The sequence below is a fragment of the Synechococcus sp. OH20 genome, assembly GCF_047502685.1.
Taxonomy (GTDB): domain Bacteria; phylum Cyanobacteriota; class Cyanobacteriia; order Thermostichales; family Thermostichaceae; genus Thermostichus.
In genome coordinates this window covers 113482-169810 of record NZ_JANSIQ010000037.1, presented here as the reverse complement: position 1 = coordinate 169810, position 56329 = coordinate 113482, and the positions used below count along the sequence as shown (strand labels likewise).

At 60.7% G+C, this 56329-nt stretch carries 54 protein-coding genes (2 of these 54 running past the window's edge); 33 read left to right on the top strand and 21 right to left on the bottom strand.

Translation table 11 applies throughout. From position 1 onward, the window contains the following. From NW826_RS08835 to gltX, 3 genes are all read right to left on the bottom strand, one after another. A protein-coding gene (locus NW826_RS08835) for an isocitrate/isopropylmalate dehydrogenase family protein (RefSeq protein ID WP_414509927.1) crosses the window boundary here: on the bottom strand, nucleotides 1-61 show its 5' end (the start). 1028 nt of this gene lie to the left of the window's left edge; only the first 61 of its 1089 coding nucleotides appear in the window; its start codon is at nucleotides 59-61; its stop codon lies off the left edge, out of view. A 162-nt stretch (nucleotides 62-223) separates the two neighbouring features. Next, nucleotides 224-3220, bottom strand: a complete 2997-nt coding sequence (locus NW826_RS08830) for a GAF domain-containing protein (RefSeq protein WP_414509926.1) — start codon at nucleotides 3218-3220, stop codon at nucleotides 224-226. Nucleotides 3221-3262: 42 nt separating this feature from the next. Further along, complete coding sequence (gene gltX / locus NW826_RS08825; RefSeq protein WP_414509925.1) at nucleotides 3263-4702, bottom strand: glutamate--tRNA ligase; 1440 nt, start codon at nucleotides 4700-4702, stop codon at nucleotides 3263-3265. 227 nt (nucleotides 4703-4929) lie between these two features. Between gltX and NW826_RS08820 the strand changes: the two genes are divergently transcribed. The 4 genes from NW826_RS08820 (at nucleotide 4930) to NW826_RS08805 (ending at nucleotide 13551) form a co-directional block, all read left to right on the top strand. After that, nucleotides 4930-5280, top strand: coding sequence for a hypothetical protein (locus NW826_RS08820; protein ID WP_414509924.1), 351 nt, complete (start codon nucleotides 4930-4932; stop codon nucleotides 5278-5280). Nucleotides 5281-5522: 242 nt separating this feature from the next. Next, nucleotides 5523-8273 carry a cation-translocating P-type ATPase gene (locus NW826_RS08815; RefSeq protein ID WP_414509930.1) on the top strand — a complete coding sequence of 917 codons (2751 nt, stop codon included), beginning with the start codon at nucleotides 5523-5525 and terminating at the stop codon, nucleotides 8271-8273. Between the two features lie 153 nt (nucleotides 8274-8426). Next, entirely contained in the window at nucleotides 8427-12335 is a 3909-nt protein-coding gene (locus tag NW826_RS08810; RefSeq protein ID WP_414509923.1) for a PAS domain S-box protein, read from the top strand. A 10-nt stretch (nucleotides 12336-12345) separates the two neighbouring features. Continuing rightward, complete coding sequence (locus tag NW826_RS08805) at nucleotides 12346-13551, top strand: response regulator (protein ID WP_414509922.1); 1206 nt, start codon at nucleotides 12346-12348, stop codon at nucleotides 13549-13551. On the opposite strand, the gene NW826_RS08800 is transcribed toward NW826_RS08805, so the two are convergent. Continuing rightward, nucleotides 13552-13908 (bottom strand): HesB/IscA family protein, encoded by a 357-nt coding sequence (locus NW826_RS08800; RefSeq protein ID WP_414333417.1) that lies wholly within the window; start codon nucleotides 13906-13908, stop codon nucleotides 13552-13554. Nucleotides 13909-14049: 141 nt separating this feature from the next. Between NW826_RS08800 and rnz the strand changes: the two genes are divergently transcribed. The 5 genes from rnz (at nucleotide 14050) to dusB (ending at nucleotide 17563) form a co-directional block, all read left to right on the top strand. After that, nucleotides 14050-15006, top strand: a complete 957-nt coding sequence (rnz, locus tag NW826_RS08795; RefSeq protein ID WP_414348666.1) for a ribonuclease Z — start codon at nucleotides 14050-14052, stop codon at nucleotides 15004-15006. A 47-nt stretch (nucleotides 15007-15053) separates the two neighbouring features. After that, entirely contained in the window at nucleotides 15054-15926 is an 873-nt protein-coding gene (locus tag NW826_RS08790; protein WP_414509921.1) for an RDD family protein, read from the top strand. A 90-nt stretch (nucleotides 15927-16016) separates the two neighbouring features. Next, the gene (gene rpmG, locus NW826_RS08785; RefSeq protein WP_011430486.1) at nucleotides 16017-16211 is read left to right on the top strand and encodes a 50S ribosomal protein L33; all 195 of its coding nucleotides are present in this window, start codon (nucleotides 16017-16019) and stop codon (nucleotides 16209-16211) included. A gap of 29 nt (nucleotides 16212-16240) precedes the next feature. Continuing rightward, nucleotides 16241-16456: a 30S ribosomal protein S18 gene (rpsR, locus tag NW826_RS08780; RefSeq protein WP_414333413.1), complete on the top strand. Its 216-nt coding sequence runs from the start codon at nucleotides 16241-16243 to the stop codon at nucleotides 16454-16456. Nucleotides 16457-16483: 27 nt separating this feature from the next. Further along, nucleotides 16484-17563: a tRNA dihydrouridine synthase DusB gene (gene dusB, locus NW826_RS08775; protein ID WP_414509920.1), complete on the top strand. Its 1080-nt coding sequence runs from the start codon at nucleotides 16484-16486 to the stop codon at nucleotides 17561-17563. Nucleotides 17564-17622: 59 nt separating this feature from the next. Here the strand turns inward: dusB and leuB are convergent, their stop codons facing one another. The 3 genes from leuB to petB all read right to left on the bottom strand — a co-directional run bounded on the left by leuB (nucleotide 17623) and on the right by petB (nucleotide 20161). Continuing rightward, the gene (leuB, locus tag NW826_RS08770; protein WP_414333409.1) at nucleotides 17623-18732 is read right to left on the bottom strand and encodes a 3-isopropylmalate dehydrogenase; all 1110 of its coding nucleotides are present in this window, start codon (nucleotides 18730-18732) and stop codon (nucleotides 17623-17625) included. 191 nt (nucleotides 18733-18923) lie between these two features. Next, nucleotides 18924-19436, bottom strand: coding sequence for a cytochrome b6-f complex subunit IV (petD, locus tag NW826_RS08765; protein WP_414333407.1), 513 nt, complete (start codon nucleotides 19434-19436; stop codon nucleotides 18924-18926). Nucleotides 19437-19513: 77 nt separating this feature from the next. Further along, on the bottom strand, nucleotides 19514-20161 hold the full coding sequence (gene petB / locus NW826_RS08760) for a cytochrome b6 (protein ID WP_414509919.1): 648 nt from the start codon (nucleotides 20159-20161) through the stop codon (nucleotides 19514-19516). Between the two features lie 188 nt (nucleotides 20162-20349). Here petB and NW826_RS08755 point away from each other — a divergent pair, with 188 nt between their 5' ends. The 4 genes from NW826_RS08755 to NW826_RS08740 all read left to right on the top strand — a co-directional run bounded on the left by NW826_RS08755 (nucleotide 20350) and on the right by NW826_RS08740 (nucleotide 24478). After that, entirely contained in the window at nucleotides 20350-21651 is a 1302-nt protein-coding gene (locus NW826_RS08755) for a S41 family peptidase (protein ID WP_414333403.1), read from the top strand. Nucleotides 21652-21815: 164 nt separating this feature from the next. Beyond that, nucleotides 21816-22370: a phycobiliprotein lyase gene (locus NW826_RS08750; RefSeq protein ID WP_414333401.1), complete on the top strand. Its 555-nt coding sequence runs from the start codon at nucleotides 21816-21818 to the stop codon at nucleotides 22368-22370. Nucleotides 22371-22386: 16 nt separating this feature from the next. Beyond that, on the top strand, nucleotides 22387-22899 hold the full coding sequence (locus NW826_RS08745) for a tetratricopeptide repeat protein (protein ID WP_414333399.1): 513 nt from the start codon (nucleotides 22387-22389) through the stop codon (nucleotides 22897-22899). Between the two features lie 232 nt (nucleotides 22900-23131). Then, on the top strand, nucleotides 23132-24478 hold the full coding sequence (locus NW826_RS08740; protein ID WP_414348657.1) for a hypothetical protein: 1347 nt from the start codon (nucleotides 23132-23134) through the stop codon (nucleotides 24476-24478). Between the two features lie 3 nt (nucleotides 24479-24481). On the opposite strand, the gene NW826_RS08735 is transcribed toward NW826_RS08740, so the two are convergent. Next, nucleotides 24482-24799 (bottom strand): DUF3067 family protein, encoded by a 318-nt coding sequence (locus tag NW826_RS08735; RefSeq protein ID WP_414333396.1) that lies wholly within the window; start codon nucleotides 24797-24799, stop codon nucleotides 24482-24484. Nucleotides 24800-24952: 153 nt separating this feature from the next. On the opposite strand from NW826_RS08735, the gene NW826_RS08730 reads away from it, so the two are divergent. Together NW826_RS08730 and NW826_RS08725 are read left to right on the top strand one after the other, a co-directional pair. Continuing rightward, the gene (locus tag NW826_RS08730; RefSeq protein ID WP_414333394.1) at nucleotides 24953-25471 is read left to right on the top strand and encodes a cytochrome b6-f complex iron-sulfur subunit; all 519 of its coding nucleotides are present in this window, start codon (nucleotides 24953-24955) and stop codon (nucleotides 25469-25471) included. Between the two features lie 250 nt (nucleotides 25472-25721). Then, on the top strand, nucleotides 25722-26705 hold the full coding sequence (locus tag NW826_RS08725; RefSeq protein ID WP_414333392.1) for an apocytochrome f: 984 nt from the start codon (nucleotides 25722-25724) through the stop codon (nucleotides 26703-26705). 55 nt (nucleotides 26706-26760) lie between these two features. Here the strand turns inward: NW826_RS08725 and NW826_RS08720 are convergent, their stop codons facing one another. Further along, the gene (locus tag NW826_RS08720; protein WP_414348662.1) at nucleotides 26761-27573 is read right to left on the bottom strand and encodes a PhzF family phenazine biosynthesis protein; all 813 of its coding nucleotides are present in this window, start codon (nucleotides 27571-27573) and stop codon (nucleotides 26761-26763) included. A 248-nt stretch (nucleotides 27574-27821) separates the two neighbouring features. Between NW826_RS08720 and groES the strand changes: the two genes are divergently transcribed. The 3 genes from groES to NW826_RS08705 all read left to right on the top strand — a co-directional run bounded on the left by groES (nucleotide 27822) and on the right by NW826_RS08705 (nucleotide 30935). Next, on the top strand, nucleotides 27822-28133 hold the full coding sequence (gene groES / locus NW826_RS08715; RefSeq protein ID WP_011433225.1) for a co-chaperone GroES: 312 nt from the start codon (nucleotides 27822-27824) through the stop codon (nucleotides 28131-28133). 98 nt (nucleotides 28134-28231) lie between these two features. Further along, nucleotides 28232-29866, top strand: coding sequence for a chaperonin GroEL (gene groL / locus NW826_RS08710; RefSeq protein WP_414509918.1), 1635 nt, complete (start codon nucleotides 28232-28234; stop codon nucleotides 29864-29866). Between the two features lie 283 nt (nucleotides 29867-30149). After that, nucleotides 30150-30935 (top strand): DUF429 domain-containing protein, encoded by a 786-nt coding sequence (locus NW826_RS08705; RefSeq protein WP_414367833.1) that lies wholly within the window; start codon nucleotides 30150-30152, stop codon nucleotides 30933-30935. A gap of 42 nt (nucleotides 30936-30977) precedes the next feature. Here the strand turns inward: NW826_RS08705 and NW826_RS08700 are convergent, their stop codons facing one another. The 3 genes from NW826_RS08700 to NW826_RS08690 all read right to left on the bottom strand — a co-directional run bounded on the left by NW826_RS08700 (nucleotide 30978) and on the right by NW826_RS08690 (nucleotide 34323). Beyond that, nucleotides 30978-32972: an SH3 domain-containing protein gene (locus NW826_RS08700; protein WP_414333384.1), complete on the bottom strand. Its 1995-nt coding sequence runs from the start codon at nucleotides 32970-32972 to the stop codon at nucleotides 30978-30980. Between the two features lie 99 nt (nucleotides 32973-33071). Then, entirely contained in the window at nucleotides 33072-33566 is a 495-nt protein-coding gene (locus NW826_RS08695) for a DUF427 domain-containing protein (protein WP_414333382.1), read from the bottom strand. Between the two features lie 31 nt (nucleotides 33567-33597). After that, entirely contained in the window at nucleotides 33598-34323 is a 726-nt protein-coding gene (locus NW826_RS08690) for a Crp/Fnr family transcriptional regulator (protein ID WP_414509917.1), read from the bottom strand. A 200-nt stretch (nucleotides 34324-34523) separates the two neighbouring features. Here NW826_RS08690 and NW826_RS08685 point away from each other — a divergent pair, with 200 nt between their 5' ends. The 6 genes from NW826_RS08685 to NW826_RS08660 all read left to right on the top strand — a co-directional run bounded on the left by NW826_RS08685 (nucleotide 34524) and on the right by NW826_RS08660 (nucleotide 38775). After that, on the top strand, nucleotides 34524-35186 hold the full coding sequence (locus tag NW826_RS08685; protein WP_414333379.1) for a sigma-70 family RNA polymerase sigma factor: 663 nt from the start codon (nucleotides 34524-34526) through the stop codon (nucleotides 35184-35186). 2 nt (nucleotides 35187-35188) lie between these two features. After that, nucleotides 35189-35749: an anti-sigma factor family protein gene (locus tag NW826_RS08680; protein WP_414509916.1), complete on the top strand. Its 561-nt coding sequence runs from the start codon at nucleotides 35189-35191 to the stop codon at nucleotides 35747-35749. A gap of 36 nt (nucleotides 35750-35785) precedes the next feature. Then, the gene (locus NW826_RS08675) at nucleotides 35786-36379 is read left to right on the top strand and encodes a hypothetical protein (protein WP_414347695.1); all 594 of its coding nucleotides are present in this window, start codon (nucleotides 35786-35788) and stop codon (nucleotides 36377-36379) included. A 51-nt stretch (nucleotides 36380-36430) separates the two neighbouring features. After that, complete coding sequence (locus NW826_RS08670; RefSeq protein WP_414509915.1) at nucleotides 36431-36745, top strand: DUF3181 family protein; 315 nt, start codon at nucleotides 36431-36433, stop codon at nucleotides 36743-36745. A 113-nt stretch (nucleotides 36746-36858) separates the two neighbouring features. Beyond that, nucleotides 36859-37887, top strand: a complete 1029-nt coding sequence (locus tag NW826_RS08665; protein ID WP_414509914.1) for an S-layer homology domain-containing protein — start codon at nucleotides 36859-36861, stop codon at nucleotides 37885-37887. Between the two features lie 318 nt (nucleotides 37888-38205). Further along, nucleotides 38206-38775, top strand: coding sequence for a photosystem I assembly protein Ycf4 (locus NW826_RS08660; RefSeq protein WP_414509913.1), 570 nt, complete (start codon nucleotides 38206-38208; stop codon nucleotides 38773-38775). Between the two features lie 156 nt (nucleotides 38776-38931). On the opposite strand, the gene NW826_RS08655 is transcribed toward NW826_RS08660, so the two are convergent. The 7 genes from NW826_RS08655 to NW826_RS08625 all read right to left on the bottom strand — a co-directional run bounded on the left by NW826_RS08655 (nucleotide 38932) and on the right by NW826_RS08625 (nucleotide 45622). Beyond that, a complete protein-coding gene (locus tag NW826_RS08655) occupies nucleotides 38932-40500 on the bottom strand; it encodes an NAD(P)H-quinone oxidoreductase subunit N (protein ID WP_414509912.1) in 1569 nt (522 codons plus the stop codon). Between the two features lie 144 nt (nucleotides 40501-40644). Next, nucleotides 40645-41904: a gas vesicle protein GvpJ gene (gene gvpJ / locus NW826_RS08650; RefSeq protein ID WP_414509911.1), complete on the bottom strand. Its 1260-nt coding sequence runs from the start codon at nucleotides 41902-41904 to the stop codon at nucleotides 40645-40647. 110 nt (nucleotides 41905-42014) lie between these two features. Further along, a complete protein-coding gene (locus NW826_RS08645) occupies nucleotides 42015-42494 on the bottom strand; it encodes a peptidylprolyl isomerase (RefSeq protein WP_414509929.1) in 480 nt (159 codons plus the stop codon). Between the two features lie 241 nt (nucleotides 42495-42735). Next, entirely contained in the window at nucleotides 42736-43191 is a 456-nt protein-coding gene (locus NW826_RS08640; RefSeq protein ID WP_414334740.1) for a phosphate-starvation-inducible PsiE family protein, read from the bottom strand. A 40-nt stretch (nucleotides 43192-43231) separates the two neighbouring features. Next, nucleotides 43232-43393: a DUF2256 domain-containing protein gene (locus tag NW826_RS08635; protein ID WP_414334739.1), complete on the bottom strand. Its 162-nt coding sequence runs from the start codon at nucleotides 43391-43393 to the stop codon at nucleotides 43232-43234. Between the two features lie 31 nt (nucleotides 43394-43424). Beyond that, the gene (locus NW826_RS08630; protein ID WP_414347707.1) at nucleotides 43425-45071 is read right to left on the bottom strand and encodes a CTP synthase; all 1647 of its coding nucleotides are present in this window, start codon (nucleotides 45069-45071) and stop codon (nucleotides 43425-43427) included. A 53-nt stretch (nucleotides 45072-45124) separates the two neighbouring features. Next, nucleotides 45125-45622, bottom strand: coding sequence for a hypothetical protein (locus NW826_RS08625; protein ID WP_414509910.1), 498 nt, complete (start codon nucleotides 45620-45622; stop codon nucleotides 45125-45127). Between the two features lie 251 nt (nucleotides 45623-45873). On the opposite strand from NW826_RS08625, the gene NW826_RS08620 reads away from it, so the two are divergent. From NW826_RS08620 to malQ, 9 genes are all read left to right on the top strand, one after another. Further along, a complete protein-coding gene (locus NW826_RS08620) occupies nucleotides 45874-48330 on the top strand; it encodes a heavy metal translocating P-type ATPase (RefSeq protein WP_414509909.1) in 2457 nt (818 codons plus the stop codon). A 279-nt stretch (nucleotides 48331-48609) separates the two neighbouring features. Continuing rightward, a complete protein-coding gene (locus NW826_RS08615; RefSeq protein ID WP_414509908.1) occupies nucleotides 48610-49443 on the top strand; it encodes a DUF4388 domain-containing protein in 834 nt (277 codons plus the stop codon). A 333-nt stretch (nucleotides 49444-49776) separates the two neighbouring features. Next, nucleotides 49777-50664, top strand: coding sequence for a DUF4388 domain-containing protein (locus NW826_RS08610; protein WP_414509907.1), 888 nt, complete (start codon nucleotides 49777-49779; stop codon nucleotides 50662-50664). Between the two features lie 100 nt (nucleotides 50665-50764). Further along, a complete protein-coding gene (locus tag NW826_RS08605; RefSeq protein ID WP_414347720.1) occupies nucleotides 50765-51133 on the top strand; it encodes a roadblock/LC7 domain-containing protein in 369 nt (122 codons plus the stop codon). A 52-nt stretch (nucleotides 51134-51185) separates the two neighbouring features. After that, nucleotides 51186-51734 (top strand): protoglobin domain-containing protein, encoded by a 549-nt coding sequence (locus tag NW826_RS08600; protein WP_414334732.1) that lies wholly within the window; start codon nucleotides 51186-51188, stop codon nucleotides 51732-51734. A 58-nt stretch (nucleotides 51735-51792) separates the two neighbouring features. After that, entirely contained in the window at nucleotides 51793-52338 is a 546-nt protein-coding gene (locus tag NW826_RS08595) for a GTP-binding protein (protein ID WP_414509906.1), read from the top strand. Nucleotides 52339-52351: 13 nt separating this feature from the next. Next, a complete protein-coding gene (pyrE, locus tag NW826_RS08590; protein ID WP_414509905.1) occupies nucleotides 52352-52972 on the top strand; it encodes an orotate phosphoribosyltransferase in 621 nt (206 codons plus the stop codon). Nucleotides 52973-53001: 29 nt separating this feature from the next. Further along, nucleotides 53002-53874, top strand: coding sequence for a polysaccharide deacetylase family protein (locus tag NW826_RS08585; RefSeq protein ID WP_414509904.1), 873 nt, complete (start codon nucleotides 53002-53004; stop codon nucleotides 53872-53874). A gap of 116 nt (nucleotides 53875-53990) precedes the next feature. Continuing rightward, nucleotides 53991-55592, top strand: a complete 1602-nt coding sequence (gene malQ / locus NW826_RS08580) for a 4-alpha-glucanotransferase (RefSeq protein ID WP_414509903.1) — start codon at nucleotides 53991-53993, stop codon at nucleotides 55590-55592. Between the two features lie 226 nt (nucleotides 55593-55818). Here malQ and NW826_RS08575 read toward each other — a convergent pair whose 3' ends face one another. Beyond that, nucleotides 55819-56094, bottom strand: coding sequence for an FmdB family zinc ribbon protein (locus NW826_RS08575; RefSeq protein WP_414347726.1), 276 nt, complete (start codon nucleotides 56092-56094; stop codon nucleotides 55819-55821). 65 nt (nucleotides 56095-56159) lie between these two features. After that, nucleotides 56160-56329, bottom strand: the 3' portion of a protein-coding gene (gene fmdA / locus NW826_RS08570) for a formamidase (RefSeq protein WP_414334726.1). It continues 1036 nt past the right edge of the window; only the last 170 of its 1206 coding nucleotides appear in the window; its start codon lies beyond the right edge, outside the window; the stop codon is at nucleotides 56160-56162.

The following is a 56329-nucleotide window of genomic DNA, read 5'->3' as shown; positions in this document are numbered from 1 at the left end:
TCGCCTTGGTCACTTCCGGGCCGATGCCATCCCCAGGAATCAAAGTCACACGATAGGCCACCGATGCTTCTCCTCGCAGCGTGAAAACTCCGTCTTGCCGGCGGATCCCCCCATAGATAGGTCAGATAACCGGGGATCCCCTAGGCTTCAATGACTATAGAACAGGTTGAGAGCGAAAATGCTGCATCCGCTACCTTGTCAATGGGCGGGGCCGGAGACGAAATTAGGGAGTCGGGGGCAAGGGAATCCGCAGCTCCACGACCGTGCCACTGCCGAAGCGGCGGTTACGCCAGGCAATGGCGGCCCCGATCAACTCGGCTCGGTAGCGCATGTTGAGCAGCCCATGTCCATGGCCAGGCATGGGATCGGCCCCACCCTTGGATTCCGGCATACCGCAGCCATCGTCGATGATCTTCAGCTCCAAGTGGGTGCAGAGAGCCTGAGTATCCTGCCGGGGCTGAATGATGAGATCGATGCGCCGTGCCCCTGCATGTTTGACGATGTTGTTGAGGGCCTCCTGCACGATGCGGAAAATGTTGCTCTGGCAGGCGGGGCTGAGGCGGGAGAGCAGGCCATCGGCTTGGTTGTCGAAACGGGTGAGGAGGGGATGCGGGGATCGCTGGGCGGCCCGTTCCAGGAGGCTGCGCAGGGCCGGGCCCAGGTTAAAGGCCCGCATGGCCGTCGGCTGTAAATCTTCCACGATCCCCCGCAACTCGGCCATGGTTTCCCTCAGTTGGGCGCTCATGGCCTGTAACTGGGTCTGGACAGCGGGGCCAACGGCTGGATCCCCAGAGAGCTCCTGAATCTGGCGAGATAAAGCTCCCAGATCCGCCAAGGTTTGGTCGTGGAGATCGGCGGCCAAGCGACGACTTTCCGCCTCTCGCCCCTCGGTTAGACCCCGCAAAGCTGCTGCTGTCGCCTCCTGACGGCGAACTTGCTCGTAGAAGGAGGCCCGCTGCAAGGCCACTGCCGTAATGTCCGCCAGCGCGTTCACCAAGTCCGCGTCTCCGGGAGCAAGTCCGACGGCATCGGCGGTTTTGCCGGGCTCAACCGACGGCATGAACGCACAGAGCACCCCGGCCACCTGGCGAGCATCGGTGACTATCGGCACAGCCAGCAGGGAGCGGATGCCGTTCTGGAGCAGACTTTGGCGTGTGTGGGCAGGCAGCGGGAAGGTGTGGACATCGGCAATCAGCAATGTGTCTAGCTGGCGGTAGCAATTGGCCCAGATGAGCTGGCCCAGCTCAGGGGGCAGAGTCTGTCCCACCTGGGAAGGGATCCCCGGCTGACGACGATACTCCTGGTGAATGGCCAGGGGCTCTGGGGGAGAAGCAGATGAAGGCTGCGGAGTTGCAGGGGGCGCGATAAAATCGCAGCGATCCACCTGCAAAGCCTCTGCCATACCCTCGAGGGCAATCTGCACCACCTGCTGGGGATCATAGGTGCCGCTGAGGCGCTGGGCGAGCTGGCGCAACAGGCTTTCCCGCTGGGCCGAGATGCGGGTCTGCTCGTACAGTTGCGCCTGCTTGAGGGCGATCCCTGCCTGCTCGGCCACGGCTTCCGCCAACTCCAGATCCTCCGGCTGCCAAGGAGAAGGGATCCGGGAGCCGCGCAGCAGGGCAATCCCCCCCAACAGCTCCTGCTGCCGCTGCGGATGGTCATACAAAGGTACCCACAACAGCCCACTTCCCTGCCGCTGCGGCTGCAAGTCATCCGGCACCACCACCGGCTCCTTCAAGGTGGCCAACAGACCGGCTGCCCAGCGCAACCTGGCCTGAATTGTCTCCGAGAGTTCTGGGGATCCCATCAGCAGGGCATCCAACGAGGACTCCGTGCAGCTCACGAGAACGGACGGATTAAGCTGCGGCGCATAGAGGCCCACGGGGCACAGGAGCTCCTGCTCCGGCTGCCAAAGGGCCAAGATACACACATCCGCCTGAAAAGCCGCCCCGATCTGCTGGGTGATCGCGTGGAAGAGGGTGGTGGGATCCAGGCTGGAGCGAATCGCCGCTGTGATCGAGTGCAACAGCGCCAGCCGTTCCGTCTGCTGATGGGCATGCTCGAACAAGCTGGAACGGGTCAGGGCAATCGCCAGTTGATAGGCCACCGAGCGCAACAGGTCGATCTCCTCCGGCTGCCAAGGATGGGGTGTAGTGATGTATACCCCCAGTAACCCGATCATCCCCCCCTGCACACCGGGCCGTCCTCTATAGGGATCCCGCCCGCCGATCTCCGCTCCCACCGACTGCACCGGGATCAGCACCGCCGAGCGAGCTTGTAGCGCCTGGAAGGCAGCCAGACCCGCCGGCGGCAGGAGATCTCCATCCGGCGGCAGAGGCAAGGCAATTTGCACCACCTGCCCCGCCCGCAAGCGCTCGCACAGCGAGCCAAAGTCTTGGATCCGGTACACCTCTCGTAGGCAAGGGGCTAGCCCAGGGCTCAGGGCTTCGTGGGTGACCTGAACCGTCTGCTGATCCGGGTTGAGGCTGTAAAAACAGCAGCGGCTCAGCCCCTGCACGCCTTTCGGGAGAAAGGCCTGTTGTAGCTCCCTCAGGGCAGTGCTGACGATTTGATCCCACTGCAAAAAGCGGTGAACAGTGCTGGTGATGCGGTTGAGCAACGCCTCCCGCACCGCCTGCCGGCGGCTGCGCTCCAGCAGCTTGGCATTGATGATGGCGCTGGCCGTATAGGAGCAGAGGAACTTTACCACCTCCACAAAGCTGGCCTGCAGAGGGATCCGGCTCAGCAGGGCCAAAGCGCCCAGCCGCTCCTCCCCGCGGTTAATGGGGTGGGCGACAAAGCCCCGCAGGCCATTAGCCCTCACCCACTCCGGGGCAGGCATCCAGGCTTCTTGATCCGGGTTGTTGCTCAAGAGGGGCAACCCTTGCTGGGCCACCTGTCCCATAGGGCTGTCATCGGGGTAGATCCGCTCAATTTGATCGTGGGCAGGGCTGACCAGGCCGGCATGGGCCACCGACTGAAAGCAGCCCTCCTGCGGGTCGAAAAACCAAAGGCGGGCGGAGGCCACGCCCAAGCGGCTCACCATCTGCTGCACCAGGGTCTGGGCCAACCTGCGCAAGCCCTGCTCCAGCACCTCCGGCTCTGCCGCTTCTGAGGATCCCTGGGAAGAGAGAAGCACCAGTTCCTGGACGATTTGGTTGGCAGCTTGGAGCTGGATCAACAACGAGGAATCTGGATCGACACAAGCCTGCAAAGGCATAGCAGCAAGCAATCAAAAACTTGAGCAAACTCAAAACTTCAGTCAGGCAACCAACTTCTGCACCGCCTCCAGCCGCCCCAAAGCCCAGCCCCGCCGCTGCAGCAGCGCAAAAGAGGCCATCAAATCTGGCCCCTGCAGATCCCCTGTCAGGGCGGCCCGCAAGCTTTTCATCAGCAAGCCCTTTTTCATACCCTGACTTTTGGTTACTTGCTCCACCAGCGGCTTCAGGCTGTCTGCGGCAACGGGCTGGGGCAACTCGGCAGCGGCCAACGTGGCCGCCGTGGCCGCCATGGCTTCCGCCACCCCCGGCAGGCGCAACTGTTCCAAAGCTGGCAAGGTATAGCTAAGGGGCTCTTGAAACAAAAAGCGGCTGAGGGGAGGGGCCTCGGTCAGGCGGTCGATGCCCTCGGCAACGAGGCGAGCCACATCCTCCAGCCAACCGGGATCCGGCACGGATCCCAGGTCAAACCCCGCCGCCTGCCAAAAGGGCGTCAGCCGCTCCACCAATTCTGCCGGCGAGAGCTGCTTGATGTACTGGCTGTTGATCCAGTTGAGCTTGTCCCAATCGAAGCGAGCAGCGGCCCGGTTGACCCGGTCGAAGTCAAACTGTGTAGCTGCCTTTTCCAACAAGAAAAGCTCTTCCCCATCTGGGGGCGACCAACTGAGCAAAGCCAAGTAGTTTTTGAGGGCCTCCGGCAAAAAGCCCATTTGCTGAAACTCTGTTACCGAGGTCGCCCCATCCCGCTTGGAGAGCTTCTTCCCTTCTGGGTTGAGGATGAGGGGGGAATGGGCAAATTGCGGCGGTTCATGCCCCAGAGCGCGGTAGAGCAAGATCTGTTTGGGTGTGTTGCCGATGTGGTCTTCGCCGCGGATGACGTGGGTAATGCCCATGTCGATGTCGTCCACCACCACCGCCAAGTTGTAGAGAGGATAGCCATCCGCCCGCGCGATCACCATATCCCCCCCCAAGTCCTGGGTGTTCCAGGTGATGGGGCCGCGGATGAGATCCATCCAGGACACCTCCAGGGGCTCCTCGATCTTGAAGCGGATCACCGGCTGCCGGCCCTCGGCTTCGTAGTCGCGGCGCTGTTCCTCGGTGAGAAAGCGGTGGCGGTTGTCGTAGCGAGGGGCTTTGCCGGCGGCCTTTTGGGCGGCGCGCATTGCTTCCAGCTCCGCCTCGCTGACGTAGCAGCGGTAGGCCAGCCCCCGTTCCAAAAGCTGCTGCACCACCGCTTGGTAGCGGGCGATGCGGTTGGATTGGTAGATGGGCCCTTCGTCCCAGTCCAGCCCCAGCCAGGCCAGCCCCGCCAAAATGTTGCGGGTGTAGCGGGGGGAAGAGCGCTCGCGGTCGGTGTCTTCAATGCGCAGGATGAACTGGCCGCCGTGGCGGCGGGCATACAGCCAGTTAAACACTGCCGTCCGGGCGGTGCCGATGTGCAAATTTCCAGTTGGACTGGGGGCAAGGCGAACGCGAACACTCACAGGCTTATGGATCCCAAGCAGAGCATCTTGATCCTAGTCGGCGGCGGGATCCCTTGTCATGTTGGGGGCTGCAAGTGGTTGCCAATTGAGGCATGTCGAGTAGAATCCGCCTTAGCTGCCGGTCAACAGGTAGGCTCCCCGGGGGTAAAAGTTGGTGGGCAACGCCCAAATCTCGCTTTTTTTCCGGTGTTGAGGAACAAGCTGTAGCGTAGGAGGAATCACGGCACATGCGTCTGGCCTTAGCCATTGTTCTGGGTTGTCTAGCTGCTGGGCTCCCGGTTAGATCCGCTTTTGCCCAAATCGCCTATCCTTCCTACCCAGTGGGGGATGCCCTGGATGAGATCCTGCTAGATAGGGGTAAAGATGTGGATCCAGTGATTTTCCCTGAAGAGGTGGTGCGCTCCCAGGCCCGGCGAACCACCGCCTTCTTCACCACTTTGCTCAACCAGCGCGCCAACATCCCACCCCTGCGCTCGCTGGATCTGCCCAGCCCCTACCAGGCCTCGGTTCGTACCCAGGCCGGCTACTATCGCGTCACCCAGACAGAGCCTGTTTTGGATTCTGAAATCTTGCGCTAGAGATATCCAGGGTTCGCTCCAGCAGCAGTTTGCTCTTGTGGCCGAAAAGTTGGGTCTGGAGCCCCGTTCTGCCCCTACGCGGAGGCAAGCCGGTGGGGCGGCTTTTGGCTTGCATAGCGGCGAGAGCACCGAAAAACCCAAACGGCTGTCTAGGGGCTGTTTGCGCAGTGTTGCCCGGCAACAGCGGCTCCGCCGGGACGGGGAATATGTCAAAATTCGGCAAGAACCCTCGAGTGGTCGCGATGATCCCACCGGCTGGATCCCCTCTTTCTTCGGTTTCTGCCTGGCATAGCCTCCCCCTTGCCGCCGCCATCCAGAAGTTGCACACCGATCCCGATCGTGGCCTCACCGCTCAGCAAGTGATCCAGAGGCAGCGGGAATTCGGCCCCAACGAGCTGATCTCCACCTCTGGCCGCAGCGCCTGGCAGCTCTTTCTCGACCAATTCCGCAACGTTATGCTGCTGATGCTGATCGCCGTGGCGGCGATCTCAGCGACTCTGGACTTGCAGGAAGGCGAGTTCCCCAAAGATGCTCTGGCCATTCTGTTGATCGTCGGCCTCAATGGTCTGCTGGGCTACTTGCAAGAAAGCCGGGCGGAAAAAGCGCTGGCGGCCCTAAAAAAGCTGGCCTCCCCCAGCGTGCGGGTGCAGCGGGACGGGCTGTGGCAGGAGATCCCCGCCAGCCAGTTGGTGCCAGGGGATCGGGTGCTGCTGGAAGCGGGGGTGCAGATCCCAGCCGATGGGCGCTTGGCGGAAGCGGTGAACCTACAGGTGCGAGAGGCGGCCCTGACCGGAGAGGCGGTACCGGTCACCAAGCAGGCTGATTGTGTCCTCCCCGAAGACACAGAGCTGGGCGAGCGGCGCAACATGGCCTTTATGGGCACCGAGGTGCTGCAGGGGCGAGGGATCCTCTTGGTTACTGCCACCGGCATGAACACGGAGCTGGGCAAGGTGGCCAGGCTGCTGCAGACGGTGGAAAACGAGCCCACTCCCCTGCAGCGGCGCATGAGCCAGTTGGGTAATGTGCTGGTGTCGGGATCCCTGGCCTTGGTGGCGCTGGTGGTGATCGTGGGGCTGCTCCAGGCCGGGAGCATGGCGCCTTTCACCGCGCTGCTGGAAACTTCCCTCAGCATGGCCGTGGCGGTGGTGCCGGAGGGGCTGCCGGCTGTAATCACGGTTACCTTGGCCATCGGCACCCAGCGCATGGTGCGCCGCAACGCCTTGATCCGCCGCCTGCCGGCCGTAGAGACCCTGGGATCCGTCACCACCATCTGCTCCGACAAGACCGGCACCCTCACCGAAAACAAGATGGTGGTTACCGACATCCTCACCCCCGAGCGCCACTACCAGGTCAGCGGCAGCGGTTACATTCCCAAGGGATCCTTCTACTGCGGCGGCCAGCCCATCGATCCCCAGCGTGCCCCCGATTTGCAGGCCTTTCTCAGGGCGGTGGTCTTCTGCAACGATGCCCTGTTGCAAGCCAATCTCTCAGCCCAGCGCGGCGCTGCCCCCACCTGGTCGATCCTGGGGGATCCCACCGAGGCCGCCCTGCTGGTGGCTGCCGCCAAGGCCAACCTGCAGAAGGCCTCTTTGCAAGAGCAGCACCCGCGGGTGCAGGAGATCCCTTTTAGCTCGGAACGCAAGCGCATGAGCGTGGTGGTGCAAGAGGAGGGCAGCTACCGCGTCTACGTTAAGGGATCCGCCGAGCTGGTGTTGGAGCAGTGCACCTATATCCAGAAAAGCGGAACTTGGCAGATGCTCTCAGAAGCCGATCGCCAGGCCATTTTGGGCGCCAACAACCGCTTGGCAGCTCAGGGCATCCGGGTTTTGGGGGTGGCCACTCAGCAGTTGCAGCGGATCCCGGAGAACCTGGAGGAGATCGAGCGCAACCTGGTGTGGCTGGGCCTAGTGGGCATGTACGATCCACCGCGGCCCGAAGCGCGGGAAGCGGTGGCCCGCTGTCGCCAGGCCGGGATCCGCACCCTGATGATTACCGGCGATCACCAACTCACCGCCATCGCTATTGCCCGCGAGCTGGGCATCCTCGACTCCGAGAACCAGGCCATTGATGGGCGCACCCTCTCCCGGCTCAGCTTTGAGGAGCTGATGGAGAAGGTGCAGAGGGTCAACGTCTACGCCCGCGTGGCTCCCGAACACAAGCTGCGCATCGTGCAGGCCCTGCAAAAGCAAAACCAGTTTGTGGCCATGACCGGCGATGGCGTCAACGACGCCCCTGCCCTGCGCCAAGCGGATATCGGCATTGCCATGGGCATCACCGGTACCGATGTCAGCAAAGAGGCCAGCGACATGGTGCTGCTGGACGACAACTTTGCCACCATCGTGGCGGCCATTGAAGAAGGGCGGGTGGTCTACAGCAACATCCGCCGCTTCGTGAAATACATCCTGGGTAGCAACATCGGCGAGGTGTTGACCGTGGCTGCTGCACCCCTTCTGGGCCTAGAGGACGTGCCGCTGACGCCCCTACAGATCCTGTGGATGAACTTGGTAACCGACGGCTTGCCTGCTCTGGCTTTGGCAATGGAGCCGGCGGAGCCGGGGGTGATGCAGCGCCCCCCCTTCAACCCCAAAGAAAGCATCTTTGCCCAAGGGCTCGGCGCCTACATGGTGCGCATTGGCGTCGTCTTTGGCTTGGCGACGATCCTCATGATGGCGATTGTGGAAGCCTACATCGTTCACTGGCGCACGATGGTCTTCACCACCCTGTGTATTGCCCAGATGGGCCATGCGCTGGCGGTTCGCTCTAATGACAAGCTGACCATCGAGCTCAACCCCTTTTCCAACCCCTACCTGCTGGGGGCGGTGTTGACCACTTTGCTGCTGCAGTTGGCCCTGCTCTATGTGCCCTTCCTACGCGACTTTTTCGGGACAGAAGAACTGACCCTCACTGAGCTGCTCATTTGCGTCGGCTTTAGCACAGTAGTGATGGTCTGGGTAGATCTGGAAAAACTCTACCGCCGCTGGCGCCCCCGTTAACCGGCTAGCTTCCATGGTTTCCTCCTTTGCCAAAAGCTTTTTCCCAGGGCAGGGTAGGGCAGCTTTTTTCCGCAACTTAACTGAGCGATTCTGCGGAAACCAGAAGATAAGCTGGAAGCAGCCGCCACCAGAAAAGAGCTGGGGATAGAGATAATGCTGCCGGGCTGGGCCAGCTTTATGCTTGGGGGGATTGTTTTGGTTCTCGGAGCACTTCTAGGGCTTGGCTGGCTCCGGCGGCGGATCCCTCTCTTTAAGAGAGTTTTCAAGCTCATTTTCAAGGGATCGCTGCCAACTTCCAGCCCAGAGGCCCGTTTCCGCGCAGCGCTGGAAGCCAGCTTAGATGCCATCTATCTCTTGGAGGCGGTGCGGGATCCTTTTACCGGCGAGATTGCGGATTTTGTCTTTGTAGATGTCAACGCCAAGGGGGAGGAGCTGATTTCCCGCCGCCGGGAGGAGATCCTCGGCCAAAGGCTGTGCGAGCTGCTGCCCATCAACCGCACGGCTGGCTTTTTTGAAAAATACAAGCGGGTGGTGGAAACCCGCATCCCCCTGGAAGAGGAGTTTCCCATCTCCGGCCAGCCGGGCTTGCGGGCCCGTTGGCTCCACCACCAGGTGGTGCCGGTGGGGGACGGGATCCTGATCACCAGCCGCAACATCACAGAGCAGGTCGATCGGGAGCAGGCACTGCGGGAAAGCGAGTCCCGCTACCGCGCCCTCTACGAGGCAATCCCGGATATGGTTTTGGAGATCGCTGCCGACGGTCGCATCCTCGACTGCAAGCCGCCCCGCTACTTCGCCACTCTGCGCCCCCCCGAGGACTACATTGGCCGTCGGCTCCAGGAGATTTTGCCTGCTGCGTTGAGGGAGCAATGCGAGGTTCTGGGAAGGCGGGCTCTGGCCAACCAGAGCGTCGAATACCTGGAGTACGAGATCGAGCTGCCAGGCGGGGTGCGGCAGTATCGCAGGGCCTGTATCGTTGCCCACGGCAGCGAGAAGCTCTACGTCTTGGTGCGGGACATCACAGAGCGCAAGCAGGCCGAGCTGGAGCTCAAAGCTGCCGAGGAAAGGCAAAGAGCTATTTTGGCGGCCATCCCGGATCTCATCTTTCACCTCGATAGCCAGGGCGTTTGCCTGGGAGTGAGCTGTGGGGGGGAGGTGCGGCCCTACGGCTTGCCAGAAACTTACCTGGGGCGCTCACCCCACGAACTCCTGCCCCCAGACCTGGCGGAGCGGCGGCTTGCCTATATTCGCCAAGCCCTGGCCACCCAAACCCTGCAGCGCTACGAGCAAAGCCTGGAAATCGATGGCGAGGTGCGCCACGAGGAGGTGCGCATTGCCCCTCTGAATGCGCAGGAAGTGGTGCTCATCATTCGCGACATCACGGAGCGGGTGCAGGCACAGCAAGCCCTGCAAGAGAGCGAGCAGAAGTTCCGCGCCCTGTTTGAAAATGCTGCCGTGGCCATCCTCATTCGCCATGCCGAAACGGGCGAGATCTTGGAGGCTAATCCGCGCGCCCTTGCCGCCTATGGATTTTCTAGCCTGGAGGAGCTGCGGGCCTTCGACGTTTTGGAGCAGTCCCCCTATCGCCAGGCCCTGCAGGGAAGGGGGTTCTCGCTGCAGCCTCACCTGGAGCAGGCCCGCCAGCAGGGATCTGCCCGCTTTGAGTGGCACTGGCAACGGCGGGATGGCCGGGAGTTTTGGGAAGACGTCTTCGTCCAGCCGCTGGTGCTGCGCGGGATCCCTTGCTGGGTGTTTACCGCCGTCGATATCACCGCCCGCAAGCAGGCCGAAGCAGAGCTGGAGCAATTCTTCTCGGTAGCTTTGGACTTGCTCTGCATTGCCGACGAGCAGGGGTATTTTCGCCGCCTCAACCCTGCTTGGGAGACTGTTCTGGGCCGTTCCCTCGAGGAGCTGCAGCAGCACTCCTTTTGGGAATGGGTGCACCCGGAAGATCTGCTGGCCACGCAGAAGGCGATGCAAAAGCTGCTGCAAGAAGGACGCCTGGATGGCTTAGTCAACCGCTACCGCACCCAAGACGGCAGCTACCGCTTTATCGAGTGGCGCGCCTCTCTGGCGGGATCCCTGGCCTACGCTGCCGGGCGGGACATCACCCTGGCCAAGCAGACGGAAGAGCAGATGAAGGCGGCTATGGAAGCTGCCGAGGCGGCCAACCGCGCCAAGAGCGAATTCTTGGCCACCATGAGCCACGAGATCCGCACGCCCATCAACGCCATCATGGGCATGGCCAGCCTGTTGCTGGATACCCCCCTGGATCCGCAGCAGCGGGATTGGGTGCAGACCATCCGCTACGGCAGCGAGGTGCTGCTCAGCCTCATCAACGACATTTTGGATTTCTCCAAGATCGAGTCTCAGAAATTGGAGCTGGAAGAAACGCCCTTTTCCCTGCCCCAGCTCATGGAGGAGCTCTTGGATCTCATGGCCGCCCAAGCCCAGAGCAAAGATCTGGAGCTGGTGGCCTGGGTGGATCCCAGCTTGCCAGCCAGCCTGGTGGGGGATCCCAACCGCCTGCGCCAGATCCTGGCCAATCTCCTCAGCAACGCCATCAAGTTCACCCCGCAGGGAGAAGTGGTGGTAAGCGTCGAGGCCCAGGAGCAGTGGGTGAGCTTCCAGGTGCAAGACACCGGCATCGGCATCCCGCCGGAAAAGCAGGATCGCCTCTTCAAGCCTTTCAGCCAGGTGGACAGCTCCATTAGCCGCCGCTACGGCGGCACGGGCTTGGGCTTGGCCATCAGCCAGCGCCTCTGTCAACTGATGGGCGGAGAGATCTGGGTGCAAAGCCAGCCGGGCCAGGGATCCACCTTTGGTTTCCGTGTCCCGCTGCGTGTTCCGGATCCGGCCCTCTTGGCAGCCCCAGCCCTCGATGCTGCTCTAGCCGGCAAGCGGGTTTTGTTGGTGGAAGACAACGCCAGCCAACGGCAGCTCCTGGCTCGCCTGCTCCAGGCCTGGGGGATGCAGGTAACGGCCTGCAGCTTTGCAGCAGAAGCCCAAGCCCTGGCCAAGGCCCAGACTTTTGAGCTGGCCCTGGTGGATACCAGCCTGCCTGACGGCGATGGACTGGCCCTGGCCAAGGCTCTGCAGCAGGAGCAGCCCCCCCTGAGGCCTTTGCTGCTGGTGGCCCGCAGCGCGGCTCTGGCAAGTTCTGGCTCTTTTCCTGCCCTGAGCAAGCCAGTCAAGGCCTCGCAACTGCGGGCTCTGCTTTGCCAGGAAAAAGTGCCTGCCGTTACTTCCAACTTGGAACCCCAGCTTCCTTTGGCCAGCCGCTGCCCGTTGCACATCTTGGTAGCCGAGGACAACCCCGTCAACCAAAAAGTCATCCGCCTAATGCTGGAGCGGCTGGGCTATCAGCCGGACATCGTGGCCAACGGCCTGGAAGCTCTGCAGGCGCTGCAACTGCGCGCCTACGACCTGGTCTTGATGGATCTGCACATGCCGGAGCTGGACGGCCTGGCCGCCACCCGCCGCATCCGCAGCGAACTTCCCCCAGATCGCCAGCCACGCATCCTTGCCCTCACCGCCGATGCTTTCCTGGAAAGCCGTGCTGCTGCCGAGGCCGCCGGCGTCGACGGCTACCTGACCAAGCCCCTGCAGCCGGCTGTGCTGGAGCGCGCTTTGCAGGAAATCTCTTCTTCTTGCACGGAAGAAAAACCGGAGCCAGCCTTGGATCCCGACACCCTGGCCAGCCTACGCAGCATGCTGGGATCCCCCGAAGACTGGCAGGAGATGGTGCAAACCTACCAGCAAGACAGCCAGGCCCTGCTGGGATCCCTGCGCCAGGCTCTGGAGCGGCAAGATGCCCAAACCGTGGCCCAACTGGCCCACCGCCTCAAGGGCAGCAGCAGCACCCTGGGGGCCAAGTCGCTAGCTCAGATGTGTCAGGAGCTGGAGAACCTCTCTCGCCACCCCTCTCCCGCTTTTGTAAACTGGGATACCCTGAAGCAGGCCTTGCAACGGTTGGAAGCCGAGTACCAGCGAGTTACCCTGGAGTTATCGGCTGCCGCGTCTGGGCCTTCTCCTGTTGCCAGTACCCATGCAGAAGCTTAATGCCAATCCTGTGGCAGATCTCCTCCCCCGACAGGGAGAGGGCTCCTCTGGGGCCGAGGAAAAGCCGCTGCTGCTGATTGCCGACGATGATCCCAGCCAGCGGCTTTTGGCTCGCTATGCCCTGGAGCGGGAAGGCTACCAAGTTGTGGAAGCGGACAGCGGCTTGGCTTGTCTAGAAGTCATAAGCCGCCATCAGCCGGACATGGTGCTCCTGGATGCGGTGATGCCGGATCTGGATGGGTTTGAGTGCTGCCGTCGCCTCCACGCCCAAAACCCCGACATGCCGATTTTAATCCTCACAGCTTTGGCAGACGAAGCCTTTGTCAGTGAGGCCTTTGCCGCCGGTGCCAGCGACTACATCCCCAAGCCCATCCACTGGTCGGTTTTGAAGCGGCGCCTGCGCCACTTGCTGCAAGCCAACCAGGCCCAGCGCCGTCTGCAGCAGCTTAACCAGGAACTGGAAGCCAAGGTGCAGGAGCGCACCGCCCAACTGGCCTGCCAGGTGGCAGATCTGGAGCAGCTCAACCGCCTCAAAGACCACTTTCTGGCCACGGTCTCCCACGAGCTGCGCACGCCTTTGACCAAGATCAAGCTAGCCCTGGAACTCCTGGGCCGCATCCCCCTCAACGAGAAGCAGCGGCAATACCGGGACATTGCCCTGCAGGAGTGCGAGGCCGAAATCCAGCTCATCAACCGCCTATTGGATCTGCAGGGCCTGGAAGGGAAAGACCTGGGCTCTGCCGTTGCAGCTATTGACCTGCCCCACCTCTGGCACAGCTTGATCGAGTCGGCGCAGCAATGCACCCAGGCCCGCTCCCTCACGCTGCAGGTGGGGGATCTGCCCCCCTCCCCCTGGCGGTTTTACAGCCATCCGCAGCTCCTGACCCAGATCCTCAAAGAACTGCTGGACAATGCCTGCAAGTTTACCCAGCCAGGTGGCACGATCCGTATAGGGGTTCAGCCAATCCCTGGAGGGGTTGAGTTTAAGATCGGCAACAGCGCTCAGATCGAGCCGGAACATCTGCCCCGCCTCTTCGAGCGCTTCTACCGCGTGCCCACTGCAGATCCCTGGGCCCAGCCAGGTAGCGGCCTGGGGTTGGCTTTGGTGAAGCAGTGGGTGGAGCATCTCAAGGGCCACGTTCGAGTCAGCAGCGAGGACGGGTGGACGTGTTTTGTACTCCGCCTGCCTAGCCTAGAGTCGTCCGGCAGGATGTGATCAATGGCCGACGGCAGCGGCAGTTTCGGCGGTGGCAAAGGAAGTGCCGCAGCCACAGCTAGCCACCGCGTTGGGGTTCTTGAATTTGAAACCGCCCCCCAACAGATCCTCGGAAAAGTCGACGGTGAGGCCCTGGATCAAAGTCATGCTCAAGGGATCCACTGCCACCCGAATATCGCCAAAGTCAAAGGTATGGTCATCAGGGTTGGCCTGGGGCTCGAAGTTCATCACGTAAGAGAGGCCAGAGCAGCCGCTGGGCTTGACCCCCAGCCGCAGGATGGGCTGGGATCCCTCTTTCTCGTACTTGCTGCGCAGGCGTTTTAGCTCTTGGATGGCGCTCTCGGTCAAGGTGATCATGGCGGGAAAGCTGACACTTACTTTTCATCCTAACAAGGGTTTTGGGCCGTCTTTTCCCTGCGCGCGGCAGGAACAGTTGATAAGCTAGGGATCCCATTCCTTCAACTTTACCGTTCTGCCCTTGTGACGGATCCCAACGCCATTCGTGTTACCTTCTTGGGCACCAGCTCCGGCATGCCCACCCGCCAGCGCAATGTCTCTGGCGTGGCGGTGCAGTTTCCGCAGCGGTCGGAATGGTGGCTGTTTGATTGTGGCGAGGGCACCCAACACCAACTGTTGCGGCTAGACGAGCTGCGCCCCAGCCAGTTGCGCCGCATTTTCATCACCCACATGCACGGGGATCACATCTACGGCCTGCCGGGGCTGTTGGCCTCCTGTGGCCTGGGCAGTACCCCCCAACACATCGACATCTACGGCCCCCCCGGCCTGGAAGAGTACCTGAAGGCGGTGCTGCGCTACAGCGAGACGCGGATCCCCTATTCCTTCCGGGTTCACACCGTAGAAACAGGTCTCATTCTTCAGGATCCAGAATATTGGGTTTTTTGCGCGCCCCTGGATCACCGAGTGCCCGCCTTCGGCTACCGCGTGGTGGAACAGGATCGGCCAGGCACTTTCGACGTGGCCAAGGCCCAGGCAGACGGGATCCCACCTGGCCCCCTCTACGGCCAACTCAAGGCCGGGCAATCCATCTTCTGGCAGGGCCGCCACTTCCACGGGCGAGATTATGTGGGGGATCCCATCCCAGGGCGCAAGCTCTCCTACTGCACCGACACCATCTTCTGCCGCAACGCCGTCGATCTCTCCCGTGCTGCTGACCTGGTCATCCACGAGGCCACCTACGCCGAAGCGGATCGCGAACTGGCCCAGCGCGCCAAGCACTCCACTGCCGCCATGGCTGCGCGGGTGGCCGCCGAAGCCAAGGCCCAGACCCTCATCCTCACCCACTTCAGTCCCCGCTACACCCCCGAAGCTCCCATCACCCTAGAAGACTTGCTGGCGGAAGCTCAAGCGATTTTTCCCAACACAATCCTGGCCCGGGATCGGATGACCTACGCGATCCCGCGCCGCAGCCCTGCTCCCCTGCCGGTGGGGGTCTAGACCCGCCTTGCTAGCTAGAATGATAGGACTGACAGCCTCAACCTGCGATGACGGATCCCAGACCCTATCCTGAACGGCCTCCATTTCCAGAGCGGCCCAAAACCGAGCAACTGGATCAAAACGCCAGCGAGTGGCAAGCTTTCAGCGCCTTGCCCCCGGCAACCTCCTTGCCTCCTGTACAAGCAGAGCGACCGGCTTCCCAAGCAGCCAGCTCGCCCCAGGCCGAGGAAAACCTGCCCAAACTGGCCCCCTGGGGCAAACGGATCGGGGCCTTTGCCCTGGATTTTGGGCTGGGGCTGGGGGTCTCCTACCTGGCGCAGGGCTTGGCTTCTCTGGTGGGAGCCGATGCGGGCGCCGTGGACATGACCGGCTACATCGCCTTCTTCGCCACCTGGCTGGTGAACCGCGGCTACTTCCAATCCCGCCCCGCTGGCCAAAGCCTTGGCAAATGGCTGCTGAACCTCAAAACCTTGGATCCCGAAACCGAGGCACCGCCCCACCTGGTTCGCTCCCTGGCCCGCGAGGGGGTGCTCTCCCTATTTGTGCTCACGGAAGCCCTGCTGGTGCCCCTGGCGGCCGATGGGCTGTTCGCCTTCTTCGACAAGGAAAAACGCCAGAGCATCCACGACCGCGCCGGGCGCACCCTGGTGGTGGAATCGGAGCAGGGCTACCACCTGGATGAAAAAGCCCTGCGGTTGCTGCAGGACATCCTGGAGGGGGACGCCGCCGAGGACGTCAAGTCCGCTGCTCGCGAGCTGTTGCGCCAAGCCCAACGCAACGAGGCAGTGCGCGATCTTTCCCAGCAGATGCAGCGCCTGAGCAAGGACGTGGATCGGAACACCCGCAGCCTAAGACAGCAAACCGGCAAGCAAGTCAAAAACTGGGTTGATTCCGTCAAAGAAAAGTTGGATAATTGGTGATCGCGCTTACGAGGTGAACCCATCTCCAGCCTCAACCCCTGGGGTTGGGGTTTCCCAAGTGCTTTTACTTCCTCCACCTTGGGATCCGTCATGGCCAAAGCAAAGGGTGCTCGCATCATCATTACCCTGGAGTGTACGGAGTGCCGCACCAACGTCAATAAGCGTTCTCCAGGGGTGAACCGCTACACCACCACCAAAAATCGCCGTAACACCACGGCCCGCTTGGAGCTGAAGAAATTCTGCCCCAAGTGCAACCGCCACACCGTCCATAAAGAGATCAAGTAGTTCAAGCCGCTTTACCGTTCCCCTGACCTATGGTTTACGCTCGTCGCCGCCTGTCTCCCATCAAGCCGGGAGAGCCGATCAAATACACCGATGTTGAGCTGCTCAAGAAATTTGTAACCGAGCGAGGCAAGATCCTGCCCCGCCGCATCACCGGCCTGACCGCCAAGCAGCAGCGGGAGCTGTCCGCCGCCATCAAACGGGCGCGCATCATGGGCCTACTTTACTTTGTCAATAAAGAAGGATAAGTTGCTGGTTGCTTTCTCCGGATCCCGATGAGCCTGCAGCTTTCGCCGCAATTGCAAGCTCGAATGGCCCAACCCCTTGAGATTGGCGGGGTGAAGATTTTTAGTCGCGTCTTTCAGGCGCCCCTGTCGGGAGTGACAGACAAAGTGTTTCGGGGGCTGGTACGCCGCTTTGCCCCGCAAAGCCTGGTCTACACCGAAATGGTGAACGCGACGGGGTTGCACTATGCCCGCGAGCTACCCCGCATTATGGAAGTGGGGGAGGGGGAGCAGCCCATCGGCATTCAGTTGTTCGACTGCCGACCCCACTTTTTGGCGGAAGCAGCCCGTATGGCGGTGGATGAGGGGGCGACCTTGGTAGATATCAACATGGGCTGCCCTGTGAACAAGATCACCAAAAACGGCGGCGGCTCTGCCCTGCTGCGGGAGCCGGACACGGCAGCCCGGATTGTGGAAGCGGTGGCCAAAGCCGTGCCCGTACCTGTTACAGTGAAAACTCGCCTGGGTTGGTCGGATCAGGAGATCAACATTCTGGATTTTGCCCACCGGCTGCAGGAGGCCGGAGCGCAATTGCTGACTTTGCATGGCCGGACACGGGCTCAGGGGTTCAACGGCAAAGCCCGTTGGGATTGGATTCGCCGTGTCAAAGAGCATCTGCGCATTCCGGTAATTGCCAATGGGGATATTTTCTCACCAGCGGCGGCGGTAAAGTGTCTGGAGGAAACCGGCGCCGACGGCGTGATGTGCTCCCGCGGCACCATGGGCTATCCCTTCCTGGTGGGGGAAATCGATTACTTCCTGAAAACCGGCCAAGAAAGACCAGCTCCTACCTCCCTGGAGCGGATTCAAATGGCTTTAGAACACTTGCGGGGCCTCTGGGAGTGTAAGGGGGAACGTGGCATCCGACAGGCCCGCAAGCACATGACTTGGTACATCAAAGATTTTGTGGGGGCTTCTCAATTCCGCGCCCTTCTCTGTCGCATCGAAACCTTGCAAGAAGGGGAAACCCTGCTTTTGCAAGCTATGGAGCGCTGCCAAGAAACAACCTCTCGACCGGAAGAGGCGCTTGAAACGACTGAGGGGATCGACCTTCTTCCTGAGGCGGGTTAGGCGTAGCTCCCCTCTCCTTTTGGGGGAGGGGGTAAAGCATCTCAATCTTGCTTGCAAGGCTACGACGCCTGCTGCTGGGACAGAGCTGCCACCAGTTTGTCTCCCATTTCCCGGCAACCCACTAAGGTTGTTCCCTCGGAATAGATATCTGGGGTGCGGTAACCCTGTGCCAAAACGGCCTCTACCGCCTGTTCGATGCGGTCGGCAGCTTGCGGCTGTTCCAGGGAGTAACGCAGCAGCAGAGCGCCGGAGAGCACCTGGGCAATGGGGTTGGCTTTGTCTTGTCCGGCAATATCGGGAGCCGACCCGTGTACCGGCTCGTACACCCCAGGGCCGGAGGATCCCAAGGAGGCCGAGGGCAGCATACCAATAGAGCCGGTCAGCATTGCCGCCTCGTCGGACAGGATATCGCCGAAGAGATTGCCGGTGAGGATGACGTCGAACTGCTTGGGCCAGCGCACCAACTGCATAGCAGCATTGTCGATGTAGAGGTGGGAAAGTTCCACGTCGGGGTACTCAGCCGCCATGGCATTGACCCGCTCCCGCCACAGTTGCGATACCTCCAGGACATTGGCCTTGTCCACCGAGCAGAGCTTGCGCCGCCGCTTGCGCGCCAGTTCGAAGGCCACACGAGCGATGCGATCGACCTCGGCCTCGCTGTAGACCATGGTGTTCACGCCGCGCCGGGATCCCTTGGCATCTGTGAAGATCCCTTTGGGTTGACCAAAGTAGATGCCCCCTGTTAGCTCGCGTACCACCACCAGGTCGATCCCCGCGATAACCTCCGGCTTCAGGGAAGAGGCCGCCACCAGTTGGGGGAAGACTTTCACCGGGCGCAAGTTGGCAAAGAGCCCCAGGCCGGCCCGCAAGCCCAACAAAGCCCGTTCTGGGCGTTTCTCAGGAGGCAGGGTGTCGTACTTAAAGTCGCCAACCGCTGCCAGATAGACGGCGTCGCTCTCCTGGGCCATTTTCAGGGTTTCTGGCGGCAAGGGATCCCCCGTTTCCTCATAGGCCGCCCCGCCGATCAGACCCTCCTGCCACTGAATGGAAAACCCCATCTGGGCAGCAACCGCATCCAAGACAGCCCGCCCCACCCGCATGATTTCTGGGCCAATCCCATCGCCGGCTAGGGCCGTGATCCGATAGGTTCGAGCAGTTGCGGCGCTCATGAGCAGTCAAGCTGAAGACAATGGCGTAGAAATACTACCATTTCGGCGGGCTCAGCCATCCCTTGGCACACAGGTTTGTGGAGAACTCCCCCAAAAAGCTCTCTCCAGGGATGATATAAGGTGCAGCCTGGCCACTGACCTGCTGCACCCTATGACAATAATAATGATGAGCAAACCCTCAAGCTAAAGCTCTAGAACAAGCCCAAGGTGACCCACTTATCCAAGGGCAAAGTGGCACCGATACCCAGGTAGAGGGTAACCAAGGTGCCGATCAAAAACACCGTCGTCGCCACCGGGCGGCGCAGCGGATTTTGGAACTTGTTGACGTTTTCGATGAAGGGCACAAACAAAAGACCGACAGGAATAGCAGACATCAGAGCAATCCCCAACAACTTGTTGGGAGCAATACGCAAAATGTGAAAAGCGGGGTAGAGATACCATTCCGGCAGAATTTCCAGCGGTGTGGCAAAGGGATCCGCCGGCTCGCCCACCCCTGCGGGATCCATGACCGCCAGGCCGACGATTAGACCGATGGTACCCAGGATCACCACCGGAAACATAAAAAGCAAATCGTTGGGCCAAGCAGGCTCACCATAGGTCATATGGCCCATGTTTTTCTTCAGCTTGGCTACAACCTTGGGGTTGTCTAGGTCAACTTTGCGGGTAATGGCCTCAGTCGCTATGACCTGCTTTGAGATAGCCATGAGAGTTCTCCTTGCAAAAATCCTGAAAACCAGAAGCTAAAGGGTCACCGTTTGCGGAGCCAAGAGACAAACTTTGCTCACAAAGGCCCAGAAATCCCTTGGCGGCGGATCATCAGAAAGTGCATGGTCATGAAGACCGCAGCCAGCCAGGGTAACACAAAAGTATGCAAGCTGTAGAAGCGAGTCAGAGTCGCTTGGCCGACAGCTTCGCCGCCACGGATAAGCTGCACCAACAAGTCACCCACCACCGGAATCGCACTGGGCACACCGGAGACGATCTTGACTGCCCAGTAGCCCACCTGATCCCAGGGCAGGGAGTAGCCGGTAACGCCAAAAGAAACTGTCAGCACCGCCAAGATCACACCGGTCACCCAGGTCAGCTCGCGAGGCTTCTTGAACCCTCCTGTCAGATAAACCCGGAAGGTGTGTAGGATCATCATCAACACCATCATGGAGGCGCTCCAGCGATGGATGGAGCGCAGCAGCCAGCCGAAGTTGACCTGGGTCATGATGTAGTTGACCGACTCAAAGGCCTCGGCCACCGTCGGACGGTAGTAAAAAGTCATGGCGAAGCCGGTGGCAAACTGAATGAGGAAGCACACCAGCGTGATGCCGCCAAGGCAGTAGAAGATGTTAACGTGGGGCGGAATGAATTTCCCGGTTGCGTCATCGACGAAAGGCGTAATCTCCAGCCGCTCGTCTAGCCAGTCGTAAACTTTGCTCATGATGCCTGCAGTTTTTGAAAAGTGGATCTTGAGGGCAGGGCAGGCCTGCTCCACTCAGCAATCTAACACAATTCTTTAACACCATCCTGACGCAAGGCTCAGCTTTGGGAGCCAGATCTCGATCCCGACAGGCCAGACGACTTTTCAATGCTGTGTTTTGTTCACATTTCTTAACTTTTTTAGGATAGATGGTTGTGCAGAAGCTGAGACACACAGGGCTCCATCGGAGATGGTGGGGGATCCGAGCAAGGTTGGCCTGGGGCATCCGCATTGTTCTGCTGGGGTGTTTGCTCTGGGCGAGTTTGGGCATGGATGCCTGTCCAGTTCAGGCCAGTCGCTGGGGAGAAGAGCAGCAACTGCTGGCGCAGGCCTGGGCCTATGTGGATCGAGCCTATGTAGATCCGGGGTTTAACGGGCAAAACTGGTGGCAGGTGCGGCAACGGTTTCTCTCCCGGCCCCTGAAGGATCGGCAAGAGACCTACCGCGCTATTGAGGAGATGTTGGCGACGCTGGGGGATCCTTTTACCCGCTTTCTGGACAAAGAGCACTACCTTAGCTTGCAGACCTCTACAGCCGGGGAGCTGAGCGGTGTCGGTTTGCAGATCGCCATCGACGAGCAGGGCTCGGTGCGGGTAATTGCGCCTATGGAAGGCACTCCTGCCGAGCAGGCCGGGATTCAACCTCAGGACGAGATTTTGGCCGTGGATGGGGTGCCGGTGGCAGGGCTGAGCTTAGACGAAGTGGCCGAACGGCTGCGGGGGCGCAGCGGCACGCCGGTTACTCTGAAGCTGAAGCGGCAGGATCGCGTTTGGGAGGTGGAGCTGGTGCGCCAGTCGATCACCATCAACCCCGTGCGCACCCGTTTTTTTGAGCTGCCTCAGGGAACGGTGGCCTACATTCGCCTCAGCCAGTTCAACGGCAATGCTGCCGCTCAGGTTCGTCAAGCCATTCGGGCCGCTGAAGCTCAGGGGGTGCGGGGCTACATTCTCGACTTGCGCAACAACCCAGGGGGACTCTTACAGGCGGCCATCGAGATCGCCCGCTTCTGGATCCCCAAGGGCGACATCGTGCTGGTGACGGATCGCCACGGCATTCAAGACAGCATTCCCGCCACCGGCGAGGTGCTCACAGAGGCGCCGCTGGTGGTCTTGGTGAACCAGGGCAGCGCCAGTGCCAGTGAAGTGTTGGCCGGGGCACTTCAGGACAGTGGGCGAGCCCGACTGGTGGGAACGCGCACCTTTGGCAAGGGGCTGATCCAATCCCTGCTGGAGCTGGCAGATGGCTCTGGGCTGGCGGTGACGACGGCCAAGTACCTCACCCCCAGCGGCCATAACATCCATCACCAGGGGATCCAGCCGGATGTGGTGGTGGGGGAGGGATCCGTTCCCCTAACGGCAGAAACCCTAGCCGGGCCGGAGGACATCCAGCTTCAGCGAGCCCTGGAGCTGTTGGGGCAGCCCCAGGGGATCCCGGTGGCACAAGGCCGCTAGGAGGGGATTGCGTTCCAGGTCTCCACCCTGTGGAGATCTCAATCTTTGGCATTCGGGATGGGGACTCCTGTTTGTTTTCGATTCGTTTTAGGATCGGGAGCAGAGTTGCCTGGGCCACTTCTCGGCTCCGGCGTCGATCTCTGACTTTGTCCGCTCCCGCCTGCATGAACGCCATCCAACAATTCCACCACTTTTTCAACTGCTGCATCGGGGCTTGGCGCACCGAGCGCACCTACCATTACCTAGACCGTGGCGAGGTGGAGCGCTCCCGCACCGAGTTCACCATTCGCACCCTCACCCCTGAGCTGAAGCACAAGGTGCTGGCCGACAACAACTACCCCAACCACAACGTGGATGGTTTTTTGGGCTTTCACTTGGCTTTTGAGACGGTTTCCGAAACGGGGGAGGAGGCCGGGCAAGAGCTGAACATGCTGTTTGTCCCTCGGCAAGAAACCTCCCTGGGTCTGGAGGGAGACTATCTGCGGGATCGGGCCTATGAGGAAGATCGCCCGATGGTGGCGGTTTTCCGGTTCGATCCTGGATCCCTGCAACTGGTGATGACCACCACCTACACGCGCGTGGTTGCCGTAGATACCATCACCCTACTCAATCCTCGTCTGCGCCTGCGGCAGATCCTCACCTACCGACGCCCCCCTCAAGGTCAGCCTTTGCAGGAGCTGTTGCTGGTGGGGTTTGGAGTAGAACAGAAGCTGACCTAGCCTGCGGAGCCCGAAGATGGCCCTTCCCGAAAACCTGGGATTGACCCAGCACCTGGCCCTGATCCAGTCGAAGTTCGAACGAGGAGACTATCGGCAGGCGCTGGAACAGATAAAGCAGGCCCAAAGCCGCTACCCACAGTCGGGCAAGCTACGGCTCTGGCAGGCCCTGGCCCAAGAAGCCCTTGGCGAAACGCAGGAGGCCATCCGGTTGGCCCAAACCCTGCTGCGCAACCCGGATCCAGAAGTTGCCCAGCAGGCTCGCTATGTTTTGGGCATCTGGCAAGCTCCCCGTCTGCGGCGTCCGGCGGAGTGGTTGAGCGAAATTCCCGATCTCAGCCGGCTCGAGGAAGCTGACCCCCCGGCGTACCGCTTGGACTATGGGCAATCTCAGCGCAAGGGCTCTTCCCCCAAATCTGGCGATTCCCTTGATCCTCGCGAAGCCGCTCCCCCGTTGGATACAAAGCCGCTCACCTGGGCGTTAATCGGGATCCTCTCTGCCCTGCTGGCCGTGATGGCCTGGCTGCCCTAGATGGGGGTACATAAGACTCCCCCAAGCTTAGGTTGCGGCAGGTCGGCAAGCTGTGGAGAAAACAGCAGGGCACCTCATGGGGATCCCAGTTAAAAGCTGGCGGGAGGAACAACGACCCTCGCCGCCGCGGAGTTGAGGGGAGATACTGGAAATAGATCGATGCGGGAGCGGATCGGGGTCAAGGGTTCCGATAGGCTCCCCGGCGCGTCTCGGCGAAAAGCGGAGGTTAAGAGTGGCTACCCAAACATTGGTGATGGACGCAGTAGAACAGTTGGGCCTGCGGGTCACTCTGGGAGATATTGCCTCCAGCACGGGCCTATCTTTACACGAGGCCAAACAAGAGCTGCTGAATTTGGCCCAAAAGGCGGAGGGGCATCTGCAAGTTTCCCGGCAGGGGGAGATCGCCTACGTTTTCCCGCCTGATTTTCGCAGCATTCTCAAGCGCAAAGAGCAGCAGGATCGGCTTGCCGCCCTGCGTCGCAAGCTGTGGGGGGGCTTTCTCTATGGGCTGCGCATCTCCTTTGGCATCCTGCTGGTGGTGTCGATTGTTTTGATCGTTTTGGCCTTGATTGCTCTGCAGATGGCCAGTAGCCGCGAGGAGGACAATCGCAGCCGGTCGCGGGGGATAGGGTTTTACTACTTTCCCAACCTTTGGGTTGGCAACCCCTTCTGGGATCCCTATCCCTACTACTACAGGGACTATTCCGGTCGGGCGCGCCCCCGCCAGGAACAAGCAGAGATGAACTTTTTGGAGGCGGTGTACAGCTTCCTGTTTGGGGATGGGGATCCCAATGCCAACCTAGAGGAGGAGCGCTATGCCCTCATCGGCCAACTGATTCGCGCCAATGGAGGGGTGATCACAGCAGAGCAGGTGTTGCCCTATCTGGATGTGGAGCCGGGATCCCCGGCCCTGGAGTATGAAGACTACATGCTGCCGATTTTGCTCAAGTTCGACGGTCAGCCGGAGGTGAGCGACGACGGGGATATCGTCTACCGCTTCCCGGAGCTGCAGGTGGCCGCCTCAGAGCGCCAGCCCAAGGGGATCCCTGAAGTGTTGCAAGAGAAACCCTGGGTGTTTAGCCGGGCTACACCTGGTCAACTGACCCTGGCGGGGGGATTGGGGGTGCTCAATTTCTTTCTGGCCGCCATTCTCTACGGAGCGCGGGAAGAGGTGGCCGCCGCCGCCGGCAGCAACGCCTTTTTGGCGTTTATCTACCCGCTGATTGGATTCCTCTTCCTCTACGGCACGCTGTTTTTGGCCGTGCCTGCCGTTCGCTGGCTGGCCTTGCAAATTCGCAATCAAGGGGTGGAGCGGCGCAATCGCATCCGGCAGCTTTGGCGAGAGCAACTGAAGCGTCCCACAGAGGCGCTGCTGCGCAAACTCAACTTTGCCCGCCGCTTCCGCCGTCAGGAAGTTGTGTCCGAGTCCGACACCATTTACTCGACCGACCGAGATCTGATCGAGCAGCGGGACTACCGTCTGGACGAGCCGGCATTCCGCACGCTGCTGGAACTGGAATCAGAAGCTCAGGAGGATCGCCCCGAAACCAAACCAGTGCGCAAGCAGCGTCCCCTCTAGGATTTACAGCAACCACTCGGAGGCCCGCTCCCCCACCTTTTGCAAATCTAGAGGAATGGCCACCGCTTTGCCCATGCGAGGCCTCTGACGGGTGGCTTCGATTTCGCGGCGCACGGTTTCCCACACCCCCCAAGCCTGTAAATGGGCCATCACCTTCTCCAAGTGGGCCAGGTACTCGGCCTCGCTCAAGGGAAAAGAGGGCTGCTCCAGGTAGCGCCACATCACCAGCAACACCACCTTTTGCTGGATACGCCGCAACTGCACGTCGTAGGAGCAGCCCCACTTGTCTTGCAGCAAAGCTTGAAAGTCGGATCCCGTCATCGCACTGGCTTGAGACTGGCTTCAATGTTGCCGGGTAGGCTGAAGGCCTTGGGTTCACCGTTGCATTTCTTAACGATATTGGCCAGAGGGGTCGGTTAGGATGGTGTCGCTTGTCAACGAACGTTAAAACTTCTCAGGTCTGCATTTGCCATTATGACGGAAGCGGTTAGCAACTTTGAAGCCCCCCCCATGAGCCGGCGGGTTTTTCTGAATGCCCTGCTCAGTGGCTCGGTGGGAGTGGTGGTGGTGGGCGCCCTCTACCCAGTGGTGAAGTATTTTATTCCGCCCTCGTCCGGGGGAGGGGGTGAGGGCCTCATCGCTCAGGACGCCCTCGGCAAGCCCATCAGCGTCAGTGAACTGTTGGCCACCCATGCCGCCACGGATCGGGTGCTGGCCCAAGGCTTAAAGGGGGATCCCACCTATATCGTGATCGACAACGGGGCGGTGGCCAATTACGGCCTCAATGCTGTTTGCACCCACCTCGGCTGTGTGGTGCCCTGGAATGTGGGAGAAAACTTGTTTAAGTGCCCTTGCCACGGATCCCAGTACGCGGCCAACGGCAAGGTGATCCGGGGGCCGGCTCCCCGCTCGCTGGAGCTGGTGAGCGCCACAGTGGATGGCGACAACGTTCGCTTCAGCCCCTGGCAAGGCCCCGATTTCCGCGAGGCCTAGCTGAAGGAGCAAGGGATCCCGACAGCTCTACGGCGGCAATTGGGTTCAACTGTTAACTGAGGTTAACTGAATTCCCGGTCGTGCCAGCGGGATGGAGTCCTTTTAAAACGGTGAGTCAGGATCCCGATGGCGAGGTGAGCCGCTTGTGGTTAGGTCAGCTTCTGCCGAGCGAGGTGGGGCGAATGATCGAGATCGCTCTTCCCCAATTGTGTTCCAAAACTGTGATTGCAATCCATTCTGAGCTGGACTTATGAAGCGAATTTGCTTAGCCGTGTGTGCGCTGCTGCTGTTGCTGGGGATGGGATCCCGTCCGGCGGCAGCCTACCCTTATTACGCCCAGATGGCCTACGACAACCCCCGCGAGGCCACCGGAAAAATTGTCTGCGCCAACTGCCACCTGAACGCCATGCCCGCCCGTGCCGAAGTGCCGCAGGCGGTTACCCCTGGCCAGGTGTTCACCATCAAGGTCGGGATCCCTTATGACCTGAGCAAACAGCAGGTGCTGGGGGATGGCAGCAAAGGCGGGCTGAATGTGGGTGCTGTGGTGGTGTTGCCGGAGGGCTTCCGTTTGGCTACCGAAGAGGAGATGACCGAGGAACAGCGGCAGGAAACCGCCGAGACCTACATCACCCCCTACAGCGACGAGAAGCCCAACATCCTTCTGGTGGGCCCTTTGCCCGGCGAGCAACACCAGGAAATCGTCTTCCCGGTGGTAGCGCCTGACCCGAAAGAGGATCCCTCGGTGGCCTTCATGAAATATCGGGTCTATGTCGGCGCCAACCGCGGTCGTGGCCAGATCAACCCCGACGGCAGCCTCAGCAACAACAACGTCTTCCGCGCTCCCGCCACCGGTCGCCTGGCCAGCATTGCCACCGTCGAGTCGGATCTCAGCGACCTGCCAGCTGAGCTGGCCGCCCTGGTGCCGCCCGAATACGAGTTGCCGGGCACGCGGGTGCTCAGTTTCGAGACCGAAAACGGGATCCAAAACTTGGTAGTGCCGCCGGGGCCGGAGTTGGTGGTTAACGTGGGCGACAGCGTCCAAGAGGGGGATCCGGTCACCAACAACCCCAACGTGGGCGGCTTTGGCCAAGCAGAGCGGGATCTGGTGTTGCAAAGCCCGGATCGGGTGAAATGGCTGGTGGCCTTCCTGGCAGCGGTGGCCATCACCCAGCTCCTGCTGGTGCTCAAGAAAAAGCAAGTGGAACTCATTCAGGCGGCAGAACTTTTGGGCTAGCCCAACCGTTCCCATACTTTTTCCACCACCCCGGAACCAGCCGGGGTGCTTTTTTCTAGGGGATCCGCAGCTCTCCCACAATCACCAACACCGCTTGGCCGGCAATCTCCACACGAGGGCCGAGATCGCGGCACCACAGCTCGCCTCCCCGCGTCGAGAGCTGGCGGGCTTTGAGCTCAGCCCGGCCCAGGCGCCTCGACCAATAGGGCATCAAAAGACACTGGGCAGATCCCGTCACCGGATCCTCCACGATCCCCAACTGGGGGGCGAAAACGCGGCAGACGAAATCCGGCCCATCCTTCAGATCCTCCCCAGAGGCGGTGACGATCAAGCCAGAAACGGGGAGCGCCTGAACCTGGGCCCAATCCGGCTGCACCTGCTGCACCTGCTGGGCCGAAGCCAGCACCGCCATACCCATGCCTCCGCGGCACAGATCTACAGGTGGGATCCCCAAAGCCGCTGCCACCTGCTCTTGCGCTTCCGGCCAGGGCTGGGGAGCCTGGGCGGGAAAATCCATCGCCAGCCGCTCCCCCTGCCGCCGCACCGACAACCGGCCACTGCGGGTGGAAAAGGCCACCTCCTGAGCTTCCGGGTGCACCTCGGTCAAGAGCACATAGGCACCGGCCAAGGTGGCATGGCCACAGAGATCCACTTCCGTCGTCGGAGTAAACCAGCGCAGCCCATAGTGGGGAACAGCGCCCAGGGATCCCTGGGGCAGCAAAAAAGCCGTCTCCGACAAATTGTTCTCCGCCGCAATCGCCTGCATCAAAGCTGCCGGCAGCTCCTGGGGCAGCAAACACACCGCCGCCGGGTTGCCCCCAAAAGGCACCGCTGTAAAGGCATCTACTTGAAAAAACGGGATCCGCACCTGCTTGCTCCACCCCCCTCAGGCCATGATCCCACAACAGGCCCAGAAGTAGAGAGATCCGTACCCAACCGTACCTGCCCAAAAGCGGGATCCCGCCCACAGGGGCTATTGTCAGGCCAGAAAGTTGGCTGATAAACTAGCACTCGTAAGTCGAGAGTGCTAAAACCTCGATTTGCACAAGCTTAAGGTCTCGACTCATAGGTTAAACCCTTCAGCTTCGTGCTTTCGGATCACGGAGGAAAATTGTCATGGCTGCAGTAGCTCTCAACGTCTCTACCCTGAAGCCGCTGGGCGACCGCGTGCTGGTCAAAATTGCCCAGCAGGACGAAAAAACGGCGGGTGGCATCTTTTTGCCCGATACCGCCAAAGAAAAACCCCAAGTGGGGGAGGTGGTCGCTGTCGGCCCCGGCAAGCGCAATGACGAGGGCAAGTTGATCCCGATGGAACTGAAGGCCGGCGATAAAGTGCTCTACTCCAAGTACGCCGGCACAGAAGTGAAGCTGGGCAGCGATGAATATGTGCTGCTGGCCGAGCGGGACATTCTCGCCATTGTTCAGTAATTCATCAGTGCTTCGGTAGCAACTCAACTGCAATTCAGCAGTCGAGCCGTTGAGTCTTCGTTTCACCCTTACCGGCGTTTGTACGTCAGAGGTTAACTATGGCCAAATCGATCATTTTCAGCGAAGACGCTCGTCGCGCCCTTGAGCACGGCATGGATGTATTGGCAGAAGCAGTAGCCGTTACTCTTGGCCCCAAAGGGCGCAACGTTGTACTGGAGAAAAAATTTGGCGCGCCCCAAATCATCAACGATGGTGTAACCATCGCCAAAGAAATCGAGCTGGAAGACCACATTGAAAACACCGGCGTCTCCCTGATCCGTCAGGCGGCTTCCAAGACCAACGACACGGCTGGTGACGGCACCACCACCGCCACCGTCTTGGCCCATGCCATGGTTAAAGAAGGGCTGAAAAACGTAGCCGCCGGCGCCAACCCGATTGCCCTCAAGCGCGGCATTGACAAGGCGGTGAAGTTCCTAGTGGACAAAATTGCCGAACATGCCCGCCCAGTGGAAGACTCCAAAGCCATTGCCCAAGTAGCGTCCATTTCCGCCGGCAACGATGAGGAAGTGGGCCGCATGATTGCCGAGGCCATGGACAAAGTGGGCCGCGAAGGGGTGATCTCCCTGGAAGAAGGCAAGTCCATGACCACCGAGCTGGAAGTGACGGAGGGGATGCGCTTTGACAAAGGCTACATCTCTCCCTACTTCGTCACCGACACGGAGCGGATGGAGGCGGTTCTGGAAAACCCCTACATCCTGATTACCGATAAGAAAATCACCCTGGTGCAAGACCTGGTGCCGGTTCTGGAGCAAGTGGCCCGCGCCGGTCGTCCGTTGCTGATCATCGCCGAAGACATCGAGAAAGAAGCCCTGGCCACCCTGGTGGTAAACAAGCTGCGGGGCGTGCTGAGCGTGGTAGCGGTGAAAGCGCCTGGCTTTGGGGATCGCCGCAAGGCCATGCTGGAAGACATCGCCATCCTCACCGGCGGTGAGGTCATCAGCGAAGAACGCGGCCTGAAGCTGGAGAACGCCCGTCTCGACTCCTTCGGCTCGGCCCGTCGCGTCACGGTAACCAAAGACCACACTACCATCGTGGCGGAAGGCAACGAAGCGGCCGTCAAAGCCCGCTGCGAGCAAATCCGTCGCCAAATTGAAGAAACCGATTCCACCTACGACAAAGAAAAACTGCAGGAGCGCCTGGCCAAGCTCTCCGGCGGTGTGGCGGTGATCAAAGTGGGCGCGGCCACCGAAACCGAGATGAAGGATCGCAAGCTGCGCCTGGAGGACGCCATCAACGCCACCAAAGCGGCGGTGGAAGAAGGGATCGTCCCGGGCGGCGGCACTACCCTGGCGCACCTGATGCCGGTGGTCACCGAGTGGGCGCAGGCCAACCTGTCCGGCGATGAACTGGTGGGGGCCAACCTGGTTGCCCGTGCGCTGGGCGCTCCGCTGCGCCGCATTGCCGAGAATGCTGGTCAGAACGGCTCGATCGTGCTGGAGCGGGTGAAAGAGAAACCCTTCACGGTGGGTTACGATGCCCAGAACGACGCCTATGTGGACATGTTTGAAGCGGGTATCGTTGACCCGGCCAAAGTCACTCGCTCTGCCCTGCAAAACGCCGCCTCGATTGCCAGCATGGTGCTCACCACCGAAGCGATTGTGGTGGACAAGCCGGAGCCCAAAACCAACACGCCGGCAGGCAGCAGCAGCGGCATGAATGACTACGACTACTAATCGTTCGGTGAGGGCAAGACGGGTTCTCGCTTGCTGCAGAAACCTTGTTACCTCGCCAGTCTGTAGTCAACTGCCTTGAATAGATCTTTCGGGATCCCCCTTAGCGGGATCCCTTCTTAGGTTTTGAGGTGGATGTTAGAGGACGGTTCCAAATTGGACAGAGGCCGTGCGAGGGCGCTACTGGCAGTCGAACAGCGAGGGAACCCTACTCCCCTCTCCCTGAGGGAGAGGGGCTGGGGGTGAGGGAATCCTCGATCGAGCGTGTGGAAAAGGGGAAAGCGGTATGGCTCGGTTAATCTGTATTGGCCTAGACCTGGCCTGGTCAAACCGCAACCCCTCTGGGGTGGCGACGTTGCAGGTCGAAATGGGGGATGCCAAAGCCCAGAACCTGACGGGCCGCCTGCTGGACAGTCGCATCCTGCAGACCGACCCGGAAATTGTGGACTACATCCAAGCCCAAGCCGGAGGGGATCCCTGCCTGGTGGCGGTGGACGCCCCCTTGCGCGTCCCCAACCTCAGCGGCCAGCGGCGGGCCGAAGCCGAGTTGAACCGAGTATTTCGCGCCTACGCCGCCGGCGCCCACCCGGCCAACCGCCGGCTCTTAGAAAAAAACGGCCAAGTGCGAGGGGAAGCTCTGGTGCAAGCCCTCTCCCGCCATGGCTTTCGGGAGCAGGCCAGCATCGAGCGGGGATCCTTGGCCCGCCAGATCACCGAAGTCTTCCCCCACAGCGCCATGGTGAGCCTCTTCGGCCTCCGCCGCACCCTGAAATACAAGGCCCGCCCTCGACGCAGTTGGCCGGAACGGGAACAAGCTTGGCAACTTTACCGGCAGCACCTGCGCTCCCTGACCAACGCCGACCCTGCCCTGCGCGGCCACGAAACCCTGCTCCAGGTGGAGGTGGGATCCCTTAGGGGCCGCCAACTCAAAAACTACGAAGACCAAATCGATGCCCTGATGTGCGCCTACATCGCCCTCTACGGCTTTCGCTGGGGATCCGAGCGCTGCCACAGCTTCGGCAGCCTGCAAGAAGGACACATCTTCACGCCCCTGCCCATCTCAAAGGGCTGATAGGCCGCCGAACCCCTGAACAAGAGAGCAAAAGCCGACAGCTCAGGGCCGTTCCACCAAACGGGTTGAGCCGGATTGGGCAGCGACCCATCCCCCCGGAGCCCCATCTCGCTCGACGCGCAACCAGACGGGCACCTGTCCTTCGCCGGCTTGCACTTCTACCACCCGCAGCAGAGCTTGGCGGGGGGCTGTCCCGACAATGGCTCCCCTCAGGCTGGGCTGCTGGCGGATGTTGATGCCATCGTTGGAGATCACCCGCACCTGTTGGACTCCTTGCCACTCGGCCAGAGGGCCGGTGGGCTCAGGTTCAGGAGTGGGCTCTGCCTGATCAGGACGGCTGAGGGCAACCGGCGGCTGCTCAACTTGCACCTGGGGCTGCTCCAGCGGTGGCGCCGGCGGTGGCGTGAACAGGCCCCGCAGCATTTGCCAGATGATCAGCAGGGAGAGGATGCCGACACCAACCACCCCGGCCAAACGAATGCCGGCGGGAAGGGCAGGGCGCTCACTCCGGCCACGGCGGGATCCCAGGCGGCTGCGGCGGTAACGTTCCCCATCCTGCAAACCTGGGTTCTGAGCAGGGAGCCCCTCAAAGGACTCCGTCCCGCTGGCGGGATCCGCAAGGGCAGAGACACCCGGCCTAGGGGTGCCCCGGTAAGAGGGCAAATCCGAGAGGCGCGGGGGTTCGGGCATGGTTCCTCCCCCTTGCAAGGGGGAGGGTGGGCGAGGCCATTCTTGAGTCTGCTCAAGCAGTCGCGGGCCACCCACCATAGCCGGCAAATGAGGGGGGGGATAGGGGGCTCGCGGAGATAGCATCCCTGCCGGCGGGTCTTCGCGGCTGGGCATCTCGTCCAGGTAGGCTTGGACTTGGGGGTTGTCGAAGTAGGCTTGCAAAGTCGCTTGGGCAGTTTCCAGGCCACGAAACTCTGGGAACACCTCCTCTTGAAACCACCTTTCTGTGAAGCGGCACAGACCCGGCAGATGGTCGGGGGAGCCGGCGGAGTGTTCTTCGATAAACTGCAAGGCCTCTGCTTCTTGGGTGGAGCGCAGATGTTCGAGCGCCTCTTCGGTTTGTCCCAGCAAGAGACTGCAGATGGCCTGCTCCAGATGCACATCCTGTCGTTGCGCCAAGCGAACCAGGTAACCGCGGGCACGCCGCACCAGGGCCGGACGATTTTCCAGATACCCTGCTGCCAGCAATACCTGCACGGCCAAGTAGGCGGCCACCATCGAGGGACGCTCAGCCTCCCGCTCAAACAACTCCTGCTGTTCTTTGAGGGTGAGGTGGCGACGTACCCGCTGGATGAAGCGCAGGAAATCCTCGGTGCTGAGGCCAGAGCCATCTTGACCCATCCCCTCGATGCCGCCCCGTTCGTCCAGCATGGCTTTGAGGAGAGCCAGTCCCTGCTGTCGCTCCCCGTTCGCATCGGCAGCCTCTTGGCCAGTTCGGGAGAAAACATTGGCCTCGTGGCTGAGGAGTTGCAAAATGCGGTAAGGGCGCAGCTTGCCCAGATCAAGGCGGAACTCTGCTTGCATCTGCGGAAAGGCCTGGTACTCCTCCAGCTCGGCCAGGCCCGCCTGCAAAGAACGCGCCGCCTCTTCGTAGGATCCCTGCTGCCAGGCTTCCCGGCCCAGCTCCAGACGGGCGATGGCCCGCGCCAAAATGGCATCGGAACGGGCAGGGTGGCCCTGCTCCAACATCTGTTGAGCCAAATCCAAAGCCGCTTGGTAGTCTCCGGCTTCGCAATACAAACACAGCACGCCTGGCAAGAGGGTCTCTTCCACCGTCAGGGTGGGATCCGCCGGCATGAGGTGTTCGTCGTAGTTTCGTCGCGCCTCTGGGTTAAGCAACACCGAGGCTGCCTCTTGGATAAGCTGAGCGCGAGCTGCCACGGCCTGCGGCGAAAACCCCAGCAGCCAAGAGCGCTCGCCCGGTTTGGGATCGAGCCGCTCCCGGTAGGCCTGCTCGATCTGATGCTCGTCCGCCCGTGGCGACAGCATCAAAACTCGGTAGTAGTCGAGGGGCACTCGCACCGTCATGGCTGTTGTCGGCTCTCCTAATCGCGTTGGATCCCTGAACCCGCCTCGACTTAACTGTAGTCTTTTCCTCAGCAAAAGGGATCCCCTCTTGCTTAGAACCTACCAGTCCCAGCTCCCCGGCTCCCCCTTGAAGGGGCCTACGACCTTGGAGGTAATCCAGCCGCCGTAGAAATCTCCCGGCTGGGGCCGAACTCGCTCTCCATCCACCCGGCACTCCTGCACGCGGCCCGCATAAAAAGCAAGGTAGTCGCGGATGGGCCAAAACTCTGGGCTGGGATCCGAATAGCTCCAGGCGGCATCCACGGCCACTTGGGAGCCGACCTGGATCGTCCAGTAGCGGGCAGTTCCTTTGAACTCGCAGAAGGAGGTGCGGGCGCTGGGGCGGAGATACTCCAGCCGCACGTCGCTGGGGGGAATGTAGTAGGTGGGCGGGTGGCTGGTTTCCAGGATACGGTAGCAGCGGCAGCTGTGGGCGATGAGCTCGCCGTTGAAGAGAACTTCCACCCGCTCAGCGGTGGGCTCCAAGCGGGGCGGGCGCGGGTAGTCCCAGACGGATTCTTGTCCGGGCCGGGGCGGGATGGGCTGAGGGCGCATGGGCAGTCTCCAAAGCAGGATCTGACAGCACCTAAAGCAGACGGCTGGCCTCTACCAGTTTGGCGTACTGCACCAGCAGCAGAGACTGTTGCTCCGGCAACACCTGAATCACCCCCTGCTGCTGCAGACGGCCCAGCACCGCCGCCGCTGCCTCTCGGCTGACCTGGCTGATATCGGCCAAATCCTGGAGGGGAGGGTAAACAATGCGCATTCCCTGGGCGGTCTTCTCGCCAAAGGCCTCTGCCAGTTGCACCAGCGCATGTACCACCCGCAGCGGGGGGCTTTGTCGATCCAGATCGGCCTGCAAATTGGCCAGGCGTAGGCGGCGGGAGAGGCTGCGGGCTAGCTGGTAACACAGGTGCGGCTCCTGCAGCATCAGCGCCTTGAAAGTTGCCGCCGGGATCCCGGCCGCCCGCACCGGGGTCAGGGCCAGCACATCCCGCGAGCGGGGGGCCTCGTCCAGTACCGCCATTTCCCCCACCCAAGCGCCCGGCCCGAGCAAAGCCAAGGTTTGGGTGCTGCTTTGTATCCCTTCTGTTGTGCCGATCCGCACAGGCCGCCGCACTTTGGCCCAGCCAGAGAGGATCAGATAAACCACACTGCCCCAGGCATCCTGCATCAAGAGCGCTTGTCCTGCCGCAATATCCCGCAGCTTCACCTGGGATCCCAGCCATTGCAAGGACGCTGCCGAGAGTTGGGCCAGCGTCGGCACCACCTTGAGCTCGGAGAGGAGGGCAGCAGAGACATCAGGAGTCATGCCGGAGGGAGGTTGACCGTACCGCAAGCCCACTGTAGCCCAGCCGCCGGCTCAAGGGCTATCCTGCAAAGGGTTCTCGCACCGCCCTGCCCCCTTGAGCCAAGATCGGGAGAGGGAACCTAACTTCCCCCGTTGCGTCAGGAAACAGAGGTTCTGCTTGGGAGGGGATCCCTCCGTCGTTCAATAACCTATGGATGCCTATGGATGCTGCCCTCAGCGACATCACTGGCCAGCGCTGGTCGGTCTCGGTGAAGAACGTGCCTGCGCGGCCCGAAAAGCTCGCTGATGGGGATCTGGTGCTGCTCTGTCAGCAGGGATCCCAGCCCCACCGCGAGGCCTTTGCTGAGCTGATGCGTCGTCACCAGGCCCATGTGGACAAGGTGCTCTACCACCTCGCCCCGGACTGGCCCGACCGGCACGACCTGGCCCAGGAAGTCTGGATCCGGGCCTACCGCCACCTAAAGCGGCTGCAGGAGCCGGCGAAATTTCGCAGTTGGTTGGGGCGGATTGCCACCAACCTGTTCTATGACGAGCTGCGCAGGCGCAAGCGGCAGCAGCAGCCTCTTTCTTTGGATGCGCCGATTGCAATGCGAGACAGTGAGATGGAATGGGAGCTGCCCAGCGAGAGCCCCAGCCCCCATGAGCACCTCACCACCTGCGAGTTTTACGAGCAGTTGCACCAGGCCGTCCGCGACCTGCCTCAGGTTTTTCGCCAGACAATCCTGCTGCGGGAAATTCAGGGGATGGCCTACGAGGAAATTGCTGAGATCACAGGCGTGTCTTTGGGCACCGTTAAGTCTCGCATTGCCCGCGCCCGCGCCCGCTTACAATCCACCCTAAAACCCTACCTCAACGGTGAATGACCATGGTTCGCGGCAACCGCAACCCCGATCCCAGGGATTCCCAGCAGGAGATGCCGCTGGTGGAGGAGCGCTTTGAACAGTTGAGCGCCTACCTGGATGGGGAATTGTCGCCCCAAGAGGCGCGGCAGGTGGAAGACTGGCTGGCCAGCGATCCCCAAGCGCGGCAACTGTACAGCCAACTGGCAGCCTTGCAGGCCGGTTTGGCCAATCTCAAGGCCCCAACTTTGGATCCCATCCAGACGGAGCTGCTGATCAGCCACGTGTTCGAGGAGCTGGACCAAAGGCCGGCGCTCGATCTGGGCTGGCGGTGGCGCAGGGGCACCCCTTGGGGACGGGTGGCAGCCGCTGTGGTGGCCTTGGCGGGAGCCGGCTGGGCGGGATGGCGTTGGTCGCATCCTCAGCCCTTGGTATCGCTAGAAAATCCGCCGGTGCGGGTGGCCATCGTGCCTGCCTCTGCTCGCGTTGCTCAGCGCTACCTGTTCGAGCCGGGGCAAAAACAAGATGCCTACTCGATTTTGTTTGAGACAACGCCGAACCTCGAAGCCGAGGGGGACTGGGAATGATGCTGAGCAGGCTTGAGAAAGACTGAGGAGTAGAGGGTGGAAAAAGCCGTTCGCAGAGCTTGCGGTCTGGCGGTTTGCCTTTGGCTATGCAGTCTGGGATCCCTGCCGGCCCAGGCTGACCCCAGTGGCAGCCATTTTGCAGCGCCGCAGGACTCACGTCCCTATCCCAATGCCCTGGAGCCCACCAACCTGCCCTCACCGGGATCCCGTCTCACTCCCACCCCCGCCCAAAACCAACCGACCTCTCCCGGGATAGAGCTATCGCCTTTTCCCGATTTCCCCCTCCTTAAGGAGTTGGATCCACCCTCACCAACCTTGGCCGACTTGGGCATCCACTGGGATCACCTGGCCCTGCTGCCGGATCCCGAGCTGGCAGAAGCAATGGATAGGGAGTTCAACCGCCGCCTGGCCCGCCTGAACCGGCAGATTGCCAACCAACAAGAGCGCCTCTACCGCCTGTTGCAAGACTGGGACTCTGACGAGGCCGATATCCGTCAAATTCAGGCCCAACTGAGCCAGTTGCGCACAGAACGGGATCGCCTGGCGCTGGAGCACCTGTTGCTGCTGCGGCAGTTGCAGGAGAACTTTGCCCTGCCTCTACCGGGCCGCTCTGCCGCCAGCTCTCCTTGAGGTGGGAGCAGGTTATGATCGGCAGAGGGCAACCACTGACGGAGCTGAGCAATGGCCCAAGTGCCCAGCAACCCAGAGATCGAGCAATTGGCCGCTGCCATTGGCGAGGAAGTTTACATCGATGTGGCCCGGTGGCACCTCTACCTGCGGGATGCCCACCTGCACATCCTCTTGGCAGAACAACTGGCCCCCCAGGTGATGGCAGGCAAGGTGGATGAGAATGCCGTTACAGAGATCCTGCAAGGGATCCCGGTGAAAGTGGGGGGCGGGCGCAAAGAGCTGCCTCTGGCGGATCTGCTGCCCATGCAAAGCCTGCTGAACTTACTGGATGTGCTGGAGGAGTTCAGCCGCAAATGGGCTCAGTAGAGGGGGAGAAAGCATTGCAGCATCAGCTCAATCGGTTCAAGCAGTCTAGGCGATCGCCGCCTCCAGCTGGCACCTGGCTCAGGGCCGCTGGTTTTGTCCTGCTGCTGGGGCTGTTGTCGGCCTGTCAGGGAACCGAGTGGGGAGAACGGCTGCAACGAGCGGTGCGACCGGTGAGCCTGCCTACCTTCCCCTCTGGAGACCAACCGGAGACGCCCACGCCTCTGCCGGGATCCCGCTCCTCCTCTACCTCTGTCCCCTCTGCTCCTGCGACTCCCCCTGCTTCCTTCACGCCTCCGCCCAGCCAGGTCAGCAGCCGCTTTGCGGATCTGGAGCCCGGATCCCTGGTGGCCCGTGCTGTCTCTGATTTGGATCGGCTGGGGGTCTTTGCCGATGTTGTTGGCAGTGAGTTTCAGCCGCAGCGCAGCGTTCGTCGCGGCGAATTTGCCCGCTGGTTGGTGCTGGCCAACAACGCCATTCACGCCGACCAGCCCAGCCGCCAAATCCGTTTGGGATCCGCCAGCGAGCGCCCCCTCTTTTTGGATGTGCCGGAGGAGGATCCCAACTTTCGCTACATCCAGGCCCTGGGAGCTGCCGGCATCGTTAGCGGCGATACCAACCGCGAGTTTCGCCCCAACAGCCTGCTGTCGCGGGCAGAGCTGATCCGCATGAAGGCACCTCTGGATTTGCCTCCCGGCCAAATCAAGGGATCCCGATTAGAGCTGGAGGAGCGTTGGGGCTTTACCGATGCGGCGCAGATCCCTGAGGAGGCGATTGCCCCCCTGGTGGCGGATCGCGGCCTGGAGAATGCTTCCACCGTGTTGCGCACCTTCGGCCCCATCCGCACCTTTAACCCCTTTGAGCCGGTCAGCCGCGGGGAAGCGGCAATTGCCCTGTCGGCCTTTGGAGAGCGGACGGCTCAAGAAGCTGCCTTGCCAACCGCAACTCCCGCAGCCAAGCCCCTCGATCTTGAGCCTTCTCCCCCTGCTGCCGAACCAGACCCGACCCCTTCCCCCGCTCCCACCCCTGAGGGCGAACCCTCTCCCGGCGCTGCTAGCAACCCTGAGCCATCCCCACCACTCAGGATCCCAGCAGTTGCTCCAGGGGCAGGGGAAATCGTTACGCCGCGCCAGCCTCAACCCTGAATTAGACGGATCCCAAGCTGCGGGAGCAGAGAGGTCTAAAGCGCTGGCGCTCATTGCAAAGATCCAACCGCTCAAGGGGGAGCCAGGATCCCCGCGACTCTTGTTGTAGAAGGCGGGAAAGGATCTGTTGCCGCTCTCTACGTCGTTATTGCTACGCAACGCTGTCGCGAACGCGCTACTATCCCCAACTCCCCTCTCCCCTTGGGAGAGGGGCTTGGGGTGAGGGTCGAGCGGCGCGGAGCGCTTGGGAAGTGTCTCGCTCTAGTTTGCAATTAAATAAAATGGGAGAAGCCAGGAAAATCGACAGGGATCCCGTCTGTGTCTGCGACTGTTCCCGAAATTCGCTCTGAAGAGCTGCTGCGCTACACCGTGATTGGGTCGCGGCGGCCCAGCGTCTACTTTTGGGCGGTGGCGCTGACAGGGGGTGGGCTGGGCTTTACCCTGGCCGGTCTTTCCAGCTATTTCCACCGCAACTTGCTTCCCTTTTCCGATCCCGCCAGCCTGGTGTTCATTCCCCAGGGCATTGCCATGCTCTTTTACGGTGTGCTCGGATCCCTGGCGGGGCTGTATCAATGGCTGAGCCTGTACTGGAACCTGGGGGGCGGCTACAACGAGTTCGACCGCCGCACCCAGAAGATAACGCTGGTGCGGCAGGGCTTTCCGGGCAAAAACCGCGAGGTGCGGCTGGAATACGACTTTGCCGAGGTGCAAAGCCTGCGGGTGGAGCTGCGAGAAGGCTTCAACCCCCGCCGAGTTATCTACTTGCGGGTGAAAGGACGCGGCGACATCCCCCTCACCGGCGTTGGCCAGCCCCCTTCCCTGACGGAGATCGAAAACCAAGCAGCCGAGATCGCCCGCTTTCTCAATGTCAGCCTAGAGGGTATTTGAAATTCTCTTGGATTGTGGACGGCTGCTGGTCAGGGATCCCAGGAATTGAGATAGCCCAGAAACCGGCTCAACAACATCGGGTCAATTGTCCAAGTAAACTCCCCTCTCCCGAAGGGAGAGGGGTTGGGGGTGAGGGATCCCTGCCTTGCAGAGTGCTCAAGAAAGGTCTAGGACTCGTCCCGCAACTGTCAGAGAAGGGCTGGTCGCCTCTGGAGCAAAAGCCTGGGCTGTCGGGAACCCCAAAAACGGGCTTTGCTCCACCGCCTGGGTGGAGAGAGTAAAGAGCGGATTGGAGAGGATCCCGGCAAAGATCGTGGCCACCAGCGTCAGCACCATGCCCACCCGCAAAGCCGGCATGCCTTCGGCCTGCCAGTTGGTCTCAGGGTAGTTTTGCACCGAAAGCGACATCTCCTGCGGCTCTTTTACCACCATGGTTTTCACTACCCGCACGTAGTAGTAGATGGAGATGACGCTGGTCACCAAGCCCACCAGCACCAGCGTGTAAGCCCCTGCCTGCCAGCCGGCCCAGAAAAGATAGAGCTTGCCGAAAAAGCCCGCCAGCGGCGGCAACCCGCCCAGAGAGAGCAGACAAATGCTCAGGCAAAGGGTGAGGAAGGGATCCTTCTGATAGAGGCCGCTGTACTCGTTGATTTCGTCGGTGCCAGTCTTGAGGCTGAACAGGGTGACGCAGAGAAAGGCTCCCAGGTTCATGGCCAAATAGACCATCAGGTAAAAAATCAAGCTGGCATAGCCCGCTTCGGTGCCCGCCACCAACCCAATCAAGACAAAACCCGCCTGCCCAATGGAAGAATAGGCCAGCAGGCGCTTGAGGCGGGTTTGGGCGATGGCCACCACGTTCCCCAGCACCATGGTCAAAATGGCCAGCACCGAGAGCACCGCCCGCCACTCTTCCGTCATGGCCGGGAAGACGGTAGCCAAAAAGCGAATGGCCAGGGCAAAACCTGCCGCTTTGGATCCCACCGACAAAAAGGCCACCACCGGCGTCGGGGATCCCTCATAAACATCAGGAGTCCACTGGTGAAAAGGCACCGCCGCCAGCTTAAAGCCAATGCCGCCCAGGCAGAACACCAAGGCAAGGATCCCCACCAGGCCGGCATTGGCCAGGTAGGGCGCGATGGCCGCCAATTGGGTCTGCCCCCCCGACAGGCCGTAGAGCAGCGACATGCCGTAGAGGAAGATGGCCGTGCTGCTGGCACCGGTCAAGAGATACTTCAGGGCCGCTTCGGAAGAACGCGGATCCCTCTTGGTGTAGCCGGCCATCAGGTAGCTGGCAATGCCCAGCGTTTCCAAGGAGACGAACACCATGATTAAATCCGTCGCCCCGGCGAGGAACATGCCCCCCAAGGTGGCGGTGAGGAGCAACACATAAAACTCGCCGGTGGGTGTCCCCGCCTGGGCGATGTAGCGCTCCGCCATCATCACCGTCAGAGCTGCCGTTGCCACCACCAGGCCGCGGAAGAGAATGCTAATTGGATCCGCGGCAAAGCTGCCCAAGAAGCTCTCCAACTGGGGCTGCTGCCATTGCAACACCAAGGTCACCAAGGCTCCGATCAAGCCGAAGAGGGAGAGGGCCGGCAGACTTTTGCGCGCCGCCGACCCACCCACCAGATCCACCACCAAGACAATCAACAGCGTGAGGGTGACCACCACCTCTGGCCAAATGGCGTCGGCATGCAGGTTTCCGGTTGGGGCGAAGACATCCATAGGAGAAGACTATGAAGAGAGATTAACGGGATTCAAAGCCAGCATACCGCGATTTCTGGGTTCTCTTCTCGCTTCAGGCATGGCTTCTCCCAATCATCTCAATCAAGACTCTCAATGCTCAGGCCACTCTTGATCACAGCCCCGCTAGAGCTTGGCGCTAGAGGTGAGCACCAGTTTTAGGCGGGCGTGGATGAGATCCAAGTCCGCCAGCCCCAGGTCGATCTCGCCGTCGATGACAATGCCGGTGTGGATCAGCCGATCCAACAACTCCAGCAGGGATCCCTCGCCGTGGGGTTGGCCGGGGTAGTAGTCCCCCTGACGGGGCAGAAGCGTGCCCAGATCTCCCAAGTCCAGGTTGAGATCCGCTGGGTCGATCTCCAGCAGGGCGCAGAGTTGCCGAATTTGCTGGCGCAGGGCTTGCAGGCTGCTGCCGGCCCGCTCAATTTGCTCTGCAGAGAGGCGATTGGCTTCCATCTGGCGTACCACCTGAGCTTCCATCAACTGCCGCAGCAGCTCCACCAAGGTCAGCACCAGCGAGGCCAAACCGGCTTCCGGGCGTTTCCGGCCAGGGGTGAAGTCTTCCGGGCTGGCCGGGCTGACAGCAAGGCGAGGGGAAGGAACAGGCAGGGCCAACCACTGCTCAAAGGGCTGGCAAAACTGTTCTAGGCTGAGCAAATGGAGACGGGGATCCCGAGCGGACTCTTCCCGCTCCTCCGGCAGGTTGTAGCCCCAGTCGGCCAAAAACAAGAGCACCTGCTCCAGTTCCAGTACACTCTGCACCTGGCGCAGCGTCTGCAGGCGATCCTCGACAAACCAGAGTTCCTCAGGCGCTACCTGGGTCGCTGCTAGCAGCCGCTGGAGGGTGGTGGCCTTGGGGGCGCGTACCTCCTTGCCCAGAATACGGTGGCGTGGCAGTTGGATCCCTTCGCGGAGCAAAAGCTGCTGGATAAACCGCCCCTCTTTGGTGCTGAGAATGGCCAGGCGCGGCTCTCCGGCAGCCTGGATCTGGCGCATCCAGGCCGTCACCCCTGGATAAAAGCGGTGCAGCCCCAGCCAGCCCTGCAGATCTTCTTCGATCCAGCGATCCCGCACCTTATCCAGGGCTTGGGCCAAAGCCCGCTCGGAAACCCCCCCCTGCTGCAACAACTGCTGACGCCAGCCCGGCCAGTCTTGGCGCAAGTCCTCTTCGGGGATCCCTTGCTGCAGCCCCCACAGCAGCAGAGGCATCTCCCAGCCGGTCTCGATTAGGGGTCGCAGGCGGTCGAAGGCAGGGCGCAATAGCTCCAACTGGGCAGGGGCCAAACCCCACACCTGACTACAAACTCGACAGGAAGAAGCAAAGTACTCCGCCCGTCCGTCGCAGAGCACACCATCAAAATCCAGAACTAGAATGCGGGGGGACATTCGCCGGGGCCTAGCGAACTCCATAACTGAGTCCCCCATAGAGCAAGTTGCAAGAATGGGGCCAGAGGCCAAGTTAATTTAACCAAACTGTTTCGCCGGATTCGCCCAACCTAGTTCGATTCCGAGATACGAACAGACTTGATCGCGACCGGATTCAGCGGGCGATCCTGAGGGCCTGTGGGCGCCGTGGCAATTTTATCCAACACGTCCTCCCCCTCGATCAGTTGGCCGAAGATCGTGTAGTTGGGCGGCAGCGGGTAGTCGGCATGCATGATGAAGAACTGGCTGCCATTGGTGTTGGGGCCGGCGTTGGCCATGGCCAAGGTTCCTCGCGTGTAGGGGCGCTGCACCGGCTCATCGGGAAAGCGGTAGCCTGGCCCGCCTCGCCCCGTGCCAGTGGGATCCCCGCTCTGAATCATGAAGCCCCGAATGACCCGGTGAAAGATGACGCCGTCGTAGAAGTGATCATTGGCCAAGAAGACAAAATTATTCACTGTCAGGGGAGCTTCCTGTGGGAACAGCTCCAAAACCATCGTGCCGGCGGTGGTCTCCAGCGTGGCTGTATAGGACTTGGCCGGGTCGATCACCATTGGCGGGGGACTGTTGTAGGTTTTCACGGTTTTGCCCAACTGTTGTGCCAGGAGCAAATCGTAAGAAGAATGCGGACGGGCCAGAGCGGGAAGAAAGCCAGATCCCACCCAAAGCAGCACCGCCAGCACAGCTAGCTTCAACAGGTGGGCAACCCCTGAGGGCACGCGCATCTCTCTTGCCAGAAAGCTCCGCCCCTATCCTATCAGGATTTGTCCAGGCCCGCCCTTCGCTCGACAGGGATCAAGGCTTGGCTCGTCGCACCAGCCAGTAGCTGACGGAGAGAGCTAGCGTCGCTGCTGCCAGCCCAATGAGATCCAGGCCCCCCAGCTTCTCAAAATCGAAAATAATGATCTTGCGCGCCACCGCGATCAAAGAAGTCACAATCACCAGCTCTACCTGCACCACCTGCTTTTGCAAGTAGGCGGTAATGTTCTCCAGAATCTCCAGCGCGATCAGGATATTCAAAAAAAGGCCGAAGATCTCGATCAAAGTGGTGGAGAAAAAGCCAGTCGGCTCCTGCAGCAGATCGGCCACCAGGAAGCGGGCCAAATCCACCACGGCCACCCCAATCAGCCCGATCATCAAGATGGAAAGCAGCTTCGAGATCAGACTTTCTAGGCGGGTAATGGCCCGCAGAAAGGGATCCTCCTCTTCCGTTTCGTGAGGATTGTGCAAGAGCCACTTGAGAAACCGCATGCCACCTCCCTTTGACGACCCCATTATCTGCCCCAGACGTCTAGGAGGATCGGGATCCCTTGGAGCGATGGTTGCGACACCGCTCAGAACAGTATTTCACCTCCGGCCAACAGTCGGCCCACTTCTTGCGCCAGGTGAAGGGCCTGCCGCAGGTGAGACAGATTTTGCTCGGCAAATCCGACTTCTTCCGGTGGCGGGGCATGGCGCGCTGGAAACAACAACCCTTGGATAACTTAACCAGATAACTGCCCTGTGTTCTGCAACTGCAAGGCTTGCGGCCGGGAACGGTTGTGCAGGGCAGCTTGGATCAATCCCAAAAAGAGGGGATGGGGGCGGTTGGGGCGGGAGCGAAACTCGGGATGGAACTGGGTGGCAATGAAGAAAGGGTGGCTGGGCAGCTCGATGATTTCCACCAGGCGGTTATCGGGCGAGACGCCGCTGATGACGTAGCCGGAATCCAGCAATAGGCTGCGGTAGGCGTTGTTGAACTCGTAGCGATGGCGGTGGCGCTCGTAGATGATGGCCTCGCCGTAGAGCTTGGCCGCCAGGGTGTCGGGCAAAATGCGGCAGGGATAGAGGCCCAGGCGCAGGGTTCCGCCCAGATCCTCTACATCTTTCTGCTCCGGCAGCAGGCTGATGACGGGGTGGGGGGTGTCGGGATCGAACTCGTAGCTGTTGGCCCGCTCTAGACCGGCAATGTGGCATCCCCAGTCGATCACCGCACACTGCATGCCCAGGCACAGCCCTAGGAAGGGGATGCCCCGCTCGCGCACATGGCGGATGGTGGCCACCTTGCCCTCGATGCCCCGGCTGCCAAACCCCCCCGGCACCACCACGCCGTCCACACCGGCCAGCAGGGCTTCTGGCCCCCGCTCCTCAACTTCTTCAGAAGAGATCCAGCGCAAGGTAACGCCGGCATTGAGGGCCAGGCCTGCATGGCGCAGGGCTTCCGCCACTGAGAGGTAGGCATCGGTGAGGCGCACGTATTTGCCGACAATGGCAATTTCTACCCGCTCTTGAGGGTGGTGCAGCCGCTGCACCAAGAGCTCCCACTCGCGCAGGTCGGGCTGCTGCGGATCCAGGTTGAGGATCTGCAAAACTCGCTGCGCCAACCCTTCCTGCTCCAGCACCAAAGGCACATCGTAGATGCTGGGGGCATCCTGGGCCTGGATGACACATTCCACCGGCACGTCGCAAAACTCGGAGATCTTCTCCTTGAGGCCGCGGGGCAGGGGCTGCTCACAGCGGCACACCAACACGTCCGGCTGAATCCCGATCGAGCGCAGCTCCTTGACCGAGTGCTGGGTGGGCTTGGTTTTCATCTCCCCCGCCGCCCTGATGAGAGGCACCAGGGTCACGTGCACGTAGGCCACATTGGCACGGCCCACATCTTTGCGAAATTGGCGGATGGCCTCCAAAAAGGGCAGCGACTCGATGTCCCCCACCGTGCCCCCCACCTCCACCAGCACCACGTCGGGGTTGGTCTCGCGCGCCACCCGCCGGATGCGCTCTTTGATCTCCTGCGTAACATGCGGGATCACCTGCACTGTGCTGCCCTGGTAGTCGCCCCGCCGCTCCTTGTAGATCACCGCCTGGTAAATGGCGCCGGTGGTGACGTTGTTGAGCTTGGACATGTTGGTGTCGGTGAAGCGCTCGTAGTGGCCCAAGTCCAGATCCGTCTCGGCGCCGTCGTCGGTGACGAACACTTCCCCGTGTTGGTAGGGGCTCATGGTGCCGGGATCCACATTGATGTAGGGATCCAGCTTCAAAATCGACACGGTGTAGTTGCGGGACTTGAGCAGACGCCCCAGGCTGGCCGCCACAATCCCCTTGCCAATGCTGGAGACGACTCCGCCGGTGACGAAGACAAACTTGGTCATACCCCGGATCCCTTGCCCTCATCTGAATTATGCCAGGGATGGCGGGGATCCCATTAGCGCAGAGAACGGATGGGGCCGTTGTAGAGGATGGTGGTCTGAAAGGTGCGCCGATCCACCCGCACCTGGGTTTCGATGCTGGGCTGAGTAAAGCCAGGCTCGCCGCCGCGGAAGGTGAAGATCCAGGCATCTGCAAACTCTTCAAACGGCGCGTCGATGGCCGCCCCGTGCATAGAAGCTTCGGCGCGGTAGCGCTGCAAGCCTCCGTTGGCAATTTCAGCCGCTTGGCGGGCCAGGTTTTTGGCCCGGTTGAGATCGCGGAAGTAGCGGCTCACCTCTTCAAAACTCCCCCTGGGCAGCGGGCGCTGCGGGGCGGGTGTGGGCGGCACAGGTCGCGGATCCGGCACGATCGGCAGGGTGGGAATATCCTGGCTGGGGGGCAGCGGCTCCACCGGGATAGGAGTTCGGGAAGTTTCTGGGAAAAGAGGGGTGATCCCCTGTGCCTGGGCAGACAATAGGGATCCGGCCAAGCAGAGAGGGAAAATGAACTTCATGGGCAATTCCTGGCAAAGTTTTTGATCTAGCTGGAATTACTCTACTGAGTCTCTCTTCTCAAAAGCAGAGGGAAAAGCCTGCCCTCTGCTGCCAAGGACGGTCAAGGGCGGGGGCTGTCTGCGCACCCTCTCCCGGAGGTTGCTAGCATCCTTGAACAGGCTCTTTTGAAGAAGGGCTGCCCGCAAGAGCTGCTATGGAGTTCCTCGCAGTTGCGGCAAGCTGGGAGGGTGTCAACCACGTGAGGATGAAGATGGCCACCACAGATGCAATGACCCACGCGACAGACAGACCAAGGGATCCGGCTGAGCTCCCTCAGGAGGGATCCCTGCTGCTCCACGTGGGCGGCATGAGCTGCGCCGGCTGTGTTCGGGCCGTCGAGCAAGTCTTGCTCAACCAGCCGGGGGTGGTCAAAGCCAGCGTTAACCTAGTTACCGAATCGGCCCTTGTGGAATTTGCCCCTGGCAGCCGGCCTGACCCCGAGCATCTGGCCCGCATCTTGACAGAGGCGGGGTTTCCCAGCTCCTGCGCTGCCGATTCTCCCCAAGGTCGAGCTCCTTCCCCAGATGGATGGGATCATGCCTTGGATGCACCCGCTGATCCCATCGCCCGGCAGCGGCGGCAAACCCAAGCCCAGATTCGCCAGGCCTTCACCGCCGCTTTTTTACTGCTCATCTCTGCTGCCGGCCACCTGGATCTGTTCGCCCGCCTGGGCTTGCCCGTCCTCAACGACGTCTGGCTGCACTGGGGGTTGGCGACGTTGACCTTCGTCGGCCCAGCCCGCAACCTTGTCCTGGACGGCTGGCGGGCGGCGCGGCGGCTGGCCCCCAACATGAACACCCTAGTCGCCCTGGGATCCGGATCCGCCTACCTGGCCAGTTTGGTGGGGTTGTTGGCCCCGCAGGTGGGCTGGGAGTGCTTTTTCGACGAGCCGGTGATGCTGCTCAGCTTCATCCTGCTGGGGCGGGCCCTGGAGCAGCAGAGCCGTCTGCGGGCCGCCGGCAGCTTGCAAGCTTTGGTGAGCCTGCGCCCCAACTTGGCTCGCCGAGTGCCACCCCAAGAGACTGCGGGATCCCTGACCTCAGAGGGAGAGTGGTGCCCCGTCGAACAAGTGCAGGTGGGGGACTGGCTGCAGGTGCGGGCTGGCGAACAAATCCCCGTGGATGGAGAAGTGATTGCCGGCCAGGCCACGGTGGACGAGGGCATGCTCACCGGGGAATCCCTACCCGTGCTCAAACAGCCAGGGGATCCGGTCGTGGCCGGGACGGTCAACCAATCGGGATTGCTGCTGTGTCGGGCTACGCGCACCGGCAAAGACACCACCCTGGCCCAGATCATCCGCCTGGTGGAAGAAGCCCAAGCCCGCAAGGCCCCCATCCAGAGCCTGGCCGACCGGGTGGCCGGTTACTTCACCTACGGCGTGGTGGCACTGGCTCTTCTCACCTTTGCCTTCTGGTACTGGATCGGGATCCCGCTCTGGGGAAGCGAGATCCTGATGGGGGTTGGTCTCCACTCCTCTCTGCACCTAGGGGATCACCCCCCCCATCCCACCCCTCTGCTCCTCAGCCTTAAGCTGGCCATCTCAGTGCTGGTGGTGGCCTGCCCCTGCGCGCTGGGATTGGCTACACCAGTAGCCATTTTGGTGGGCACCGGACTGGGCGCGGAGCGGGGACTGCTCATCCGCGGCGGCGATGTCCTGGAGAAAACCCACCGCCTGCAAACAGTTGTCTTCGACAAAACCGGCACCCTCACCCAGGGGGATCCGCACCTAACCGATTGCCTTGCCCTCGACCCTGCCCTGGATCCGGCTCGGCTGCTGCAACTGGCGGCCACAGTAGAAAGCGGCACCCGCCATCCTCTGGCGCAAGCCATTTTGGGGGCCGCCCGCGAGCGGGGACTGCCTCTGCTTTCTGCCGACGAGTTTCACACCCAGCCGGGAGTGGGGGCCTCGGCGCGGGTGGAAGGGCAAGAGGTCCTCTTGGCCTCCCTAGAGGGGCTTGCCGCCCTGGGGATCCCGCTTTCTCCTGAGGCGCAGACCCAAGCCAAGGCGCTGCTGCAAGCCGGCAAAACGGTGGTGGGCGTGGCCCTGAACAGATCCCTGGTGGGGCTGTTGGCGGTGCAGGATCCCTTGCGGCCTGATGCCCCGGCAACCCTGCAACAGCTCCAGAAAATGGGCCTGCAGGTGGTCTTACTGACTGGGGATCGGGCCGAGGTGGCCCAGCAGGTGGCCCAAGCTCTACAGGTGCCAGGGATCCGCGTCATTGCCGAGGTGCAGCCGGCAGATAAAGCCCAGGTTATCCGAGATCTGCAGGCCCAGGGCCAGAGAGTTGCCATGGTGGGCGATGGCATCAACGACGCTCCCGCCTTGGCCCAAGCCGATGTGGGCATGGCCCTGCACTCTGCCACCGCTGCCGCCCTAGAGACTGCCGATATCATCCTCATGCGCAACCGCCTCTGGGACGTCGTGGAAGCCATCCGCCTTAGCCGCGCCACCTTCCGCAAAATCCAGCAAAACCTCCTCTGGGCCTTCGCCTACAACCTGGTCGGGATCCCGGTGGCCGCCGGCGCGCTCCTGCCCGGATTCGGCCTCGGCCTCAGCCCCGCTCTAGCAGGCGGCCTCATGGCCTTTAGCTCCCTCAGTGTAGTCCTCAATTCGCTCCTTCTCAAGCGAACTTTTGTATTCAGTGGATCCTCTGATGGTCAGAGTTAAAAAGTATTAAAAACTACAAATATCCCACCTGCTATCTGTTGCTGTTTCCGAAGTTTTGCTGGACTTTTGCCACAACTTCCGCTCCATTGAGGCCGAGAGAGTGGGGACTCTGGTTAAGTTTGATTGAAAAGATGAATTAGCTGTAACTTTTGAGCATCTAAGTGTAGAATCGAGCTTAAGCTTGCCCGGAGTTGCCCTTTTTTGTAACTTGCTTAGCAAGGGAAAAACCGGGAAAATACTGAAAAGGCCGGATCCAATAGGTGGAGGGAGCGCGGAAACATGGCAATGCTCGGAGATCTTCAGGAATTTTCCCTAGCCGACCTGTTGCATTTGATGGAAAAAGGAAAGAAAACGGGCCAACTGTCGGTTTGGGCACCTACTGGCATTTATCGAGTTTGGCTGTATCAGGGGCGAGTGGTGGCGGCCTTGTCTCCCCAAGAAGAGCACCGGTTGGAGCGCTTGCTGGTGCGCTTAAACCTGGTCAGCGATCAGGTGGTGGCGGAGTTGGCCTTCCTCTGCAGCTTGCAGGAGCCTCTAGGCCTTTGCCTGCAGCGGCAAGGGTTGATCTCGCCGGCAGCTTTGGCCAAGCTCTTCCGCCATCAACTGCAAGTGGGGCTCTACAGCCTCTTTGCCCTAGAAGCTGGCCAGTTTAGCTTTTTGCCCAACGTGCCCCTGCCCTACCGCGAGATGACCGGCCTAAGCAAAGGGGCCAGCGCCGTGGTTCTGGAAGCGCTGCAGCAACTTCGGTTGGAGCAGCGCCCGGAAGAAAACCTGCCCCAGCCGGACAGCTACTTCTGGCGCACCAGCACCGAGCTGCCCTTGTACAAACTCTCGCCGCTGGAGTGGGCAATCCTAGAGCAGATTTCCCCCACTCGCAACCTGGTTGAGTTGGCTCAATCCCTGAAGGCAGATCTCTTGGAAGTGCGCTATGCCTGTGCCCGCCTGGCCAAGTTGGGGCTCATCAGCCCCTGCGACAGCTCGGCGGCTACGCCTCAACCTGCGCTCGCGGCGGCTTCTAAGCTTCTTTCCACCCTTCGGGAAGAGAAGGAGCTGGTTAAGCCTTCTTTGGTCAGCCGCCTCTCTACCCTCCTCAAAACCATTCGCGAAAAATAAGCCGGTAGGGTAAAATCTTATGGCATTTCCCCATGCCGGCTTTACGAAGTTAATTTAGGTAAAGATGAGCTGAATGGTTGTAACGGATCTAGATCAGAGCGACACAATAGTGATAGGAATTGATGCCAAAATCCTACGCAGCTCAATGCCTAGACCCTATCTCTCCAATGAAATCGTTCGTCAGTAAAATTGCTGCTAGGTTGAGTACTTGAGCGAAGATGGCTTTGCCGTTGCTACACGGTTGTTGTCTGGGAATCAGCGAATGAGAATGGTGGTGCTTTGAGGATCCCTGAAAGCGCCAATACTCAACTTAAGGGAGGCTAAAGAATTGCTATGGCCATCGTTGGAGACCTCCAGGAATTTTCTTTGCCCGATCTGTTGCAACTGATCGAAAGGGGCAGCAAGACAGGGCAACTTTCCATCTGGGCCCCAAACGGCATCTACAAAATCTGGTTTTATCAAGGTCGGGTGATCGCGGCTCTGCCCCCCGAAGAGGAGCATCGCTTGGAGAGTTTGTTGGCCCGTTCCGGCCTGGTCAGCGAGCGGGTGGTGGAAAAGCTGGCTTCTTTCTGTGGACTGGAAGAGCCGCTGGGGCGGTGTTTGCAGCGGCAAGGGTTGATCTCACCGGCAGCTTTGGCCAAGCTCTTCCGCCACCAACTGCAGGTGGGTCTCTACAGCTTGTTTGCTCTGGAAGCGGGCCACTTCAGCTTCCTACCTAACTCACCTATGCCCTATCGGGAGATGACTGGCCTGAGCAAGGGGGCCAGTGCTGTGGTTCTGGAAGGGCTACAGCAGCTTAAGCTCGATCAGTTTCCTGAGGAGAACCTGCCGCAGCCGGACAGCTATTTCTGGCGCACCAGCACTGAGCTGCCCCTGTACAAGCTCTCTGCCTTGGAGTGGGGGATCCTGGAGCAGGTTTCGCCTTCGCGCCGGCTGACTGACTTGGCCCGGCTGTTGGGTGCAGATCTTCTGGAAGTTCGCTATGCCTGCGCCCGCCTGGCCAAGCTGGGGCTCATCAGCCCCTGTGACAGACCAACGGCCATTGTTCCCTCTTCGCCTCTGGTTTTCTCAGATAAGTCGGCAGCGGTGGCAGACAGTTTGGAATTGGAAGCTGCGAAAGAAAAGCTGGGCACTAAGTCTTTCCAGGAAGGAGGCGACCGGGTCAAGCCCTCACTGGTTGCGCGACTGGCTACTTTACTGAAGGGAGTCCGTGATAAGTGAGAGGGTTTTGTGGCAGTATCTTCTGCAGCGGGCAGGACCATCAGTAACCGTAAAGTGGGCGGGAAGATGATAAAAAGACTTGAAAGCGGGGAGAGAAAGGATGGCTAATTTATCCTCTTTGCAGGCAATTCTCCAGAACTACGTTTCCAGCACGCCAGAAATTCAAGGAGCGGCTGTGGTCACTCCTGATGGGCTACCCTTGGCATCCACATTGCCCATAGGCATGGACGAGGAAAGAACCTCGGCCATGTCTGCTGCTATGCTTTCTTTGGGGGAGCGGATTGGGAAAGAGTTGGGTCGTGGGACCATAGAGAGAATCTTTGTGCAGGGAGAAAAAGGATACGGAGTTTTAACCAGTTGCGGCCCCGATGCTGTCTTGCTGACGATTGCCAGCGCTGAGGTAAAGCAGGGCTTGCTGTTTTTGGAGATGAAGCGTGTGGCAGCAAGCATTGCGGAAGCCATGAAGTAGAGAGGCTAAGTGGGGAAGCTAAGTTTGATTTTGACTTGATTTTGAGGGAACTATGGCTATCAAACCTCTGGAGCTGCTGCAAGTCCTGATGTCGCGCACCCAATTTACAGATGAAGATAAGAGGATTTTGCAGCAAAGTGCCGACTGGGGCAGCAGCATCGCCGCAGAAATGTCGGATGCCTTTTACGGCTATTTGGATCGCGATGCCGAGATGGCGGCTGTCATTGCCAAGCATAACCGGCAGCGGCTGGGCCAGACTTTTGCCGACTGGTTTAAGGAAATGTTCACAGGCATGGATAACTGGGGCCCCCAGTATGCCGAGCGCCGCTGGAAAATCGGCCTAGTTCATGTGCGGGTTGGCATCGGCCCTCAACACGTGGTGCCGGCTATGGCTACGGTTGTGCAGGAGGTGAGCCGCCGGCTGGTCAAAGAGGGCAAGCCCGAGCAGCTGCGGATGAGTCTAAGCAAAGTTTGTATGATCGACCTTTCCTTTATTGAGCAAGCCTATCTTGAGGTGGCCTATAACGCTGTTCAGCAAGAAACGGGCATGAGCGAGGCTTTGTTTAAACGCCTGATCGCTACCAGCTTAGCTTCCTCTTAAATATTCATTAAGCTTGTACAGGCGGGTCTGCGCTGGCGGCTTACGACTGAGGCTAACTATGGACAATATTCTCCGCATTGTTGTAACCGGGCCGGTGGGGGCTGGAAAGTCCACTTTTATCCGCACCATTAGCGAGATCGAAGTGGTCGACACGGATCGCAAGGCCACCGATGAGGTGGCAGAACTTAAGAAGAGCACAACGGTCAGCATGGACTTTGGCCGCCTGAGAATTGGCGAAGAGGGAGAAGAGATGTGGCTGCATCTCTACGGCACCCCCGGCCAGGCCCGTTTTAGCTTTATGTGGGATATTTTGATCAAGCGCGCCCATGGGTACATCCTTTTGGTGCCCGCCCACTTGCCCAGTCAATTTCGCAATGCCCAGGCCATCCAAGCTTTTATGAAGGCGAGGTCAAATGTCCCCTCGGTTATCGGGATCACCCATGTCGATCACCCCAATGCCTGGGATCCAGAAGATATTTTGTTGCTTTTGAACCCTCAAGATGGCTCAATTCCCTACGCCACGTTGAATGCCCAAGAGCCGGCTTCTGTTGCCAACACACTGCTTCTGCTGGTCGAGCAACTGATGGCTCAGGTGGTTGTCTGAGGGGATCCCTGCTGTGCTGCTTCTCGATTGCTCTCCCCTGACCCTTTCTTCAGAGGAAGCGCGGGAGAAACTCTTGTATCTCCTTGCTCAACTGGCTTACCGGGAGGGATCTTTTACTCTCACGTCTGGGCAACAGAGCCCCTACTACATCAACTGCAAGCCGGTCACCCTTCATCCCCAGGGTGCCTACCTGGTGGGATCCCTGCTCCATCGGCTGTTGCCTCCCGAAACCGAAGCTGTGGCCGGGATGACGCTGGGGGCGGATCCGCTGGTGACGGCGGTGAGCCTGGCTTCTCTGCACGCTGAGCCTGCCAACCTACCTGCCCTGATCGTGCGCAAAGAGCCCAAAGGTCACGGCACCCAGGCCTGGATTGAGGGGCCGGAGTTGCCGGCGGGCAGCCGGGTGTGGATCTTGGAAGATGTGGTGACCACCGGCGGCTCGGCCTTGAAGGCTGTCGAGCGGGTGCGGGCAGCAGGTTATCAGGCGGAAGGGATCCTGGCGCTGGTGGATCGGCTGGAAGGGGCAGAAGACCGCTGCCGCGAGATAGGGATCCCGTTTCGTCGCCTGTTTACCCTGGAAGAGGTGCGGGCTTTGTCCTTTGCCGGGGAATCGAAAGGCCGGCTGGCCCGCTAAGGTGGTATGGAGTGTCTGGAGAGAGGGGGATGCTGCCGCCTGCCTACTCAGCTCTGCCCAGCCGCGAGCTGCCGAGCCTGCCGGATCAGGCGCGGGTGGCCGTCTACGTGGTCATGAACATCGAGCACTTCACCTTCGGCAGGCTGGGCACGGCCATTCAACCCCATCTCACCAGCTCTCCTGAGATCGCCAACTACGGCTGGCGGGACTACGGCAATCGGGTGGGCATTTGGCGCTTGTTTGAGCTGTTTGCCGAGCTGGGGATCCCGGTAACTGCCGCCCTGAACGCGGAAATGGTAGAGCTTTACCCCCCCATCATCGAAGGGATCCGCCACTACGGCTGGTCGGTGCTGGCCCATGGCTGGAACAACTCCACCGGCCACAGCGGCCTGGCCCGCGCAGCCGAACAAGAGCTGATCGAGCGCAGCTTGTCCCTGTTGGAGCAGGTTTCGGGCTCCCGGCCTTGGGGCTGGCTGACGCCGGGGTTTTCCGTTAGCGAGAACACCTTTGACTTGCTCAAGGCCGCCGGGATCCGCTACACCACCGACTGGGTGAACGACGATCAACCCTATTGGTTCCCGACTGCCGCCGGCCCCCTCTTGGGGATCCCCTATACGCTAGAGGCCAATGACATCAGCCTCTGTCTCAGCGCCCGCCTGCCGGCAGAAACCTTTGCCCAAGCGCTCATCGACCAGTTCGACCGCCTCTGGCAGGATGGGGAACGCTCCCCCCGCATCATGGCCATTGGCCTGCACCCCTTCATCGTCGGGCAGCCTCTGCGCATGGGATCCCTGAAAAAAGCGCTGCAGCACATCCAATCCCGTCCCCACACTTGGCTCACCACCGGCGATGGCCTCTACAACTGGTATGCCCAAGCCTGCCCTGCACCTGAGATGGCCTGACGGGATCCCGGCACCTTTGCAACTTGGTTGGGACTTTGTCTCCTCTGGAGCTGTCCATCGGGCTGCAAAAGTGACACGATAGGCGGTGAAACCACTCAGGGCAAAAAGGCTTAGCCATGCGCATGGGCAGACTCAGCGGGATCCTCTTGCACCCCACCTCGCTACCGGGATCCTTTGGCATTGGCGATCTGGGGCCGGCTGCTTACCGGTTTGTGGATTTTCTGGTGGAGAGCGGCCAGCGCCTCTGGCAGGTGCTGCCTCTGGGGCCCACCGGCTGGGGCAACTCCCCCTACATGAGCTTTTCCGCCATTGCCGGCAACCCGCTGCTGATTAGCCCAGAGCTGCTGGTCAAAGCCGGTTGGCTGGAACCCAGCGGCTGGCAGGATCTGCTCCAATGGCCGGCCATCCAGGCGGGGAATGGCGAGCGGGTGGACTACGAAGCCGTGATCCCCTTCAAGCTGGGCCTGCTGCGCCGCGCCTGGGCCACTTTCAAAGACAAGGCCACCGCCGCCGACTGGGAAGCCTTTCAAGCCTACTGTGCTGCCGAGGCCGACTGGCTGCCGGACTACGCTCTGTTCATGGCCCTCAAAGAGGTGTATGGTGACCAGGAGTGGACCCAATGGGATCCGGCCCTGGCACAACGGGATCCCCTGGCCTTGCAAGAGGCCCGCGACCGCCATGCCGATGCCATTACCCAACAGATGTTTTGGCAATACCTATTTGCCCAACAGTGGGGATCCCTGCGGGAGTATGCCCATCGGCATCAGGTGCGGCTGATCGGCGACTTGCCCATCTATGTCGCCCCCAACAGTGCCGATGTGTGGGCCAACCGCGAGCTGTTTCACCTGGATGAGCAGGGACGGCCCCTGCAGGTAGCCGGCGTGCCCCCCGACTATTTCAGCCCCACTGGGCAGCGCTGGGGTAACCCTCTCTACAACTGGGAGGTGCTCAAGGCTCGCGGCTACGACTGGTGGATCCGGCGCATCCAGGCCATTCTCAAGCAGGTGGATTGCGTCCGCATCGACCACTTCCGCGGCTTCGAGAGCTACTGGGCCATCCCTGGCGAGGCGGAAACAGCAGTAGAAGGCGAGTGGCAGAAAGGGCCGGGGGCCGACTTCTTTCAGGCGTTGGCCGACCGGCTGGGGGAAATTCCGGTGATTGCCGAAGACCTGGGGGACATCACACCGGAAGTGTTGCAACTGCGGGATCAATTTGGCTTGCCCGGCATGAAAGTGCTGCTCTTTGCCTTTGGCTCGGGGCCCGATAACCCCTATTTGCCCCATAGCTATGAGCGCAACTTCGTCGTCTATACCGGCACCCACGACAACAACACCGTGGTGGGCTGGTTTCATGACCCAGAACGCCCGGAGTGGGAAAAACAAAATCTGTTGCGCTACCTGGGCTGCCAGGGATCTGACGGCATCCACTGGGATCTGATTCGCCTGGCCCTGGCTTCCGTGGCCGACCTGGCCATCATTCCCCTGCAGGATGTGATGGGCCTGGGGGCAGAGGCGCGCATGAACTTCCCCGGCAGGGCCGAGAACAACTGGGCCTGGCGCTACCGCGAGGAGATGCTGCGGCCGGAGTTGGCCCAGCGGCTGGCGGAGCTGAGCGTCACCTACGGGCGCATCTCCCCGCAAGACTTGGAGCAGCGGCGGGCAGCCTTGGCCCAAGAGCGGGCAACAGGGTCTTCTCAAACTACCCCCAACTTTTCCTGAGCTGCTGAAAAATCCTGGGTATCTCCCATCAGCAGTTCCAGACGCTCTTCAGTGGCCTCTTTGGGCGCGAGTTCGCCCACAAGGCGGCCCTTACGAATCACCAATAAATGAAATAAAGCGCTGATTCATCATGTTGCTTCCCAGCCGAATAAAGCAGGGCTGTGGCTCCTGATAGCTGCTATTGTCTGCAGGGCTCCTTCATCTGGTCTGACCAGCCCACAAACGACTAATGATGCAACATCCAGGGTCGCCCACAAGATTGGAGTCGATACCTTCGGGAGTTTGAGTCAGAGTTTGAGTGCTGTTCCCGCCTGATCAACTTAGGTTCTCTTTCACCCTTTGGAGCTGGCAAGGAACTAGAAAGTTGAATCATGGGAACCGAAATAAGACGCTTACCCACTTGCTTACAAGTGGGGCAGTACGCTGGATCCCGGTATTGAGACAGAGGTCGCCATAACTCAAACTCACCACAGCTTTGACACTTAAACTCATACAGGGGCATCTTCTTACTCCAACACTTGAGAAAGATATCAAGATGGCTCGAAACATCTAAGAACAGCTAAGGATTTACCTGGGTAGGATATCTATCTCGAAGATTTGTGTAGGAACGGCCACCGTACAGCAAGCATTAGGAATATCGACGATCCCGCTCACCCTGCCCTCCACGGGTGCAGAACTGAGCAGGAGATAAGCTTGTTCTCCCGTAAAGCCAAACTTTTTCAGATATTCGATGGCAT

Excerpts from the sequence above, each read along its gene's own strand:
- NW826_RS08680 (WP_414509916.1), top strand. The coding sequence starts at position 35,189 with ATGGTTCGCGGCAACCGCAACCCCGATCCCAGGGATTCCCAGCAGGAG.
- NW826_RS08830 (WP_414509926.1), bottom strand. The coding sequence starts at position 3,220 with ATGCCTTTGCAGGCTTGTGTCGATCCAGATTCCTCGTTGTTGATCCAG.
- NW826_RS08605 (WP_414347720.1), top strand. The coding sequence starts at position 50,765 with ATGGCTAATTTATCCTCTTTGCAGGCAATTCTCCAGAACTACGTTTCC.
- NW826_RS08685 (WP_414333379.1), top strand. The coding sequence starts at position 34,524 with ATGGATGCTGCCCTCAGCGACATCACTGGCCAGCGCTGGTCGGTCTCG.
- gvpJ (WP_414509911.1), bottom strand. The coding sequence starts at position 41,904 with ATGTCCCCCCGCATTCTAGTTCTGGATTTTGATGGTGTGCTCTGCGAC.
- NW826_RS08595 (WP_414509906.1), top strand. The coding sequence starts at position 51,793 with ATGGACAATATTCTCCGCATTGTTGTAACCGGGCCGGTGGGGGCTGGA.
- dusB (WP_414509920.1), top strand. The coding sequence starts at position 16,484 with ATGAGCCTGCAGCTTTCGCCGCAATTGCAAGCTCGAATGGCCCAACCC.
- NW826_RS08610 (WP_414509907.1), top strand. The coding sequence starts at position 49,777 with ATGGCCATCGTTGGAGACCTCCAGGAATTTTCTTTGCCCGATCTGTTG.
- groL (WP_414509918.1), top strand. The coding sequence starts at position 28,232 with ATGGCCAAATCGATCATTTTCAGCGAAGACGCTCGTCGCGCCCTTGAG.
- groES (WP_011433225.1), top strand. The coding sequence starts at position 27,822 with ATGGCTGCAGTAGCTCTCAACGTCTCTACCCTGAAGCCGCTGGGCGAC.
- NW826_RS08755 (WP_414333403.1), top strand. The coding sequence starts at position 20,350 with ATGGTTGTGCAGAAGCTGAGACACACAGGGCTCCATCGGAGATGGTGG.
- petD (WP_414333407.1), bottom strand. The coding sequence starts at position 19,436 with ATGGCTATCTCAAAGCAGGTCATAGCGACTGAGGCCATTACCCGCAAA.
- NW826_RS08670 (WP_414509915.1), top strand. The coding sequence starts at position 36,431 with ATGGCCCAAGTGCCCAGCAACCCAGAGATCGAGCAATTGGCCGCTGCC.
- NW826_RS08745 (WP_414333399.1), top strand. The coding sequence starts at position 22,387 with ATGGCCCTTCCCGAAAACCTGGGATTGACCCAGCACCTGGCCCTGATC.
- NW826_RS08645 (WP_414509929.1), bottom strand. The coding sequence starts at position 42,494 with ATGGTGATCGACCCGGCCAAGTCCTATACAGCCACGCTGGAGACCACC.
- NW826_RS08815 (WP_414509930.1), top strand. The coding sequence starts at position 5,523 with ATGATCCCACCGGCTGGATCCCCTCTTTCTTCGGTTTCTGCCTGGCAT.
- NW826_RS08655 (WP_414509912.1), bottom strand. The coding sequence starts at position 40,500 with ATGGATGTCTTCGCCCCAACCGGAAACCTGCATGCCGACGCCATTTGG.
- NW826_RS08790 (WP_414509921.1), top strand. The coding sequence starts at position 15,054 with ATGACGGATCCCAGACCCTATCCTGAACGGCCTCCATTTCCAGAGCGG.
- NW826_RS08615 (WP_414509908.1), top strand. The coding sequence starts at position 48,610 with ATGGCAATGCTCGGAGATCTTCAGGAATTTTCCCTAGCCGACCTGTTG.
- NW826_RS08625 (WP_414509910.1), bottom strand. The coding sequence starts at position 45,622 with ATGAAGTTCATTTTCCCTCTCTGCTTGGCCGGATCCCTATTGTCTGCC.
- leuB (WP_414333409.1), bottom strand. The coding sequence starts at position 18,732 with ATGAGCGCCGCAACTGCTCGAACCTATCGGATCACGGCCCTAGCCGGC.
- NW826_RS08620 (WP_414509909.1), top strand. The coding sequence starts at position 45,874 with ATGGCCACCACAGATGCAATGACCCACGCGACAGACAGACCAAGGGAT.
- NW826_RS08630 (WP_414347707.1), bottom strand. The coding sequence starts at position 45,071 with ATGACCAAGTTTGTCTTCGTCACCGGCGGAGTCGTCTCCAGCATTGGC.
- NW826_RS08730 (WP_414333394.1), top strand. The coding sequence starts at position 24,953 with ATGACGGAAGCGGTTAGCAACTTTGAAGCCCCCCCCATGAGCCGGCGG.
- rpmG (WP_011430486.1), top strand. The coding sequence starts at position 16,017 with ATGGCCAAAGCAAAGGGTGCTCGCATCATCATTACCCTGGAGTGTACG.
- NW826_RS08600 (WP_414334732.1), top strand. The coding sequence starts at position 51,186 with ATGGCTATCAAACCTCTGGAGCTGCTGCAAGTCCTGATGTCGCGCACC.
- rpsR (WP_414333413.1), top strand. The coding sequence starts at position 16,241 with ATGGTTTACGCTCGTCGCCGCCTGTCTCCCATCAAGCCGGGAGAGCCG.
- NW826_RS08820 (WP_414509924.1), top strand. The coding sequence starts at position 4,930 with ATGCGTCTGGCCTTAGCCATTGTTCTGGGTTGTCTAGCTGCTGGGCTC.
- NW826_RS08705 (WP_414367833.1), top strand. The coding sequence starts at position 30,150 with ATGGCTCGGTTAATCTGTATTGGCCTAGACCTGGCCTGGTCAAACCGC.
- NW826_RS08640 (WP_414334740.1), bottom strand. The coding sequence starts at position 43,191 with ATGCGGTTTCTCAAGTGGCTCTTGCACAATCCTCACGAAACGGAAGAG.
- NW826_RS08635 (WP_414334739.1), bottom strand. The coding sequence starts at position 43,393 with ATGCCCCGCCACCGGAAGAAGTCGGATTTGCCGAGCAAAATCTGTCTC.
- NW826_RS08690 (WP_414509917.1), bottom strand. The coding sequence starts at position 34,323 with ATGACTCCTGATGTCTCTGCTGCCCTCCTCTCCGAGCTCAAGGTGGTG.
- NW826_RS08695 (WP_414333382.1), bottom strand. The coding sequence starts at position 33,566 with ATGCGCCCTCAGCCCATCCCGCCCCGGCCCGGACAAGAATCCGTCTGG.
- NW826_RS08810 (WP_414509923.1), top strand. The coding sequence starts at position 8,427 with ATGCTGCCGGGCTGGGCCAGCTTTATGCTTGGGGGGATTGTTTTGGTT.
- NW826_RS08750 (WP_414333401.1), top strand. The coding sequence starts at position 21,816 with ATGAACGCCATCCAACAATTCCACCACTTTTTCAACTGCTGCATCGGG.
- NW826_RS08735 (WP_414333396.1), bottom strand. The coding sequence starts at position 24,799 with ATGACGGGATCCGACTTTCAAGCTTTGCTGCAAGACAAGTGGGGCTGC.
- NW826_RS08585 (WP_414509904.1), top strand. The coding sequence starts at position 53,002 with ATGCTGCCGCCTGCCTACTCAGCTCTGCCCAGCCGCGAGCTGCCGAGC.
- NW826_RS08800 (WP_414333417.1), bottom strand. The coding sequence starts at position 13,908 with ATGATCACCTTGACCGAGAGCGCCATCCAAGAGCTAAAACGCCTGCGC.
- NW826_RS08575 (WP_414347726.1), bottom strand. The coding sequence starts at position 56,094 with ATGCCCCTGTATGAGTTTAAGTGTCAAAGCTGTGGTGAGTTTGAGTTA.
- malQ (WP_414509903.1), top strand. The coding sequence starts at position 53,991 with ATGCGCATGGGCAGACTCAGCGGGATCCTCTTGCACCCCACCTCGCTA.
- NW826_RS08700 (WP_414333384.1), bottom strand. The coding sequence starts at position 32,972 with ATGACGGTGCGAGTGCCCCTCGACTACTACCGAGTTTTGATGCTGTCG.
- petB (WP_414509919.1), bottom strand. The coding sequence starts at position 20,161 with ATGAGCAAAGTTTACGACTGGCTAGACGAGCGGCTGGAGATTACGCCT.
- NW826_RS08725 (WP_414333392.1), top strand. The coding sequence starts at position 25,722 with ATGAAGCGAATTTGCTTAGCCGTGTGTGCGCTGCTGCTGTTGCTGGGG.